The 56,086-nt window shown below is 59.5% G+C and carries 53 protein-coding genes and 1 tRNA gene (1 of these 54 cut by a window edge); 27 read left to right on the top strand and 27 right to left on the bottom strand.

The window, feature by feature from the left end; all coding sequences use genetic code 11:
* Positions 1-1,539: the 3' portion of a proline--tRNA ligase gene (locus QEP12_RS09545; RefSeq protein ID WP_284214093.1), read on the top strand. Its footprint begins 204 nt before the window's first position; only the last 1,539 of its 1,743 coding nucleotides appear in the window; its start codon lies beyond the left edge, outside the window; its stop codon occupies positions 1,537-1,539.
* 115 nt (positions 1,540-1,654) lie between these two features.
* Entirely contained in the window at positions 1,655-2,305 is a 651-nt protein-coding gene (locus QEP12_RS09540; protein WP_284214092.1) for a lytic transglycosylase domain-containing protein, read from the top strand.
* 146 nt (positions 2,306-2,451) lie between these two features.
* On the opposite strand, the gene paeA is transcribed toward QEP12_RS09540, so the two are convergent.
* The 5 genes from paeA to hemA form a co-directional block, all read right to left on the bottom strand.
* The gene (paeA, locus tag QEP12_RS09535) at positions 2,452-3,948 is read right to left on the bottom strand and encodes a polyamine export protein PaeA (protein WP_174862983.1); all 1,497 of its coding nucleotides are present in this window, start codon (positions 3,946-3,948) and stop codon (positions 2,452-2,454) included.
* Positions 3,949-4,155: 207 nt separating this feature from the next.
* The gene (gene grxD, locus QEP12_RS09530; RefSeq protein ID WP_174862984.1) at positions 4,156-4,479 is read right to left on the bottom strand and encodes a Grx4 family monothiol glutaredoxin; all 324 of its coding nucleotides are present in this window, start codon (positions 4,477-4,479) and stop codon (positions 4,156-4,158) included.
* A 53-nt stretch (positions 4,480-4,532) separates the two neighbouring features.
* Positions 4,533-5,393 carry a peptide chain release factor N(5)-glutamine methyltransferase gene (gene prmC, locus QEP12_RS09525; RefSeq protein WP_284214091.1) on the bottom strand — a complete coding sequence of 287 codons (861 nt, stop codon included), beginning with the start codon at positions 5,391-5,393 and terminating at the stop codon, positions 4,533-4,535.
* Between the two features lie 83 nt (positions 5,394-5,476).
* Positions 5,477-6,559: a peptide chain release factor 1 gene (gene prfA, locus QEP12_RS09520; RefSeq protein WP_174862986.1), complete on the bottom strand. Its 1,083-nt coding sequence runs from the start codon at positions 6,557-6,559 to the stop codon at positions 5,477-5,479.
* Between the two features lie 111 nt (positions 6,560-6,670).
* Complete coding sequence (gene hemA, locus QEP12_RS09515; RefSeq protein ID WP_174862987.1) at positions 6,671-7,957, bottom strand: glutamyl-tRNA reductase; 1,287 nt, start codon at positions 7,955-7,957, stop codon at positions 6,671-6,673.
* A gap of 71 nt (positions 7,958-8,028) precedes the next feature.
* On the opposite strand from hemA, the gene QEP12_RS09510 reads away from it, so the two are divergent.
* Complete coding sequence (locus QEP12_RS09510) at positions 8,029-8,307, top strand: hypothetical protein (protein WP_174862988.1); 279 nt, start codon at positions 8,029-8,031, stop codon at positions 8,305-8,307.
* Here QEP12_RS09510 and QEP12_RS09505 read toward each other — a convergent pair.
* Complete coding sequence (locus tag QEP12_RS09505) at positions 8,287-9,213, bottom strand: LysR substrate-binding domain-containing protein (RefSeq protein ID WP_284214090.1); 927 nt, start codon at positions 9,211-9,213, stop codon at positions 8,287-8,289. The two genes, QEP12_RS09510 and QEP12_RS09505, sit on opposite strands and share 21 nt — an antisense overlap.
* A gap of 119 nt (positions 9,214-9,332) precedes the next feature.
* On the opposite strand from QEP12_RS09505, the gene QEP12_RS09500 reads away from it, so the two are divergent.
* The 3 genes from QEP12_RS09500 (at position 9,333) to QEP12_RS09490 (ending at position 12,422) form a co-directional block, all read left to right on the top strand.
* On the top strand, positions 9,333-10,316 hold the full coding sequence (locus QEP12_RS09500; RefSeq protein WP_284214089.1) for a tripartite tricarboxylate transporter substrate binding protein BugE: 984 nt from the start codon (positions 9,333-9,335) through the stop codon (positions 10,314-10,316).
* Positions 10,316-11,218, top strand: a complete 903-nt coding sequence (locus tag QEP12_RS09495) for an N-formylglutamate amidohydrolase (protein ID WP_174862990.1) — start codon at positions 10,316-10,318, stop codon at positions 11,216-11,218. The genes QEP12_RS09500 and QEP12_RS09495 overlap by 1 nt, the downstream gene beginning before the upstream one ends.
* A gap of 232 nt (positions 11,219-11,450) precedes the next feature.
* Positions 11,451-12,422 (top strand): Bug family tripartite tricarboxylate transporter substrate binding protein, encoded by a 972-nt coding sequence (locus tag QEP12_RS09490; RefSeq protein ID WP_284214088.1) that lies wholly within the window; start codon positions 11,451-11,453, stop codon positions 12,420-12,422.
* A gap of 161 nt (positions 12,423-12,583) precedes the next feature.
* Here the strand turns inward: QEP12_RS09490 and ugpQ are convergent, their stop codons facing one another.
* The 5 genes from ugpQ to ugpB form a co-directional block, all read right to left on the bottom strand.
* Positions 12,584-13,360 (bottom strand): glycerophosphodiester phosphodiesterase, encoded by a 777-nt coding sequence (gene ugpQ / locus QEP12_RS09485; protein WP_284214087.1) that lies wholly within the window; start codon positions 13,358-13,360, stop codon positions 12,584-12,586.
* A gap of 181 nt (positions 13,361-13,541) precedes the next feature.
* Positions 13,542-14,549 (bottom strand): sn-glycerol-3-phosphate import ATP-binding protein UgpC, encoded by a 1,008-nt coding sequence (locus QEP12_RS09480; protein WP_174862992.1) that lies wholly within the window; start codon positions 14,547-14,549, stop codon positions 13,542-13,544.
* Between the two features lie 65 nt (positions 14,550-14,614).
* A complete protein-coding gene (gene ugpE, locus QEP12_RS09475) occupies positions 14,615-15,463 on the bottom strand; it encodes a sn-glycerol-3-phosphate ABC transporter permease UgpE (protein WP_284214086.1) in 849 nt (282 codons plus the stop codon).
* A 2-nt stretch (positions 15,464-15,465) separates the two neighbouring features.
* Entirely contained in the window at positions 15,466-16,347 is an 882-nt protein-coding gene (gene ugpA / locus QEP12_RS09470; protein WP_219163763.1) for a sn-glycerol-3-phosphate ABC transporter permease UgpA, read from the bottom strand.
* A gap of 219 nt (positions 16,348-16,566) precedes the next feature.
* Complete coding sequence (gene ugpB, locus QEP12_RS09465; protein WP_284214085.1) at positions 16,567-17,883, bottom strand: sn-glycerol-3-phosphate ABC transporter substrate-binding protein UgpB; 1,317 nt, start codon at positions 17,881-17,883, stop codon at positions 16,567-16,569.
* Positions 17,884-18,289: 406 nt separating this feature from the next.
* On the opposite strand from ugpB, the gene QEP12_RS09460 reads away from it, so the two are divergent.
* From QEP12_RS09460 to QEP12_RS09380, 17 genes are all read left to right on the top strand, one after another.
* Positions 18,290-22,201 (top strand): DUF3683 domain-containing protein, encoded by a 3,912-nt coding sequence (locus tag QEP12_RS09460; protein ID WP_284214084.1) that lies wholly within the window; start codon positions 18,290-18,292, stop codon positions 22,199-22,201.
* Positions 22,201-22,647, top strand: coding sequence for an HIT family protein (locus tag QEP12_RS09455; protein ID WP_174862996.1), 447 nt, complete (start codon positions 22,201-22,203; stop codon positions 22,645-22,647). The genes QEP12_RS09460 and QEP12_RS09455 overlap by 1 nt, the downstream gene beginning before the upstream one ends.
* Positions 22,648-22,752: 105 nt before the next feature.
* Positions 22,753-23,232 carry a gamma-butyrobetaine hydroxylase family protein gene (locus QEP12_RS09450; protein ID WP_246254166.1) on the top strand — a complete coding sequence of 160 codons (480 nt, stop codon included), beginning with the start codon at positions 22,753-22,755 and terminating at the stop codon, positions 23,230-23,232.
* Between the two features lie 280 nt (positions 23,233-23,512).
* The gene (gene ubiE, locus QEP12_RS09445; RefSeq protein WP_174862998.1) at positions 23,513-24,244 is read left to right on the top strand and encodes a bifunctional demethylmenaquinone methyltransferase/2-methoxy-6-polyprenyl-1,4-benzoquinol methylase UbiE; all 732 of its coding nucleotides are present in this window, start codon (positions 23,513-23,515) and stop codon (positions 24,242-24,244) included.
* A gap of 81 nt (positions 24,245-24,325) precedes the next feature.
* On the top strand, positions 24,326-25,321 hold the full coding sequence (locus QEP12_RS09440; protein WP_174862999.1) for a Tim44 domain-containing protein: 996 nt from the start codon (positions 24,326-24,328) through the stop codon (positions 25,319-25,321).
* 33 nt (positions 25,322-25,354) lie between these two features.
* Positions 25,355-25,897 carry an SCP2 sterol-binding domain-containing protein gene (locus tag QEP12_RS09435; RefSeq protein WP_174863000.1) on the top strand — a complete coding sequence of 181 codons (543 nt, stop codon included), beginning with the start codon at positions 25,355-25,357 and terminating at the stop codon, positions 25,895-25,897.
* Positions 25,894-27,459 (top strand): ubiquinone biosynthesis regulatory protein kinase UbiB, encoded by a 1,566-nt coding sequence (gene ubiB / locus QEP12_RS09430; RefSeq protein WP_284214083.1) that lies wholly within the window; start codon positions 25,894-25,896, stop codon positions 27,457-27,459. Before QEP12_RS09435 ends, ubiB begins: the two co-directional genes overlap by 4 nt.
* Positions 27,460-27,715: 256 nt before the next feature.
* Complete coding sequence (locus tag QEP12_RS09425) at positions 27,716-29,173, top strand: high affinity choline transporter 1 (protein WP_284214082.1); 1,458 nt, start codon at positions 27,716-27,718, stop codon at positions 29,171-29,173.
* A gap of 179 nt (positions 29,174-29,352) precedes the next feature.
* Positions 29,353-29,631 carry an FmdB family zinc ribbon protein gene (locus QEP12_RS09420; RefSeq protein WP_219163770.1) on the top strand — a complete coding sequence of 93 codons (279 nt, stop codon included), beginning with the start codon at positions 29,353-29,355 and terminating at the stop codon, positions 29,629-29,631.
* An 8-nt stretch (positions 29,632-29,639) separates the two neighbouring features.
* On the top strand, positions 29,640-30,263 hold the full coding sequence (locus QEP12_RS09415; RefSeq protein ID WP_174862462.1) for a DUF502 domain-containing protein: 624 nt from the start codon (positions 29,640-29,642) through the stop codon (positions 30,261-30,263).
* Positions 30,264-30,307: 44 nt separating this feature from the next.
* Entirely contained in the window at positions 30,308-32,110 is a 1,803-nt protein-coding gene (gene aspS / locus QEP12_RS09410) for an aspartate--tRNA ligase (RefSeq protein WP_284214081.1), read from the top strand.
* Positions 32,111-32,244: 134 nt separating this feature from the next.
* The gene (nudB, locus tag QEP12_RS09405) at positions 32,245-32,730 is read left to right on the top strand and encodes a dihydroneopterin triphosphate diphosphatase (RefSeq protein ID WP_174862470.1); all 486 of its coding nucleotides are present in this window, start codon (positions 32,245-32,247) and stop codon (positions 32,728-32,730) included.
* Complete coding sequence (locus QEP12_RS09400; RefSeq protein ID WP_284214080.1) at positions 32,727-33,530, top strand: endonuclease/exonuclease/phosphatase family protein; 804 nt, start codon at positions 32,727-32,729, stop codon at positions 33,528-33,530. The genes nudB and QEP12_RS09400 overlap by 4 nt, the downstream gene beginning before the upstream one ends.
* 59 nt (positions 33,531-33,589) lie before the next feature.
* Positions 33,590-34,330, top strand: a complete 741-nt coding sequence (folE, locus tag QEP12_RS09395; RefSeq protein ID WP_246253977.1) for a GTP cyclohydrolase I — start codon at positions 33,590-33,592, stop codon at positions 34,328-34,330.
* A 65-nt stretch (positions 34,331-34,395) separates the two neighbouring features.
* Positions 34,396-35,277 (top strand): EamA family transporter, encoded by an 882-nt coding sequence (locus QEP12_RS09390; protein WP_174862465.1) that lies wholly within the window; start codon positions 34,396-34,398, stop codon positions 35,275-35,277.
* A 10-nt stretch (positions 35,278-35,287) separates the two neighbouring features.
* The gene (locus tag QEP12_RS09385; protein WP_174862466.1) at positions 35,288-35,509 is read left to right on the top strand and encodes a hypothetical protein; all 222 of its coding nucleotides are present in this window, start codon (positions 35,288-35,290) and stop codon (positions 35,507-35,509) included.
* 166 nt (positions 35,510-35,675) lie between these two features.
* The gene (locus tag QEP12_RS09380; RefSeq protein WP_284214079.1) at positions 35,676-36,323 is read left to right on the top strand and encodes a LysE family translocator; all 648 of its coding nucleotides are present in this window, start codon (positions 35,676-35,678) and stop codon (positions 36,321-36,323) included.
* A gap of 110 nt (positions 36,324-36,433) precedes the next feature.
* On the opposite strand, the gene QEP12_RS09375 is transcribed toward QEP12_RS09380, so the two are convergent.
* The 5 genes from QEP12_RS09375 to QEP12_RS09355 form a co-directional block, all read right to left on the bottom strand.
* Positions 36,434-37,936 (bottom strand): ABC transporter substrate-binding protein, encoded by a 1,503-nt coding sequence (locus tag QEP12_RS09375; protein ID WP_284214078.1) that lies wholly within the window; start codon positions 37,934-37,936, stop codon positions 36,434-36,436.
* A gap of 91 nt (positions 37,937-38,027) precedes the next feature.
* The gene (locus QEP12_RS09370; protein WP_284214077.1) at positions 38,028-38,891 is read right to left on the bottom strand and encodes an ATP-binding cassette domain-containing protein; all 864 of its coding nucleotides are present in this window, start codon (positions 38,889-38,891) and stop codon (positions 38,028-38,030) included.
* Positions 38,888-39,931 (bottom strand): ABC transporter ATP-binding protein, encoded by a 1,044-nt coding sequence (locus QEP12_RS09365; RefSeq protein WP_284214076.1) that lies wholly within the window; start codon positions 39,929-39,931, stop codon positions 38,888-38,890. The genes QEP12_RS09370 and QEP12_RS09365 overlap by 4 nt, the downstream gene beginning before the upstream one ends.
* Positions 39,932-39,947: 16 nt before the next feature.
* On the bottom strand, positions 39,948-40,793 hold the full coding sequence (locus tag QEP12_RS09360) for an ABC transporter permease (RefSeq protein ID WP_284214075.1): 846 nt from the start codon (positions 40,791-40,793) through the stop codon (positions 39,948-39,950).
* Positions 40,790-41,752, bottom strand: a complete 963-nt coding sequence (locus QEP12_RS09355) for an ABC transporter permease (protein WP_174862471.1) — start codon at positions 41,750-41,752, stop codon at positions 40,790-40,792. The genes QEP12_RS09360 and QEP12_RS09355 overlap by 4 nt, the downstream gene beginning before the upstream one ends.
* 189 nt (positions 41,753-41,941) lie before the next feature.
* On the opposite strand from QEP12_RS09355, the gene QEP12_RS09350 reads away from it, so the two are divergent.
* Entirely contained in the window at positions 41,942-42,202 is a 261-nt protein-coding gene (locus QEP12_RS09350; RefSeq protein WP_174862472.1) for a YfhL family 4Fe-4S dicluster ferredoxin, read from the top strand.
* 64 nt (positions 42,203-42,266) lie between these two features.
* Here QEP12_RS09350 and pth read toward each other — a convergent pair whose 3' ends face one another.
* The 7 genes from pth to QEP12_RS09315 form a co-directional block, all read right to left on the bottom strand.
* Positions 42,267-42,908 (bottom strand): aminoacyl-tRNA hydrolase, encoded by a 642-nt coding sequence (pth, locus tag QEP12_RS09345; RefSeq protein WP_174862473.1) that lies wholly within the window; start codon positions 42,906-42,908, stop codon positions 42,267-42,269.
* A 121-nt stretch (positions 42,909-43,029) separates the two neighbouring features.
* The gene (locus QEP12_RS09340) at positions 43,030-43,647 is read right to left on the bottom strand and encodes a 50S ribosomal protein L25/general stress protein Ctc (protein ID WP_174862474.1); all 618 of its coding nucleotides are present in this window, start codon (positions 43,645-43,647) and stop codon (positions 43,030-43,032) included.
* Positions 43,648-43,775: 128 nt separating this feature from the next.
* Positions 43,776-44,735: a ribose-phosphate pyrophosphokinase gene (locus QEP12_RS09335; RefSeq protein WP_174862475.1), complete on the bottom strand. Its 960-nt coding sequence runs from the start codon at positions 44,733-44,735 to the stop codon at positions 43,776-43,778.
* 42 nt (positions 44,736-44,777) lie between these two features.
* Positions 44,778-44,854: transfer RNA gene (locus tag QEP12_RS09330), tRNA-Gln, on the bottom strand.
* A 42-nt stretch (positions 44,855-44,896) separates the two neighbouring features.
* Complete coding sequence (gene ispE / locus QEP12_RS09325; protein WP_219163784.1) at positions 44,897-45,754, bottom strand: 4-(cytidine 5'-diphospho)-2-C-methyl-D-erythritol kinase; 858 nt, start codon at positions 45,752-45,754, stop codon at positions 44,897-44,899.
* Between the two features lie 38 nt (positions 45,755-45,792).
* Entirely contained in the window at positions 45,793-46,320 is a 528-nt protein-coding gene (locus QEP12_RS09320) for a lipoprotein insertase outer membrane protein LolB (protein WP_257469182.1), read from the bottom strand.
* 3 nt (positions 46,321-46,323) lie between these two features.
* A complete protein-coding gene (locus tag QEP12_RS09315; protein WP_284214074.1) occupies positions 46,324-48,093 on the bottom strand; it encodes a tetratricopeptide repeat protein in 1,770 nt (589 codons plus the stop codon).
* A 48-nt stretch (positions 48,094-48,141) separates the two neighbouring features.
* Between QEP12_RS09315 and mutM the strand changes: the two genes are divergently transcribed.
* The 3 genes from mutM to mutY all read left to right on the top strand — a co-directional run bounded on the left by mutM (position 48,142) and on the right by mutY (position 52,126).
* Complete coding sequence (gene mutM, locus QEP12_RS09310) at positions 48,142-48,960, top strand: bifunctional DNA-formamidopyrimidine glycosylase/DNA-(apurinic or apyrimidinic site) lyase (RefSeq protein WP_174864157.1); 819 nt, start codon at positions 48,142-48,144, stop codon at positions 48,958-48,960.
* 89 nt (positions 48,961-49,049) lie between these two features.
* On the top strand, positions 49,050-51,011 hold the full coding sequence (locus QEP12_RS09305) for a dynamin family protein (protein ID WP_284214073.1): 1,962 nt from the start codon (positions 49,050-49,052) through the stop codon (positions 51,009-51,011).
* Positions 51,012-51,052: 41 nt separating this feature from the next.
* Entirely contained in the window at positions 51,053-52,126 is a 1,074-nt protein-coding gene (gene mutY, locus QEP12_RS09300) for an A/G-specific adenine glycosylase (RefSeq protein WP_246253978.1), read from the top strand.
* Positions 52,127-52,224: 98 nt separating this feature from the next.
* Here mutY and rapZ read toward each other — a convergent pair whose 3' ends face one another.
* Genes rapZ through QEP12_RS09280 form a run of 4 tightly spaced genes read right to left on the bottom strand, consistent with a single transcriptional unit; the run spans position 52,225 to position 55,983 of the window.
* Positions 52,225-53,124: an RNase adapter RapZ gene (gene rapZ, locus QEP12_RS09295; protein WP_284214072.1), complete on the bottom strand. Its 900-nt coding sequence runs from the start codon at positions 53,122-53,124 to the stop codon at positions 52,225-52,227.
* 17 nt (positions 53,125-53,141) lie between these two features.
* Positions 53,142-54,797 (bottom strand): DNA repair protein RecN, encoded by a 1,656-nt coding sequence (recN, locus tag QEP12_RS09290; protein ID WP_284214071.1) that lies wholly within the window; start codon positions 54,795-54,797, stop codon positions 53,142-53,144.
* A gap of 2 nt (positions 54,798-54,799) precedes the next feature.
* Positions 54,800-55,702, bottom strand: coding sequence for an NAD kinase (locus QEP12_RS09285; RefSeq protein WP_219163790.1), 903 nt, complete (start codon positions 55,700-55,702; stop codon positions 54,800-54,802).
* A gap of 8 nt (positions 55,703-55,710) precedes the next feature.
* Positions 55,711-55,983: a hypothetical protein gene (locus QEP12_RS09280; RefSeq protein WP_284214068.1), complete on the bottom strand. Its 273-nt coding sequence runs from the start codon at positions 55,981-55,983 to the stop codon at positions 55,711-55,713.
* Between the last annotated feature and the right edge of the window lie 103 nt (positions 55,984-56,086).

Genomic DNA, 56,086 nt, shown 5'->3' with positions numbered 1-56,086 from the left:
GTGACCATGCCCGTGGTGCAGCCCGCCGAGTTGTGGCAGGAAACCGGCCGCTTCGAGAAGATGGGTCCCGAGTTGCTGCGCATCCAGGACCGCCATGGTCGTGACTTCGTGATCCAGCCCACCAGCGAAGAGGTGGTGACGGACATCGCGCGCCAGGAGTTCAAGAGCTACAAGCAGTTGCCCAAGAACCTGTACCAAATTCAGACCAAGTTCCGCGACGAGCGCCGCCCCCGCTTTGGCCTGATGCGTGGGCGCGAGTTCATCATGAAGGACGCCTACTCCTTCGACAAAGACCGCGACAGCGCCCAGATCAGCTACCAGACCATGCGCGAAGCCTATAAGCGCATCTTTGACCGCTTTGGTCTGCAGTACCGCGCCGTGCGCGCCGACTCGGGTGCCATCGGCGGCGATCTGAGCGAAGAGTTCCAGGTGATCGCTTCGACCGGTGAAGACGCCATCGTCTACTGCCCCCACAGCGACTACGCGGCCAATATCGAAAAGGCCGAGTGCCTGCCGCCTGCCGGTCCCCGCCCTGCGGCGACCAAGGCCATGGAAAAGGTGGCGACCCCCGGCAATAGCACCTGCGAAGCCGTGGCAGCACAGCTGGGTCTGCCGCTGAGCCACACCGTGAAGTCGCTGGTGCTGGCCACCGATGAGACCAATGAAGCGGGCGAAATCGTCAAGACCCAGGTCTGGCTGCTGCTGCTGCGTGGCGACCATGAAATGAACGAGATCAAGGTCGGCAAGGTCGAGGGCCTGGCGGGTTTCCGTTTTGCTACCGTGGGCGAGATTGAAGCGCACTTTGGCTGCAAGCCCGGCTATCTGGGCCCCATCGGCCTGAAGCAGCCGGTGAAGCTGGTGGTGGACCGTGAAGTGGCCGTGATGGCCGACTGGGTCTGTGGTGCCAACGAGGAAGACTTCCACATCACTGGCGTGAACTTTGGCCGTGACCTGCTCGAGCCCACCGTGGTGGCCGACTTGCGCAATGTGGTGGCGGGTGACAAGTCCCCCGACGGCGCGGGCGAGCTGGCCATTGAGCGCGGCATTGAAATTGGCCACGTCTTCTATCTGGGCACCAAGTACTCCCAGGCCATGAATGCCACCTTCTTGGGCGACAACGGCAAGCCGCAGCACTTTGAAATGGGATGCTACGGCATTGGCGTGACCCGCCTGCCTGCAGCGGCCGTCGAGCAAAACCACGACGAGCGCGGCATGATCTGGCCCGATGCCATTGCGCCGTTCACTGTGGTGATTTGCCCCATCGGCATGGGCCGCAGCGAAGCCGTGAAGGCCGAAGCGGAAAAGCTGTACGCCGAACTGCTGGCACTGGGCGTGGACGTGATTCTGGACGACCGCGATGAGCGCCCTGGTGCCATGCTGGCCGATTGGGAACTGATTGGCGTGCCCCACCGCGTGGTGCTGGGTGACCGCGGCTTGAAGGAAGGCGTGGTGGAGTACCAAGCCCGCCGGGATACCGAGGCCACCAAGATTGCGCCTAGCGATGTGCTGGCCCACCTCAAGGCCAAGCTGGGCTTGTAATTAGCCGCAGCGCCACACAAAAGGCAGCCTTGGCTGCCTTTTTGCATTGATGGCAGCCAAGAACTGCGCCACACTGCGTGCTGCCAAGCCCATAACAACGACCGCATCACACGCCATGAGGGAAGTCCCACACCGAATCTGTACGCGCCGCCAGTGGCTGGGGGCGCTGTCTGCCTGCGCGGCCAGCGTGGCTGCGCCTGCATGGGCGGGGGCGCAGCTGGAAGAGCCGCTGGCCGATTCCGTGCGCAGTGCCTTGAGTGCGGCCGTGGGGGATTTGGCGCCGCCTGAGCCGGTGTTCGTCTCTACGGACGCACGCATCGCGTATCTGCGCTGGCTCACCACCATGAGCGACAGGCTGTATCGCCGCATTCCCGATTGGGAGGTGCGCCGTGATTTTCTGCAGACCGTGTGGTACGAAGCCAAGCGTGCGGGGCTGGAGGTATCGCTGGTGCTGGGGCTGATTCAGGTGGAAAGCGGTTTTCGCAAGTTTGCGGTGTCGGTGGCGGGGGCGCGTGGCTATATGCAAATCATGCCGTTTTGGACGCGCGTGATTGGCGATGGTGATGCGGGCAAGTTGTTTCACATGCAGACCAATCTGCGCTTTGGCTGCGTGATCTTGCGCCACTATCTGGAGCGTGAGCGGGGGGATCTGTTCATGGCGCTGGGGCGCTACAACGGCAGCCGCGGCAAAGACAAATACCCCAGCCTGGTGCTGGGTGCGCAAAAGCAGTGGATGTTTGATGCGAATGCACCGCGCCAAGTCTGAGGTGCCAGCCGATCGCGCTGCCGGGCTGGGTGGGCAGCGCTATTCATAATGTGAGCGGTTAGCGCTTAAAAAAAAAGGGATTCAGAGCTTTTATGCTCTGAATCCCTTTGTTCATTTACGCAAGCAGCTCTGTTTTTAAGAGCTCATCAAGGCACGCTGGGTGTCTCGGCAGAGGGGGGAGTGGCTGTTGCCGCTTGGTTGGGCTGCGCTGCTGGCTCTGCCGATGCCGCCATTCCCTGTGCCTCTGGGGCCGGCGCAGATGCCGCATGGGCCGCAGGCCCAGTCGCCGCAACGGCGGCCACTGCCGACAAGGTGGAGGCTGGGTGTGGCTGCTGGTGCGGCACCACGGCTTCCCCTTCTTGCATGCGCGTGACCAGCACCTGGTCGATGCGGTAGCTGTCCACGTCCATCACTTCAAAGCGATAGCCGCCCCAATCCACGCGGTCGGTGCGCCGTGGCACGCGGCGCAGCATCACCATCAAAAAGCCTGCCAGCGTTTCGTATTCCTCTTCGTTGGGCAGGGCGGCCAAGTCCAGAGAGCGCATCACGTCGTCGATGGGGGTGATGCCGTCGATCAGCCACGAGTTTTCATCGCGCTGAATGATTTGCTCCTCATCGTCGGGCGATACCAGATCGCCCATCACCGTACTCATCACGTCGTTCAGCGTCACCACGCCGACCACCAGGCTGTATTCGTTCAGGATGGCGGCAAAGTCTTCGTGGGCTTGCTGGAACTGGTCGAGCACTTCGGCCAGCGTCAGCTTGTCCGGCACCATCAAGATTTTGCGGATCAGGCTGTCGTCTTGCAGCGAAATGGGCTGGTTGTTGAGCACGCGCTGGAACAGGTCTTTGGCGTCCACATAGCCCACGATGTGGTCGATGTCGCCATCGCACACGGGGTAGGTGGAAAAAGGCTCCTCGGCAATGCGCGCCCGGATCACCTGGTCCGGGTCGTCACGCAGAAAGTAGGCAACGCTGTCGCGCTGCGTCATGGCTGAAGCCACCGTGCGCGTGTCTAGCTCGAAAATGTTGGCAATCGCCTGTTGCTCGCGCTCGGCCAGCACACCCGCACGGGCGCCGGCCTCGGTCATGGCCAAGATATCGTCCGAGGTGATTTGCTCATCGCGCTTGTCGGGCAGGCCCAGCAAGCGGATCAGGGCGTCGGTCAGGCGGCCATAGAACCACACCACCGGCTTGAAGAAGGTGATGCACAGCTGCATCGGGCCCAGCACGCGCAGCAGCAGCGCCTCGGGCTCGATCATGCTCAGGCGGCGCGGCAGCAAGTCCGCAAACAAGATGAACAGTGAGGTGATGACAAAGAAGGACAGCACCGAGCCCAGGTGCTGGGCCGAGCTCTCTGGCATCCACCAGGTCAAGATACCTGCCAGCGTGGTACTTAAAGCGCTTTCACCCACGATACCGCCCAAAATGGCGATGGCGTTTTGGCCCACTTGCACCACGGTGAAGTAGTCGCCGGGTTGCTCTTGCAGCTGGATGGCTTTTTCTGCACGGGGGTCGCCTTCGTCGGCCATCTGTCGCAGACGCAGACGGCGGGAAGCGGCCAAGGAAATCTCGGCCACGGCTACGAAGGCGCTGGCAGCAATCAGCAGCGCAATGATGAGCAGGCTTTGGGTGAGCGTCATAAGTCAGTGGGATGGCAGGTGACGGCCGAATGTCACCATTGTGCATGCCTCCTTCGCATGCAGGCATCAGGATTGCCTCGTACCGCTGCCCTGCGGCCGAGAACGAAAAAACCGCCCCTGTGGGCGGTTTTGGATAAAGCAGGGGCCATGCCAGTCGAACTGGTCATTGGGGTTGGCAGTGGTCCCAAAGTGTGCATCTGGCGCGGATCAGGCCTGGCCGTTGATCACTTGTTGCAACTCGCCCGATTCGTACATCTCCATCATGATGTCCGAGCCGCCGATGAATTCGCCCTTGATGTACAGCTGGGGAATGGTGGGCCAGTTGCTGTAGTCCTTGATGCCTTGGCGAATTTCCTGGTCTTCCAGTACGTTCACGGTGGCAATGGCCTTGGGCTCGACGCCGCAGGCCTTCAAAATTTGAATGGCACGGCCCGAGAAGCCGCACATGGGGAAGCTGGCGCTGCCCTTCATGAACAGCAGGATGTCGTTGTTTTTGACCAGTTGGTCAATGCGTTGTTGTACGTCGCTCATGGGGATCTCCTTGCAGGGGAGCCAGGGTTTGCGCAACCCGGCAATCCTGTCGATTATTTCACTGTATTGGCTGCCGCGGCAGATTCCGGGATTTGACCGCCCGTGCAGCGGTCCATACCCGCCAGATCCTGGCGGCTGTGCACCTGCGTAAAACCGGCCGTGCGCAGCAGGGACTGCACATTGGCGGCCTGGTCCCAGCCATGCTCCAGCAGCAGCCAGCCACCCGCTTTCAGGTGCGCAGGCGCCTGGGCAATGATGGTGCGGATATCTTGCAGCCCATCTTCGCCACTGGTCAGCGCATGGCGCGGCTCATGGCGCAGCGCAGGCATGTGTTCGTCCGCTTCGCGGATGTAGGGCGGGTTGCTGACGATGGCATCAAACACGCCGCCCACCTGTTCCAGCCAGGAAGACTGCACCAAGTGCACCGGCAACTGCAGGCGCTGGGCATTGGCGGCGGCCACATCGAGTGCGTCCTGGCTGAAGTCCACCGCAGTCACGCTGGCGTCGGGGCGCTGGCTTTGCAGGGCCAGGGCAATTGCGCCGCTGCCTGTGCCTAAATCCAGAATGCGGGGTGAAACGGTTTTTTCAAGTACATCCAGCACCCACTCCACCAGTGTCTCTGTGTCGGGCCGTGGATCCAGCACGCGGGCATCCACGTGCAGCGGCAAACCGAAAAATTCTTTGCAGCCTGTCAAGTAGGCCACCGGCACGCCGTCCAGGCGCTGCGCACACAGCGCTGCAAAACGCGACTGTTGCTCGGGCGTCAGCACATCGCTGTCGTGGGTGAGCAGCCAGGCGCGGCCCGCATGCGCTTGGCCCAGCACATGCAGCAGCAGCATTTGCGCATCAATGCGCTCCATGCCCTGGTGGTGGGCTTGGAGCAGGGCTTGCTGCAAAGTCAAAGAGGTATTCACTTTGTATAGCTGCTGGCGCAGGTGGAATAAGCGTTAGAGGGCAATTTGGCTGATAAATCTATTGGGCGTTGACTGGGGTGTACTTAGGTGTTCACTTCCAGCTCAGCCAGTAACTCCGCTTCACGGGCCTGTTTGAGCGCTTCAATCACATCGCCCAAATCACCTTCCATGATGTTGAGCAGCTTGTACAGCGTCAGGTTGATGCGGTGGTCGGTCAGGCGCCCTTGCGGGAAGTTGTAGGTGCGAATGCGGTCGCTGCGGTCGCCCGAGCCAATCAAGCCCTTGCGCAGTGCGGCTTCCTTGGCTTCGCGCTCCTTGCGTTCTTTTTCCTGGATGCGCGCTTGCAGCACCTGCAGGGCCTTGGCCTTGTTGCTGTGCTGGCTGCGGCCGTCCTGGCATTCGGCGACGATGCCCGTGGGAATGTGCACCACGCGCACGGCCGAGTCGGTCTTGTTGATGTGCTGGCCACCCGCACCGCTGGCGCGGAAGGTGTCAATGCGCAGGTCTGCGGGGTTGAGCGTGATGGCGGCGGTTTCATCGGGCTCGGGCATCACGGCCACGGTACAGGCGCTGGTGTGGATGCGGCCCTGGGTTTCGGTGGCAGGCACGCGCTGCACGCGGTGGCCGCCCGACTCAAACTTGAGTGCGCCGTAGACGTTGTCCCCCTCAATGCGCAGCACGATTTCCTTGTAGCCGCCAATTTCGTTTTCGTTGGCGCTCATGATCTCCACCTTCCAGCCCACATTGGCGGCGTAGCGGGTGTACATGCGGGCTACGTCACCCGCAAACAGGGCGGATTCGTCACCGCCCGTGCCAGCGCGGATTTCGACATAGGCGGGGCGTGCGTCGTCCGGGTCTTTGGGCAGCAGCAGGCGCTGCAGCTCGTCTTCCAGCTGCAGCAGCGCGGCCTCACCCTGGGCAATTTCTTCTTGCGCCATCTCGGCCATGTCGGGGTCGTCCAGCATCTCCCGGGCGGTGGCCATGTCGGCCTCGGTTTGCAGGTAACGCTGGTAGCGGCCCGCCACGGCGGTCACCTCCGCGTGTTCGCGCGAGATGGTGCGGTACTTTTGCATGTCGCCCATGATGTCTTCGCGCGAGAGCAAAAAGTCCAGTTCTTCAAGGCGCTGGGCGTAGCGCTCCAGCTGGGTGCGCAGAAAGGGTTTCATGGTGGTGGTCAGAAGAAAGAAGGTGCTACGCAAAGGGTAGCTGTAAGCGCTTGCTAGATAAGCGCTAAAGGCATTTTTGGCTTTGAATGCAAAGCCGCGCAGAGAACGTAGCTAACGTTTGCCGGGGCGCAGAAACAGTTTGGAGACGGTGTCCAGGGTCTGGGCGCGCTCTTGCTCGCTGCCCTTGTGCAGGGCCGCCAAGGTGCCGTGCATCATTTTTTGCGTCAGGCCGCGCGACAGGGCGTCGAGCACGGCATCCACATCTTCGCCCTTGGCCAGTAGCTTTTTGGCGCGGGCAATTTCGGCTTCGCGCCAAGCATCGGTCTGGGCATTGAGCTGCTGGATGAACGGCACCACGCCACCCTGGGCGCGCTGGTGCATCCACTGCATGAAGTTGCTCACCCCTGCGTCGATGATGACTTCGGCCTCGGCCACGGTGGCCTGGCGCTGGGCCTGGGCGGTGCGCACCACGCTGGCCAGATCGTCCACGGTGTACAGGTACACGTCGCGCAGGTCTTTGACCTCGGGCTCAATGTCACGCGGCACGGCCAGGTCGACCATGAACATGGGACGGTGCTTGCGTTTTTTGAGCGCGCGCTCAATCGCCCCCAGGCCAATGATGGGCAAGGTGGAGGCCGTGCAGCTGATGATGGCGTCGTACTCGTGCAGGTGCTCGGGAATCTCGGCCAGCGGCATCACGCTGGCGCCGATGCGCGCCGCCAGCTTTTCACCGCGCTCCATGGTGCGGTTGGCAATGGTGATGTGGGCGGGGTTTTTGGCCGCAAAGTGCGCGGTGGCGAGTTCAATCATCTCGCCAGCGCCCACAAACAGAATGCGAATTTGGCTCAGGTCTTCAAACAACTGGCCCGCCAGGCGCACGGCAGCGGCGGCCATGCTGATGCTGTGCTCGCCAATCTCGGTGGAGCTGCGCACCTCTTTGGCCACGGCAAAGCTGCGCTGAAAGAGCTGGTTGAGCGTCGAGCCTAGTGCGCCAGCTTCTTCGGCCGCGCGCACGGCGTTTTTCATCTGGCCCAGAATCTGGGTTTCGCCCAGCACCATGGAGTCCAGGCCCGAGGCCACGCGGAAGGCGTGGCGTGCGACCGAGCCTTCTTCCAGCAAGTAAGAGTGCGAGCGCAGCACATCGGTGCTGACGCCACCGGAATGGGCCAGCCAGCCCAGGGTGTGCTCCAATGCGGGCGCACCTGCGGCGCAGTAAATTTCGGTGCGGTTGCAGGTGGAGAGAATGGCGGTTTCCACCTCAGGGTGGCGCGTGGCGCTGGACAGTGCTTCGCGCAGCCCATGCAGCGTGGGTGCGATTTGGTCAATCGCAAACGCAAAACGGCCCCGTAAATCTAACGGTGCCGTGTTGTGATTGATACCGAGTGCCCAGACTGCCATGCCTTGGATTATAAAATTTGTGCAGCATTTGCGCTGTCCTACCGATCAAAGACTTGATCTGTGTCATTTCTATGTCTGCACTTGACTTCCTGATTCACCTCTCCAGCTTTGTGGCGCCGGCGGTTTTCCTCGCACTGGTGCTGGCTGCAGGCGCGCGCTTGGTGGGGCGCCAGCGTGGGCATGTGCTGCCCTGGTATCACATGGCCAGTGTGAATGCGCTGCTGGGCATTTTGGTGCTGGCACTGGGTGTGGTGCTGCTGGGGCAAGACGGGCGCATGGGCACGTATGGCGTGCTGGTGCTGGCCATGGGCAGCTGCCAGTGGCTGATGTCAGGCGGCTGGAGCAACTGACAGGCCAAGTGCTGTGCGTTGCTGGTCTGCCAAGGCCTGCGCCAGCAACCACGTCCTGAAATCTTGCAAGGCATGCGACGCCGGGCGAGAGGCCGGCTGGCACAGAAAGTAGCCGCGCTCAATCTGAAACGGCCGGTGTACGGGAATGGCAATACGCCCGGCGGCCAAATCATCTTCAATCAGGCAGCGTTGCACCACGGCAATCCCCATGCCGGCAATGACGGCTTGCACCAGCATGCCTACCAGTTCAAAGTCGGCTGCCGGTGCAGGGTAGGGGCCATCGCAGCCCATTTTTTCAAACCAGCGCGCCCAGTTGTCGGGGTAGTTGGTGTGGGCCAGCAGCGGGCGGCGCAGCAGGTCTTGTGGGCGGTGCAGCACCAAAGCGTCTTGCGGCAGGCAAATGGGCACCAGATCGCGCCCCACCAGATAGTCGGCCTGCAAGGTCTCGGGAAAGGGCTGGCTGCCGATGCGGATCCAGGCATCAATGTCGGGCGAAGTCAGCGGGTCGTCGCGCCGGTACGGGGCAAACGACAGCACCGTGCCCGGGTGCTGGGCGTTGAAGTCAGGCAGGCGCGGAATCAGCCAGTGGCTGAACAGCGTGGGGGGCATGGACAGGCGCACATGCCGCCCATCGCGCTTGCGGCGCATGGCTTGCGTGGCCGATTCAATCGTGAAAATGGCCGGGCCAATCGCATCCAGGTACTGGCGCCCGGCTGTGGTGAGAACGCTGCGGCGGCCTTGGCGCTCAAACACGGCAAAGCCCAGGTGGGTTTCCAGGCGCGCAATGGCGCGGCTGATGGCGCCTTGGGTGACGTGCAGCGATTCAGCGGCCTGGGTGTAACTGCCCAAACGCGCCGCCTCGGCAAAGGCGTGGAGTTCCGACAGAGAAGGGGATTGCATGCGCATGCCTGAATTATGACTTTTGGTAATGGGTGCTTGTTTTTTTGTCCCTTTTCACTGGCTGTCTTGTGGCCAAGAATCTGTGCTCATTACTCATACCATCGCACCCACCGAGGAGAAACCCTATGAATCTGCGTCGTACCCTGCTCTCGACCGTGGCCGCTGCTGCGGCATTGGCTGCCGTGGCGCCTGCTGCCTGGGCTGCTGACAACTACCCCAGCCGTCCCATCAAGTTGATCGTGCCGTTTGGTGCAGGTGGCTCGACCGACATCGTGGCGCGCCTGCTGGCCGACAAGATGGGCCCGATCCTGGGGCAGGCAGTGGTGATCGAGAACAAGGGCGGCGCGGGTGGCGCTATTGGTGCGGCAGAAATCGCCAAGTCGGCCCCCGACGGTTACACCATCGGCATGGCGACGGTGTCGACCCATGGCGCCAATCCGGCCATCGTGAGCAAGCTGCCTTACGACGCGAAAAAAGACTTTGCTCCCATCACCAATGTGATGGCGGTGCCCAGCGTGTTTGTGGTGCACCCCAGCGTGCCTGCCAAGACCATGCAAGAGTTCATTGCATTGGCCAAGAAGGAACCCGGCAAGTACAGCTTTGCATCGCCCGGCACGGGCTCGCTGGGCCACGCCAATATCGAAAATTTCATGAATTTGGCGGGCATTGATCTGCTGCACATCCCCTACAAGGGGGCAGGCCAGGCGTTGAACGATGCCTTGGGTGGTCAGGTCAATGCCATGACGGACAACCTGTCCTCGTCGCTGACCAACATCAAGGCGGGCAAACTGCGTCCACTGGCGGTGCTGGCGCTCAAGCGTACCGAGCTGCTGCCCGACGTGCCCACCTACACCGAGCTGGGCTACCCCCAGATGGGTGATGGCGGCTGGTTCGGGCTGGTTGCGCCTGCTGGCACGCCCAAGGCCATCATCGACAAGCTGAATGCGGCCGCACACAAGGCCATGCAAGACCCCGGCTACCAGCAAAAGCAAAAAGACATTGCTGGCGAAGGCATGGCCAACACGCCCGAAGAGTTCTCCAAGCAAATCGACGCTGCGATTGCCCGCTACACCGCAGTGGCCAAGCGCGCCAACATCAAAATTGATTGATGCAAGACACGCTTGATTTTCTGAAGCCCCGCCCGGATGCCCCCGTATTGGTGCATCCGCCGCAGGGCGCGGTGCTGCCGCTGGTGTGCGACTCGCCGCACAGCGGTACTGCGTACCCCGCAGACTTTGGCTATGCCTTGCCCCTGGCGCTGCTGCGCCGGGGGGAAGACAGCTTGGTCGATCAGCTGTGGCAGGCCTGGCCCGAGCATGGCGCAACGCTGATTGAGGCCACCTTCCCCCGCACCTACATTGACCCCAACCGCGAAGAAGATGACATCAACCCCGCGATGCTGGACGGTGCATGGCCCGTGCCTTTGCACCCCGGGCCCAAGACGCTGCAAGGTCTGGGACTGGTGTGGGAGCAAGTCAACCAAGCGGGGCAAGCCACGCCGGTGTATGACCGCAAACTCAGCGTGGCCGAGGTTCAGCAGCGCATTGCGCACTACTGGAAGCCTTACCACGCGGCGCTGGCGCAAGCCATTCGCTGGAGCGTGGACCGCTTTGGCTGCGTGTGGCACCTCAACCTGCACTCCATGCCCAGTGATGTGTACCAGCGCCTGGGGTCGCCCGAAAAACACCTGGCCGACTTTGTGCTGGGGGATCGGGATGGCAGCACCTGCGACCCTGCGTTCATCCATCTCATCGGTGATGCCTTGCAGGCCCGTGGCTATAGCGTGGCCTATAACGAGCCTTACAAAGGGGTGGCGCTGATTGGCCGCATTGGCCAGCCCGCATATGGCCGCCACAGCCTGCAAATTGAGATCAACCGTCGCATCTATCTGGACGAAGCCACACGCTTGCCCAGCGCAGGTTTTGCGCCGCTGCAGCAAGACTTGCACGGCGTGATGGCCGAAGTGGCAGAGTTTGTGTGCACAGCCAGTGGCTTGGAGCGCATGGGCTGAGTTGCTGCACCTCTACACCCACACCGCAACTGCCGCATTGGTGGTTGCGGTTTTTTTATGGGTGTGTGGCGCGCCTGTCATTAATTTGTCACAAAAGTGTCATGAAAGCGGGCAAGTCCCAGCGCGGTGCAACGGTGCCTTTCCTAGAATCCGCCGACACGGCAGCTGCCGTGCAGCATTCTGGGGAAAGACCAGCGTGCTCTTCCTGGCTCAGCATAACGAGAGAGACACCATGAAACACATCGCGCGCGCAGGCGTGGCACTGGCTGCAGGGCTGCTGTTGGCCTTGGGGGCACAGGCCCAGAACTTTCCCTCCAAACCCATTCGCATCGTGATGGGCTTTCCTGCTGGTGGCCCGCTGGACCAGCATGCGCGTTTGCTGGCAGACAAGCTGCAAGCAGAGCTGGGCCAGACCATCGTGATGGACTACAAACCCGGTGCCGGCGGCACGCTGGGGGCGCAAGATGTCAAAAATGCGCCCGCAGACGGGCACACGCTGATGATTGCCAACACCGGGGTGATGGTGATCAACCCTGCGCTCTACCCCAAGTTGCCCTACCAGACCCTGCGCGACTTCACGCCGATTGCGCGCACGGCTATGCAGCCGCTGGCGCTGCTGGTAAGCAACAGCATGCCCACCAAGACCCTGCCAGAACTCATCAGCTACGCCAAGGCCCACCCTGGCAAGGTGAACTTTGGCTCAGCGGGCAACGGCGGCATCAGCCATTTGGTGCCTGAGATGCTGAAGACTGCGGCAGGCATTGAGATGGTGCACATCCCCTACAAGGGCAGCGCGCCCGCGTTCACCGATTTGATGGGCGGCCAGGTGCAGTTCATGGCGGAGAGCATTCCGCAGGCCGCCGCGTATCACAAGCAAGGCAAGGTGCGGGCGCTGGCGGTGACCAGCAAGGAGCGCAACCCTGCCTTGCCTGAAATTCCGACGGCCATTGAAGCCGGTCTGAAGGGGTTTGAAGTGGTGGGCTTTTATGGCTTTCTGGCCCCGGCGGGCACCCCCCAGCCGGTGGTCGATCGCCTCAGCCAGGCCTTCCAGAAGGTGATGGAAAATCCTGAGTTGCGCGAGCGCATGGTCAGCCAAGGCGCCAACCCTGACTTCATGGGCGCGGCCCAGTTCAAGACCTTCCTGGAAGGCGAAATGCCGCGCTGGGCCGATGCGGTCAAGCGTTCTGGCACCAAGATGGACTGAGCAGCGTAGCGCTGGTTTAACACCATCGCAGTCCCATCAAAAAAGGCCTTCCCGTGCAGAAAGGCCTTTTTGTTTTGATAGCTGCTGGCGCTGGTCTAGCAATGGTTTCAGATGCTTTTATATCTGAGAGTCTTTATTGATGAGCGCTAGCAGCTACTTTTTTAGATGTGCTGGCCCGTCTGTGCGGGGCTGAACAGGTCCACACGGTCGGTGATGATGCCATCGGTGCCCAGGTCAATCAGGCGTTGCGCGGCCCATGCATCGTTGACGGTGTAGCTGCTGCAGCGCAGGCCCGCGCCGTGCACCTTGGCCACCAGTGCTTCGTCCCACAGCGCATGGTTGAGCACCATGGCGTGGCAGCCCAAGTCGGTCGCAATCTTCAGGTCCGCATCGCCCGTGCCATCGGCGAACTTGTCCACCAACAGGCCACGTGGAATGTGCGGTGCCACTTCGCGCGCGCCTTGCAGGGCTTCGGGCTTGAACGAGGTGAACAGCGGCTGGGTGATGTCCTGGGGCCAGATGCGGTTCATCAGCGCACCACAGGCGCGGCCCGTTTCCAGTTCCTGGCCGGGTGTGGGCTTGATCTCTACATTCAAATCCAGGTGGTTGGCCAAGCACCAGCGTGCCAGCGCTTCCAGCGTGGGCAGGGCTTCGCCTGCATACGCGCGCGAGTGCCAGCTACCAGCATCGAGCTGGGCGATTTCGCCCATGGTTAATGCGCCGCCCACGCCGCTGGCGTTTGTGGTGCGATCCAGCGTGGCGTCGTGCATCAAAAACAGCACGCCGTCTTTGCTGAGCTTGGCATCGCATTCAAAAAAGCGGTAACCGTGCAGCGCGCCCAAGCGGAAGGCACTCATGGTGTTTTCGGGGGCCAGCTTGCCCGCGCCGCGGTGGGCGACCCAGCGGGGATAAGGCCAAGGATGCAAAGCAGTAGTCATGGTTAGTCCAACAAAATTTTGCGGCTTCACACATTGCTGCGAGTTTGGAAGTGGGCATTAAAGTCACCACGATCCAAGCAGGAGACACCGAGGAAGGGCCGCCCCGCACCGAGGGTGTCGTCCCCCTCCCGCGTAGCGAGAGAGGGGGAAGCGGCAAAGCCGCTCAGGGGGTGTTTGAGATTTATACGCGCTTGCCAGTTTCAGCGTTGAACCAGTGCAAACGATCTTCGCGTGCGCTGATGCGGGCCGTCTCGCCAGGCTTGGGATAGGGCTTGCCTTCTTCCACGCGCACGGTCACGCTCTCACCGCCCACCTTGCCGTACAGCAGGCGCTCTGCACCCAGCAGTTCCACGGTTTCCACCTTGAACTCCACGCCACCGGCTTCGACCAGATCGATGTGCTCAGGGCGGATACCCAAAATCAAACCGGGCTTGCCGTTGGGTGCGTTTTTCAGCAGGTTCATGGGGGGCGAGCCGATGAAGCTGGCCACAAAGGTCGACGCGGGGGTGTGGTAGACCTCTTCGGGCGTGCCAAATTGCTCCACGTTGCCGCCGTTCATCACGACCATGCGCTGGGCCAGGGTCATGGCTTCGATCTGGTCGTGGGTCACGAACAGCGAGGTAATACCCAGCTCGGCGTGCAGCTTCTGGATTTCCAGACGGGTTTGACCGCGCAGCTTGGCGTCCAGGTTCGACAGCGGTTCGTCAAACAAAAACACCTGGGGCTGGCGCACGATGGCACGGCCCATGGCCACGCGCTGGCGCTGGCCGCCCGACAGCTGGCGGGGCTTGCGGTCCAGCAGGTGGCTCAGCTCCAAAATCTTGGCGGCCTTGTCGACGCGCTGCTTGATTTCCGCTTCGGGCACTTTGGCGAGCTTCAGGCCATAGGCCATGTTCTCGTAGTTGGTCATGTGCGGGTACAGCGCGTAGTTCTGGAACACCATGGCAATGTTGCGCTTGGCGGGCTCCAAGTCATTGACCTTTTTGTCGGCAATGATCAGGTCACCATCGGTGATTTCTTCCAGGCCTGCAATCATGCGCAGCAGGGTGGACTTGCCGCAGCCCGAGGGGCCTACCAGCACGACGAATTCGCCGTCCTTGATTTCGACGTTGATGCCGTGAATCACGGGCACAGCCGTCTTGCCGGTGCCGTAACGCTTGATGATGTTCTTTAAAGAGATGGATGCCATGACAGGTCTTCCAAGTATTCGTTCAATGGGTCAAAAGAAGGTGGATGGGGGCAATGGGGCGAGACTTACTTCTCGGTATCCACCAAGCCTTTGACAAACCACTTTTGCATCAGGATCACCACCAAGGTGGGGGGCAACATCGCCAAGATGGCGGTGGCCATCACAATGTTCCAGTCCACAGCAGCTTCACCACCGGCCAACATGCGCTTGATACCGATCACCACGGGGTACATGTCTTCCGAGGTGGTCATCAAGAGCGGCCACAGGTACTGGTTCCAGCCATAGATGAACTGGATCACAAACAGCGCAGCAATCGAGGTCTTGGACAGGGGCACCAAGATGTCCTTGAAAAAGCGCATGGCGCCTGCGCCGTCAATGCGGGCTGCTTCCACCAGCTCATCAGGTACGGTTAAGAAGAACTGACGGAACAAGAAAGTGGCGGTGGCCGAAGCAATCAGCGGCAGCGACAAACCGGCATAGCTGTTGAGCAAGCCCAGATCGGCCACCACTTTGTAGGTCGGCAAGATGCGCACTTCTACGGGCAGCATCAGCGTCAAGAAGATGGCCCAGAAACACAGCATCTTGAAGGGGAAGCGGAAGTAGACGATGGCAAACGCCGACAGCAAAGAAATGGCGATTTTGCCGACGGTGATGATCATGGCCACCACAAAGCTCACCCACATCATGTGCACGACGTTGGTGTTGGAGCCCAGCTTGCCGGAGCCCAGCAGTGCTTCTTTGTAGTTTTCCCACATATGCACGCCAGGCAGCAGCGGCATGGGGGATTGCACAATGTCAGAGGCGGTGTGGGTCGAAGCGACCAGCGCCAGATACAGGGGGAAGGCAACAATCGCTACGCCGAGAATCAGCACGGCGTGCGACAGGATGTTCAGCCAGGGGTTGCGGTCAACCATGATCAGTACTGCACTTTCTTTTCAACATAGCGGAACTGGATCACGGTCAGTACAACCACGATACACATCAGGATCACGGACTGGGCCGCCGAGCCGCCGAGGTCCAGCGCCTTGAAGCCGTCTTGGTAGACCTTGTACACCAGGATCGAGGTCGACTGGCCAGGGCCGCCCTGGGTGGCTGCGTCAATGATGCCGAAGGTGTCAAAGAACGCGTAGACGATGTTGATCACCAGCAAGAAGAAGGTGGTGGGCGACAGCAGGGGCAACTGGATGTTCCAGAAACGGCGCCAGGGGCCTGCACCATCAATCGAGGCGGCCTCAATCAGCGCCTTGGGAATGGATTGCAGACCCGCCAGGAAAAACAGGAAGTTATAGGAAATTTGCTTCCACACCGACGCAATCACCACCAGCGCCATGGCCTGGTTGTCATTCATCAAGTGGTTCCACTCGTAGCCCAGCTTGCCCATGTAATAAGTCACCACACCGATGGAGGGCGAAAACATGAAGACCCACAGCACGCCTGCAATCACGGGCGCTACGGCGTAGGGCACGATCAACAAGGTCTTGTAGACCATGGCGAAGCGGATGATGCGATCCGCAAAAATAGCCAGCACCAAGGAAACCGCAATACCAATGCCTGCCACCAGCACCGAGAACAGCGCGGTGCGCTTGAAGGACTCTAGGTACGTCCCATCTTGGAGCAGGTTGCGGAAATTATCGAGCCCGACCCATTCGGTAGAAAGACCGAAGGCATCTTCCATCTGGAAGGACTGCAAGACGGCTTGGCCGGCAGGCCAGAAGAAGAAAACAGCAATGATCAGCAGCTGGGGCATGATGAGCGCCCAGGGCAGCCATTGCGATCGGAAAAGTACGCGTTTTTCCATGATGGGTCACAAAATAAAAAACCGCCGGAGCGCTAAAGGCTGCGGAGGAAAGTGAGATGCATCGAGTGGTGTTTGCTTAATTCGCGTCAAAACGAATCAAGGCGAAACACTAGGTGTAATCGAATATGCGCGTATTGTGCCTAGCTGGCAGCCGCTGCGGCAAATTTGCAGCGGCTACCGTGTAACTCAGAAGGGTATTAGCCCTTCTGATCTCGCGGCTTACTTGCCGCCGTTAGCACGCTCAAAGCGTGCCAGCAGTTCATCGCCACGCTTGACGATGTTGTCCAGTGCTTGCTTGCCGGACTGCTTGCCCGACCACACTTGTTCGAGTTCTTCGTCCTCGATGGTGCGAATCTGCACGTAGTTGCCCAGACGGATACCGCGCGAGTTGTCAGTCACCTTGCGGATCATCTGGTTCACTGCCACGTCAGTGCCAGGGTTCTTGGCATAGAAGCCCGATTTTTCGGTCAGCTTGAAGGCTTCCATGGTCACAGGCAGGTAGCCGGTGCGCTGGTGCGAAGCGGCTTGGATTTCGGGCTGCGACAGGAATTCGAAGAACTTGGCCACGCCCTTGTACTCAGGGGCCTTCTTGCCAGCCATTACCCACAGCGAAGCGCCGCCGATCACGGTGTTCTGAGGAGCACCCTTGACGTCGTCGTAGTAAGGCAGAGGGGCCAGACCGTAGGCGAACTTGGCGTTCTTGGAGACATCGCCGTAGAAGCCGGACGAGGTCTGGATCATCGCGCACTCACCCGCAGTGAACGAGGCCTGGGCTGTCGAAGCGCGGCCCTTGTAGACAAACTCACCCGCCTTGGCTGCGGCAGACAGGTTGTCGATGTGCTTGACGTGCAAAGGCGAGTTGATCTTCAGGCGGGCCTTGTAGCCATCCTTGCCCAGACCGTTTTGGTGGGTTGCAAACTCCACGTTGTGCCAGGTGGAGAAGGACTCCAGCTGGGTCCAGCCTTGCCAAGCCAGGGTCATGGGGCAGCTGTGTCCCGATTCCTTGAGCTTCTTGGCAGCAGCGAACACTTCAGGCCAGGTCTTGGGCGCGGTGTCTGGCAAGCCAGCCTTTTTGAAGGCGTCCTTGTTGTAATAGAAGATGGTGGTGGAGCTGTTGAAGGGGAAGCTCAGCATCTGGCCGTTGGGGGCAGTGTAGTAGCCAGCCACAGCGGGGATGTAGGCCGCGGGATCGAACTTGGCGCCCGCATCGGCCATGATCTTGCCCACGGGCACGGTGGCGCCCTTGGAAGCCATCATGGTGGCGGTGCCCACTTCAAACACTTGCAGGATGTGAGGAGCATTGCCCGAGCGGAACGCAGCAATCGCAGCAGTCATGGACTCGTCATACACGCCCTTGAAGGTGGGTACGACTTTGTATTCGCTTTGGCTTTCGTTGAATTGCTTGGCCAGATCGTTGACCCACTCGTTGTTCACGGCGGTCATCGAGTGCCACCACTGGATCTCAGTGGCCGCGTTGGCCGCACCCATCGTGGTTGCGGCGATCACCGCAGACAGGGCGATTTGCTTGTATTGCATGGAAAACTCCTCTACGTGTAGAAAACTAGTGCCTTCATCGTATGAACAAATGCGACACTTTTATGACAGTCATTTCCCTGTGTGGAGGGTTATGACTGGCGCACTGCGATATGTCCGTGCATGCCAAAGCACACTGGCAGGCCCATAGCAACAGTGGCGCCATTCTAGAAGCCAAGAAAAATTTGAAGCTTAGGATTGACGCGAATTTTTTTCTTTTTTGATGCTTTTTGCGCGCAATTGTGGTTTTTGCGTAGTGGCGAAAAGAGAACAAAACCATAGCGAGAAGTTTTTGGCAATGCTGGCGTCAGGTCTCTTGGGGGTGTGTCAGCAGAGTTTGGGGGCTGGCATAAAATTGACCTCCCCATGACTTAAGGTGCGCCCACAGCGCCCAACCCGGTCTAAATCCATGAATGCACCGATTGCGCAGGCAGCGCTGGTGAACCGCGCTGCCGAACCCGCCCGTCTCCGTGAGATCCCCTATAACTACACCTCGTTTTCCGACAAGGAAATCGTGATCCGTTTACTGGGCACCTCAGCATGGAGTGTGCTCAACCAATTGCGACAAGAGCGTCAGACCGGGCGATCTGCCCGCATGCTCTACGAAGTGTTGGGCGATATGTGGGTGGTGCAGCGCAACCCCTACCTGCAAGACGACCTTCTGCACAACCCGGATCGTCGCAAGTTGCTGGTGGAGGCCTTGCAGCACCGCATGGCCGAAGTGCAAAAGCGCCGCCTGCCACAGGACGATGCACACCGCGATGCACTGGTGGGCGAGCTGATTGAGGCGGCCAACCGCGCGGTGCGCGAGTTCGACCGCATGTTTGTGGAAGCAGCAGATTTGCGCCAGCGTGTGCGCAAGACGCTGGGCAAGCTCACCCACAAAGACAACATCAAGTTTGATGGCCTCTCGCGTGTCAGCCACGTGACCGATGCCACCGACTGGCGCGTGGAATACCCCTTTGTGGTGCTGACGCCCGACACCGAAGCCGAGATGGCGCGGCTGGTCAAGGGCTGTATTGAGCTGGAGCTGACCATCATTCCTCGTGGAGGCGGCACGGGCTATACCGGCGGCGCCATTCCGCTGACATGGCGCTCGGTGGTCATCAACACCGAAAAACTGCAAGCCATTACCGAAGTGGAACAAGTCACGCTGCCCGGCGTGGACCACCCCGTGCCCACGGTGTGGACCGAAGCCGGTGTGGTGACCCAGCGCGTGGCCGATGCGGCCGAGCGCGCGGGCTTCGTGTTCGCGGTGGACCCCACCTCGATCGAGGCGTCCTGCATCGGCGGCAATATCGCCATGAATGCGGGTGGCAAAAAAGCCGTGCTTTGGGGCACCGCCTTGGATAACCTGGCCAGCTGGCGCATGGTGACCCCCGATGCGGAGTGGCTGGAGGTGGTGCGCATTGGCCACAACCTCGGCAAGATCCATGACGCGGAAATGGCCAGCTTTGAGCTGCGTTATTTCGCAGCCGATGGCAAAACGCCGTTGCGCACGGAGCGGCTGGATATTCCAGGCCAAAAATTCCGCAAGGAAGGCCTGGGCAAGGACGTGACCGATAAATTCCTGTCGGGCCTGCCCGGTGTGCAAAAAGAAGGCACGGACGGCCTGATCACCAGCGCGCGCTGGATTGTGCACCGCATGCCCGAGCACACCCGCACGGTGTGTCTGGAGTTCTTTGGTCATGCCAAGGATGCGGTGCCTTCGATCGTGGAAATCAAGGACTACATGTTCGAGGAGCAAAAGCGCTCGGGCGTGTTGCTGGCCGGTCTGGAGCATCTGGATGACCGCTATCTGAAGGCCGTGGGCTACGCCACCAAATCCAAAAAAGGCAATGGTGGTCTGCCCAAAATGGTGCTGGTCGGTGACATCGTGGGTGATGACGCCGACGAAGTGGCGCGCGTGACCAGCGAAGTGGTGCGCATTGCCAACTCGCGCAGCGGTGAAGGCTTTGTGGCCATCAGCGCCGAAGCCCGTAAAAAGTTCTGGCTGGATCGCAAGCGCACCGCAGCGATTTCGCGCCACACCAACGCTTTCAAGATCAATGAAGACGTGGTGATTCCGCTGCCCCGCATGGCGGAGTACACCGACGGCATTGAGCGCATCAACATTGAGCTGAGCCTGCGCAACAAGCTCAAGCTGTGTGATGCGCTGCTGAATTTCTTTGAAAACAGCAACCTGCCATTGGGCAAGCAAGATTACGCCAAGGACATTCCTTCGGCCGAGTTGCTGGAAGACCGTGTGCACCATGCCGTGGCGCTGGTGCAAGAAGTGCGTGACCAGTGGGCTGCATGGCTGGCCGATGTGGATGCCTTGTTCCCTCAGTTGCAAGACCACAGCCTGCGTGCCAGCTGGAAGACACAGATCCGCAAGCCGCTGGAGCAAATTTTCAGTGGTGAGGCGTTTGATGCCATCTTGGCGGAAGTGGTGCAAATTCACCAGCGCGTGCTCAAGGGCCGCGTGTGGGTGGCGCTGCACATGCACGCCGGTGACGGCAATGTGCACACCAACATCCCCGTCAACTCCGACGACTATGACATGCTGCAGACCGCGCACGAAGCCGTGGCGCGCATCATGGTGCTGGCGCGCAGCCTGGACGGCGTCATCTCGGGCGAGCACGGCATTGGTATCACCAAGCTGGAGTTCTTGACCGATGAAGAGCTGCAGCCCTTTGCCGATTACAAGCAGCGCGTGGATCCGCAAGGCCGCTTTAACCGCGGCAAGCTGATCCGCGAAAAGAACGGCCTGGTGCCTGCGGAGTCGCCGCGCGACGCGCTGATGTACGCCGACTTGACCAATGCCTACACGCCTTCGTTTGGCCTGATGGGGCACGAGTCGCTGATCATGCAGCAGTCCGATATTGGCGCCATCGCTGATTCGGTCAAGGACTGCCTGCGCTGCGGCAAGTGCAAGCCCGTGTGCAACACGCACGTGCCCGGCGCGAACATGCTGTACTCGCCACGCAACAAAATCTTGGCGACCTCGCTGCTGGTGGAAGCCTTCTTGTACGAAGAGCAAACCCGCCGTGGCGTGTCGATCAAGCACTGGCAAGAGTTTGAAGATGTGGCCGACCACTGCACGGTGTGCCACAAGTGCTTTACGCCTTGCCCGGTCAAGATCGACTTTGGCGATGTGACCATGAACATGCGCAATCTGCTGCGCAAGATGGACAAAAAGAGCTTCAACATCGGCAACAAAATGGCGATGGCGATGCTCAACGCCACCAACCCGGACACCATCAACGTGCTGCGCAAAGGCATGGTGGGGGTGGGCTTCAAGGCGCAGCGTCTGGCGTCGGATTTGCTGCACGCCGTTGCCAAGCCTCAGATGAAGCGCCCGCCCGCCACCGTCGGCAAGCCGCCCATCAAGGAGCAGGTGATTCACTTTGTGAACAAAAAGCTGCCCGGCGGCCTGCCAACCAAGACTGCGCGCGCTTTGCTGGATATTGAGAACAAGGACTACGTTCCCATCATTCGCAACCCGCAAGCCACCACGGCAGATACCGAGGCGGTGTTCTACTTCCCCGGCTGTGGCTCGGAGCGTCTGTACAGCCAGGTAGGCTTGGCCACGCAGGCCATGCTGTGGCACGCTGGTGTGCAAACCGTGCTGCCGCCCGGCTATCTGTGCTGCGGCTACCCCCAGCGTGGCTCGGGCCAGTACGACGTGGCCGACAAGATGATCACGGACAACCGGGTGCTGTTCCACCGCGTGGCGACCACGTTGAACTACCTGGACATCAAGACCGTAGTGGTGAGCTGCGGTACCTGTTATGACCAGCTGCAGGGCTACCAGTTCGACAAGATCTTCCCCGGTTGCCGCATCATCGACATCCACGAGTACCTGCTGGAAAAGGGCATTACCTTGCCCGGTGCGGCCGATGGCGCGCAAGGCGGTTACCTCTACCACGACCCCTGTCACAGCCCCATGAAGCTGCAAGACCCCATGAAGACCGTGAAGGCCTTGGTGGGCGATGCCACGATCAAGAGCGACCGCTGCTGCGGTGAATCCGGCACGCTGGGTGTCACACGCCCCGACATTTCGACGCAAATCCGCTTCCGCAAGGAAGACGAGCTGCGCCAGGGCGAGGCTGAATTGCGCGCCAATGGTTCGGTCCCTGCCAAGGGCAACGTCAAGATCCTGACCAGCTGCCCCAGCTGCCTGCAAGGCCTGAGCCGTTACGGCAACGACCTGCAAAACGGCCTGCTGGAAGCGGACTACATCGTGGTGGAAATGGCCAAGCAAATCTTGGGCGACAACTGGATGCCCGAGTATGTGCAGCGCGCCAACGCCGGCGGTATTGAGCGGGTGCTGCTCTAATGGCCGCCGATAACGCTGCAGCAGGCTGCGTGCTGTGTCGCGAGGCCGGCGGCCTGCCCGTCTGGCAGGGCGCGCAGTTGCGCGTCATCCGTGCGCAGGAAGAGGGCTTCCCGGCCTTCTACCGCGTCATCTGGACGGCGCATGTGGCAGAGCTGTCGGACCTGTCCGAGGCTGATCGCAACACCTGCATGGCCGTGGTGGCCGCGGTAGAGCGCGTGCTGCGCGAGCGTTTGGCACCCACCAAGATCAATCTGGCGGCGCTGGGCAATATGGTGGCGCACCTGCACTGGCACGTGATTGCGCGCTATGACTGGGACAGCCACTTTCCCGCATCGGTCTGGGCAAGCCCCTTGCGTGCGCGTGATTTAGCGCGCGAAGCACAATTGCAGCACGAACTCGCGGCCTGCGATGCAGCCATTGCGCAGGCATTGGCAGGCTGGGCTTAACAAATATGAGCGGCTTGCGCTGATTAAATAAGCGTTTCAGATAGTTTTGATGCTGAAGTTGGCTATTTACAAGCGCTGGCAGCTATCGTTTAGATAGGTAGCACCATGGCAGATATGCCTCTTCCCCAATCGCTGACTGTGCATGCCGCTTCGCGGGTGCTGGAGGTTGGCTATTCCGATGGCAAAAACTTTCGCCTGCCTTTTGAGTTGATGCGCGTGTACTCGCCTTCGGCAGAAGTACAAGGCCACGGCCCCGGGCAGGAAGTGCTGCAAACCGGCAAGCGCGACGTGACCATCGCCAACATCGAGCAGGTGGGCAACTACGCCATCAAGCCGTTTTTCAGCGATGGCCATGAAAGCGGCCTGTTTACCTGGAACTACCTGTACGAACTGGGCGAGCAGCAAGACCAGCTGTGGGCCGCCTATTTGGCGCGTCTGGAAGCAGCAGGTGTCGACCGCGACACTCCCATGCCCGAAAAAGCAGGTGGCAGCTGCGGCACTGGCGGCGGTTGTGGCTCGGGCAGCGCAGCAGCGCCTGCCAGCGGTGGTGGTTGCGGCAGCGGCTCTTGCGGTTGCAGCAGCTAACGCCAGCCACCTCGTGTGGCGCAGGCGCGCATCAATCTCCTGCGCAGGTTGGGCGATTTTTTTCTCAGCTTGTGCGTATGGTTTGATGCACCACAGTCACAGGTGAAATCCTCGGGTTTTCAACCTTGGCAGGCTGCGATGCTATATTTACCGTAGCTGGATAGGCAGGCTTTCAAAGCGGTTTACCCGGTACAGAATTTTGATTCAGGCACTGTATGCCCCGTGGTGATACGGGGTTGTCGCTGGTCTCAGCGCAGCGTCCTGCTTACATTTAAAGCTTATGAGCAGCACACACTTTGGATTCCAGACGGTCGACGAAAAAGACAAGGCCAGCCGCGTGCGGGGCGTGTTTGACTCGGTGGCGTCCAAGTACGACGTCATGAACGACCTGATGTCCGGCGGCCTGCACCGCGCCTGGAAGGCCTACACCGTCATGGTGGCCAACCTCAAAGAAGGCGACAAGGTGCTGGACATTGCCGGGGGTACGGGCGATTTGTCCATGGCGTTTTCCAAAAAAGTGGGCGCCACGGGCACCGTGGTGCACACCGACATCAACGAGGCCATGCTGCGCGTGGGTCGTGATCGCCTGACCGACAAGGGCATATTGCTGCCCACCTTGGTGTGCGATGCGGAGAAGCTGCCTTTCCCCGATGGCCACTTCAATCTGGTCAGCGTGGCGTTTGGTTTGCGCAACATGACGCACAAGGAAGTGGCGCTCAAAGAAATGAATCGTGTGCTCAAGCCCGGCGGCAAGCTGCTGGTGCTGGAGTTCTCCAAGGTGGCCAAGCCGCTGGAAAAAGCTTACGACTGGTATTCCTTCAACATCCTGCCCAAGATGGGTTCGATGGTGGCGGGCGACCCCGACAGCTACCGCTATCTGGCGGAATCCATCCGCATGCACCCGGGCCAGGAGGAACTCAAGGCCCTGATGCAGCAGGCGGGCTTCGGTCACGTGGACTATCACAACATGTCAGCCGGCATCGTCGCGCTGCACGTAGGTATCAAGTGCTAAACAGGGAGGAGACCCCCATGCATAGCTTCTTTGCCGGGTTTGGTTAAGTAACAGTTTTTGAAATTCAACGGAGATACAGCGATGAAAAAGGTGTGGGCAGTGACTTTGGCGGCAGCATTGGTCGTCATGCATCCCTTGGCAGAAGCCAAACGCATGGGTGGAGGCGGCTCGTTTGGCAAGCAGTCCAGCAATGTGACACAGCGCCAAGCCACACCACCCGCTGCACCGCCTGCACGCCCTGCGCAGCAGCAAAATGCGCAGCAAAACAACGCGTCGGCCAAGCCTGCGACGCCTGCTGCTGCAGCCCCCGCCAAGAAGCCTTGGGGCGCGATGCTCGGCGGTCTGGCGGCGGGTTTGGGGTTGGCGTGGCTGGCCAATTCGCTGGGTTTGGGTGAAGCCTTTGCCAACATGCTGCTGTTTGGCTTGCTGGCGCTGGTGGTGATGGTGGTAATCGGTGCCATCATGCGCGCCCGTGCGAACAAAAAGCCAGCGGCTGCACGTCCTGCCGCTTCGCCTTTCGCTTTCCAGGGTGCAGGCGCGCCTGTGCCGCCTGCGGAAGTCGCCACCCCTCCGCAGTACAAGTCGCACAACGTGGGCAATGACGCCTCGGCCCGCCCTTGGGAGCAAATCCCAGGCGGCACTGGCTCCATGATCGGCTCGGGCATCGGTGCTACGGCAGCCCAGTGGGAGGTGCCTGCAGACTTTGATGCCCAGGGTTTTCTGGATGCTGCCAAGCGCAATTTTGTGACGCTGCAAGCAGCCTGGGACAAGGGCGATATCGCCACCTTGCGCGCGATGATGACCGACGACATGCTGGCTGAAATCAAGCAGCAACTCGAAGAGCGTGAAGCCCAAAGCGCTGGCGCACCCAACCAGACCGATGTGGTCATGATTGACGGCCATTTGCTGGGTATTGAGGATTTGGGAGATTCCTACATGGCCAGTGTGGAATTCTCGGGTCTGATCCGCGAAGAACCCTCGGCAGGCCCCAGCCCCTTCCGTGAAGTGTGGAATATGGCCAAGCCCAAAGACAACTCCAGCGGCTGGTTGGTTGCGGGTTTACAAGCCTTAGGTTAAAAAACTTTCCACTTCAGGAATAATCAGGGGACTATGGCAACACAGTCCCCTTTTTCATTCCTGAACGGTTTAGTGGAGCGCGCGGTCGAAGTCGTGCAACCACCAAGCTGGCTCGTCCACGAAACCCAGCAGCGCGCGGTACTGTTTCTCAACCATGTGTTGATGCAGGAACGCGAAGCCATGGAGCGCCTGGTGCGCCAAAAGGGGCGCGTGGCCCGCGTCCAATGGCGCAATTTCAATATGGCCTTGGTGGTAACGCCTGCGGGTCTGCTGAATCTGGCGCCGGAGGGTGCGACCCCCGATCTGCAGTTGGAAATCACCGACACCAATCCTTTGGCTTTGGCGCAAGCCGCTTTGACCGGCGGCAAGCCCAATTTGCGCATTGAAGGTGATGTGCAACTGGCTGCCGAGATCAACTGGCTGGTGGACAACGTGGAGTGGGATGTCGAAGAAGACATGGCCCGCATCATGGGGGATGTGCCGGCCCACACGCTGGCCACGCTGGGACGTACTGTGGCGGGCGCGATCCGCCAGTTTGTGGGTGGCCGCATGCCCGCGGGCAGCGCGCAGCAATGAGTCGCTTTTTCCGAGGCTTCACCATCATCTGGGTGGTGCTGCGCTACGGGCTTGATGAGTTGGTGCTTTCCAGCTTTCAACACCCGTGGCTGAACCGTTTGCGCCGGGTGCTGACAATTGGCCGCAAGCTGGAAGCGCCGCGTGGCGTTCGCCTGCGTGAGGCGCTGGAGCAGTTGGGACCCATCTTTGTGAAGTTTGGCCAGGTGCTGTCTACGCGCAGCGACTTGATGCCCCCCGATGTGGCGCAAGAGTTGGCCAAGCTGCAAGACCGTGTGCCGCCGTTTGATTCGCACATCGCCGTCGCCACGATTGAGCGCAGCTTCCGCAAGCCGATTGACCAGATCTTTGTGCAGTTCGAGCGCACGCCGGTGGCTAGTGCGTCGATTGCCCAGGTGCACTTTGCCACTGTGCGTGATCGCGATGGCTCGGAGCGCGAAGTGGCCGTCAAGGTGCTGCGCCCGGGCATGAAGACGGTGATCGACAAGGATGTGGCCCTCATGTACATGATGGCTGGCTGGGTCGAAAAACTCTCGCACGAAGCCAAGCGCTTGAAGCCCTTGGAAGTGGTGGCGGAGTTTGACAACTACCTGCACGATGAGCTGGACCTGATCCGCGAAGCTTCCAACGCGGCGCAGTTGCGCCGCAACATGGAAGGGCTGGATTTGGTGCTGATTCCAGAAATCTTCTGGGATTACTGCCACACCGAGGTGATGGTGATGGAGCGCATGCAAGGCGTGCCCATCAGCCAGGTAGAGCAACTGCGCGAGGCAGGGGTGGATATCCCGCAGTTGGCGCGTGATGGCGTGACGCTGTTCTTCACCCAGGTGTTCCGCGATGGCTTTTTCCACGCCGACATGCACCCGGGCAACATCATGGTGAGCCTGGAGCCAAAGACTTTCGGGCGCTACATCTCGCTGGACTTTGGCATCGTGGGCACGCTCACGGAGTTTGACAAAGAGTACCTGGCGCAGAACTTCCTGGCGTTCTTTCGCCGCGACTACAAGCGCGTAGCCGCCTTGCACATCGAAAGTGGCTGGGTGCCTGCGACTACGCGTGTGGAAGAGCTGGAGGCGGCCATCCGTGCCGTGTGCGAGCCGTACTTTGACCGTCCGCTGGCTGAGATTTCACTGGGCATGGTGTTGATGCGCCTGTTCCAGACCTCGCGCCGTTTCCAGGTCGAGATTCAGCCGCAACTGGTGCTGCTGCAAAAGACGCTGCTGAACATTGAAGGGCTGGGTCGCCAACTCGACCCGAACCTGGATTTGTGGAGCACGGCCAAGCCATTCCTGGAAAAGTGGATGCTGGAGCAAATGGGGCCGCAGCGCTTTTGGCGCGAGTTGCAGGCCGAGGCGCCCCGCTACGCCAAGCTCATCCCCGAGTTGCCGCGCCTGGTCTACGGTTACTTGCAGCAAAAAAATGGCCCTGACCAGCAATTGGTACAGGAATTGCTGAAAGAGCAGCGGCGCACCAACCGTCTGCTGCAGGGCTTGGTTTACGGAGGATTGGGGTTTGTACTGGGCATGCTGGCCATGCAAATCCTTACGAGAGTTCGGGTTTTTTAACGCTGGCTCTGCATGGGGCTTGCTGCGTAAGCAAGTGCTTATCTGCAAATAAAGAGAGCGCCTGGCGCTTGTGTTTAAAGGCTTTGAGGGTGATATCTATCTCAAAGCTTGATGACTCAAGCGCAAGGCGCTCTTTTTTATTTGTGGCCGCAAGCAGACAAGCTGCGTTTTTTTCTCGAAAGGGTCGCGAGACATGCCCATAATCGCGCCTCAAAATTTTCTACAACCTCTTACCTTTTCCGGGGGAACAGCCACCATGCTGATTACCTTTATCGCCGCGTACCTGTTGGTGTCGATTGGCATTGGCCTTTATGCAGCGCGCCGTGTGAGCAACACGGCGGACTATGCGGTGGCAGGGCGCAATTTGCCGTTGTACATCGTGGTGGCCACCACGTTCGCGACCTGGTTTGGTTCGGAGTTGGTGCTGGGGGTGTCGGCCGTGTTCGTGCAAGACGGCCTGGGCGGGGTGGTGGAAGACCCGTTTGGCGCGGGCATGTGCCTGATCCTGGTGGGCCTGTTTTTTGCCTACAAGCTCTACAAAAAGAACCTCATCACCATTGGTGATTACTACCGCCTGCGCTACGGCGAGAGCGTTGAGCTGTTGTGCTCGGTCATCATCATCTTCAGCTATCTGGGCTGGGTGGCGGCACAGGTTACGGCACTGGGGCTGGTGTTCAACTTGCTGACAGACGGCGCACTGAGCATGGTGCAGGGCATGGTGCTGGGCACGCTCATTGTGCTGGTGTACACCTTGTTTGGCGGCATGTGGTCGGTGGCGGTGACCGATCTGGTGCAGATGATTGTGATTTGCGCGGGTTTGGTGGCGATTGCCATCTTTGCCGGCGATCTGGCTGGCGGCGCAGACAAGGTGATCGACTACGCGGTGGCTGAAGGCAAGATGCAATTTCTGCCCGTGGAAGCTGACGCCAAAACATGGCTGTTTTTCTTTGCTGCAGCCATCACCATGATGCTGGGCTCCATCCCGCAGCAAGACGTGTTTCAGCGCGTCATGTCGTCCAAAAACGAAAGCGTCGCGCGTTTGGGCCCCATCATTGGCGGCAGCTTGTACATCGTGTTCGCCTTCATCCCGATGTTTGTGGTGACGGCGGCTGTGCTGGTCATGCCCGAGGCGACCGCGGCACTGATGGAGGAAGACCCCCAGAAGATCTTGCCCACACTGGTGATGCAGCACATGCCCGTGGCGCTGCAAATTGCCTTCTTTGGTGCGTTGCTCTCGGCCATCATGTCGACCGCATCGGCCACCATGCTGGCGCCCTCGACCTCGTTTGTGGAGAACGTGCTGCGCAACCTCAAGCCCGGCATGAGCGATGCGCAAACCCTCAAGGCCATGCGCGTGACCGTGGTGGTGTTCACCGTCTGCGTGCTGGTGTATGCCATCAGCATGCAAGACAGCTCCATCTATGAAATGGTCGCGGGTGCCTACCAGGTGCCGCTGGTGGGGGCCTTTGTGCCGCTGGTGTGTGGTCTGTACTGGAAGCGTGCCACCACGCAAGGTGCTTTGCTGGCCGTGGCGCTGGGCTTGGGCGTGTGGCTGACATTTATCTTCATGCCCGGCTGGGCCGACCTCTTCCCGCAACAATTGGCCGGTCTGATTGGTGCATTCACCGGCATGGTGTTTGGCTCGCTGGCCCCGCAGTACATTGCCAACCAGCAAGATGAGGTGGTGCATTACCAAGGCAGCAAGACGGAATAAAACCGCTGGTTGCAAGCGGATCCAAGGGCGCTCAGGCGCCCTTGGTGCGCTGTGGGGCATGCATTGCTGGTAGCAGGGCATTGCCCATCCCACTTTGGGCGACACAAAGCACGGCCGCCTATAATTGAGAGTTTTTGCGAATTCTCTGTTTTTGGCCTTTGGCCTGATGACCTGAAGCTATGCCGATTTATGCGTACAAGTGTGCCGCCTGTGGCCACGCCAAAGATGTGCTGCAAAAGATGTCTGATGCAGCGTTGACCGACTGCCCAGCCTGCGGCGCCGCTGCATTTTCCAAGCAATTGACTGCACCGGGCTTTCAACTCAAGGGCACGGGCTGGTATGCCACAGACTTCAAGGGGGGCTCCAGCGGCACTCCAGCCACTGCGGCGGCGCCCGCGTGTGATGCGGGCGGCAGCGCCTGCGCCGCGGCAGGCTGCCCCGCAGCGGCGGAGGCTTGAAGCACCCCATGTCTGCTCTGCGTAAATGGCTGTTCACCGGCTTGCTGGTTATCGTCCCGGGCGTGATTACGGTCTGGGTGCTGCACTGGATCATCAGCACACTGGATCAAACCCTGTATCTGTTGCCCGCCGATTGGCAGCCCGATCACTTGCTGGGCATGCACATTCCGGGGTTTGGCGTCATCCTGACCTTGGTGGTGCTGCTGTCGATTGGTGCCATTGCCAGCAATTTTGTAGGCCGCAAGTTGGTGTCTTGGGGCGATGCCGTCATCACCCGCATACCGGTGGTACGCTCGATTTATTCCAGCGTGAAGCAGGTGTCGGACACCGTGTTTTCCGACAACGGCAATGCGTTTCGCACGGCCGTGTTGGTGCAGTGGCCGCGTGAAGGCGTGTGGACGGTGGCCTTCATCACCGGCAACCCTGCGGGCGAGGTGGCCAGCTACCTGCGTGACGAGTTTGTGAGCGTGTTTGTGCCCACCACGCCCAATCCGACAGGTGGTTACTTTGTGCTGATGCGCAAGAGTGACTGTGTGGAACTTGAAATGAGCGTGGACGCTGCGCTCAAGTACATCGTCTCTATGGGTGTGGTGGTGCCGCCGCCACTGCCCCTGCCGGACGAAGAACGATAAACAACCCAAACAAGCGCGTCCCCTGAGGCGCAGGAAGATAGACCATGGCCATGCGCTCTGAATATTGCGGTCTTGTGACCGAAGCCCTGATGGGCGAAACCGTTACCCTATGCGGTTGGGTGAATCGTCGCCGTGACCACGGTGGCGTGATCTTTATTGACCTGCGCGACCGCGAAGGCTACGTGCAAGTGGTGTGCGACCCGGACCGCCCCGAGATGTTCAAGGTGGCCGAGGACATCCGCAACGAGTTCTGCGTGCAGGTCAAGGGCATCGTGCGTGCACGCCCCGCCGGCACCACCAACGACAAGCTCAAGAGCGGCCAGATTGAAGTGCTGTGCCACGAGCTGAATGTGCTCAACGCCGCGGTGACCCCTCCCTTCCAGGTGGATGACGACAACCTGTCCGAAAACGTGCGCCTGACCAACCGCGTGATGGACCTGCGCCGCCCCGTGATGCAGCGTAACCTGATGCTGCGCTACAAGACCTCTATCCAGGTGCGCAACTTCCTGGACAAGCTGGGCTTTATCGACATCGAAACCCCCATGCTGGGCAAGTCCACCCCCGAAGGCGCGCGCGACTACCTGGTGCCTTCGCGCGTGCATGACGGCCAGTTCTTCGCGCTGCCCCAGTCGCCCCAGTTGTACAAGCAGATGCTGATGGTCTCGGGCTTTGACCGTTACTACCAGATCACCAAGTGCTTCCGCGACGAAGACCTGCGCGCTGACCGCCAGCCAGAATTTACCCAGATCGACTGCGAAACCTCGTTCCTGAACGAAGAAGAAATTCGCGCCATCTTCCAGCAGATGATCACCGAAGTGTTCAAGCAGCAGCTGAATGTGGATCTGGGCGAGTTCCCCATCATGACCTACCAGGATGCGGCCTTCCGCTTTGGTTCGGACAAGCCCGACCTGCGCGTCAAGCTGGAGTTCACCGAGCTGACCGATGTGATGGCCGACGTGGACTTCAAGGTGTTCTCTACCCCCGCCACTACCAAGGGTGGCCGTGTGGTGGCCCTGCGCGTGCCCGGTGGTGCCCAGATTTCGCGCGGCGAGATCGACGGCTACACCGAGTTCGTGAAGATTTACGGCGCCAAGGGCCTGGCGTGGATCAAGGTTAACGAAGTGGCCAAGGGCCGCGACGGCCTGCAGTCGCCCATCGTGAAGAACCTGCACGATGCCGCGATTGCCGAAATCTTGAAGCGCACCGGCGCGCAAGATGGCGACCTGATTTTCTTTGGTGCCGACAAGGGCAAGATCGTCAACGACGCCATCGGCGCGCTGCGTCTGAAGATCGGCCACAGCGAATTCGGCAAGAAGAGCGGCCTGTTCGAGGACAAGTGGGCACCGCTGTGGGTGGTGGACTTCCCCATGTTCGAGCACGACGAGGAAGAAGACCGCTGGGTGGCCGTACACCACCCCTTCACCTCGCCCAAGGATGGCCACGAAGAACTCATGGCGACCGATCCCGGCAAGTGCATTGCCAAGGCCTACGACATGGTCTTGAACGGTTGGGAGTTGGGCGGTGGCTCGGTGCGTATCCACCGTGCTGACGTGCAGGCCAAGGTGTTTGAAGCGCTGAACATCACCCCCGAGCAGCAGCGCGCCAAGTTCGGCTATCTGCTGGACGCGCTGCAGTACGGCGCGCCTCCCCACGGTGGTCTGGCCTTCGGTCTGGACCGTCTGATCACGCTGATGACCGGCTCCGAGTCGATCCGCGACGTGATTGCCTTCCCCAAGACCCAGCGTGCGCAGGACCTGCTGACCCAGGCACCTTCGCCGGTCGACGAGAAGCAGTTGCGCGAGTTGCACATCCGCCTGCGCAACCCCGATGCGCTCAAGGCATCGTAAATCGATTGCTCTTGTATTCATAGCTTCTAACGCTTGATAGATAAGCGTTAGAAGCTAAAAAGACCAAAAGCCTTTGCGGCAACGCAAAGGCTTTTTTCGTGTCGTCGTCACGCTTTGGTGTGAAGATGAACGGTATGAATGCTCCGTGCCACGGCCTGTCTTACAAAATCCCCCAGTCGGTGCTGGTCGTGATTTACACCGCCACGGGGCAGGTGTTGTTGTTGCAACGCACCCAGGGTGACGGACTGGGTGGCATGTTTTGGCAGTCGGTGACGGGTAGCAAGGAGGTGCAGGACGAAGCGTGGCACCAAGCGGCTGCCCGCGAGGTGTGGGAGGAGACGGGTATTGATGTGCACGCACCGGGCTGCCAGCTGCAGGATTGGGAACTGGAGAACCGCTACCCGATCTATCCCCAATGGCTGCACCGCTACGCACCAGGGGTGTGCATGAACACCGAGCGGGTGTTTGGGCTTCGGGTGCCGTCCTACGTTGAAGTCACCTTGAATCCGCAAGAGCACACCGCATTTGCTTGGCATGCTTGGCGCGAAGCAGCAGATCGCTGTTATGCGCCTTCGAATGCCGAAGCCATTCTTCACTTGCCTGCTTTTCTTTCTGCATGACGTCTGAGCCACTGTTTCCACTTGCTGCCACAGCAACCACCGAGTCCGGGCTGATCGTGCCTGCGGATACGGGGATTTTGCGCGTCGCCACCTACAACATCCACAAAGGGGTGCAGGGCCTGGGGCCAACGCGGCGGCTAGAGATTCACAACCTGGGGCTGGCGGTGGAGCAGCTGGATGCAGACATTGTGTGTCTGCAAGAAGTGCGCAAGATGAACCGCCGCGAGGCCAACTATTTCGAGAACTGGCCACAGGTGGGGCAGGCCGAGTACCTGGCCCCGGAGGGCTATGAGGCCATCTACCACACCAACGCCTATACGCGCGATGGAGAGCATGGCAACGCGTTGCTCTCGCGCTGGCCGGTGCGTGACATCAAGCATCTGGATGTCTCTGACCACCGCTTTGAGCAGCGTGGTTTGCTCCATGCGGAGGTAATGTTTCAAGGCCGTTCGGTGCATACCGTGGTCGTGCACTTGGGGCTGATTGCGGGCAGCCGGGTGCGCCAAATTCAACAGTTGCACCAGTTCATCGAGCGCGAAGTGCCGCCCGGTGCACCGGTGGTGGTGGCGGGCGACTTTAACGATTGGGGCAATCACATCAAACGCATGCTGGCGGGTTTTGGCATGTATGAATACGATGGCGACAGCAGCACCTTCACCTACCCCTCGCGCCTGCCGTTGGCACAGCTGGACCATGTATACGTGCGTGGCCTGGAGCCGATGAGCTTGCAGGTGCCGCAAGGCCGTATTTGGTGGCGCATGTCGGACCACCTGCCGTTGATTGCAGAGTTCAAACTCTGAGCGGCAGCACAATCCCATAGCGTCTGTCGGCCCGCTGATTCACTGTTACCATGCCGCCCATGTTTCAAGATTTGGTTGCAGCTTCTGCCCAACAGCCCGCGGTGCAAGACCCGCAAGGCACCCCCGTCTCCGTCAAAATCCGCGAGCGGGTGCAGGCGGCTGGGCGTAGTTTTCACGCGAATGACAATATTGCGGAATTCATCGAGCCCGGTGAGCTAGAGCTCCTGCTCGACGAGGTGGAAAGCAAGATGCAGGGCGTGCTCGACAGCATGGTGATTGACACCGTGAACGACCACAACAGCCAGGCCACTGCACGCCGCGTTGCCAAGATGTACTTGAAGGAAGTGTTTGCGGGGCGCTACCACAAGCAGCCTGCGATCACCGAGTTCCCCAACGGCAAGAACCTCAATGAGCTGATGATTGTGGGCCCCATCACGGTGCGTTCAGCCTGCAGCCACCATCTGTGCCCGGTCATGGGCAAGGTGTGGATTGGGGTGATGCCCAACAAAAACACCAATGTGATTGGCCTGTCCAAATACGCGCGCTTGGTCGATTGGGTGCTGGGGCGCCCCCAGATTCAGGAGGAGGCCATCATTCAGCTGGCCGACCTGATCATGGAAAAAACCCGACCTGATGGCCTTGCAGTGGTCATGGAGTGCTCACATTTTTGCATGTCTTGGCGCGGCGTTCGTGAAAAAGACAGCAAGATGCTCAACTCTGTCATGCGGGGCGCCTTCCTCAAAGATCCCACGCTGCGCCGTGAGTTCCTGGCCTTGATCCCCGGGCGCAAGGCCGATTGAAGTTGTCTTCCCTTGCATCTCCAGGCTGCGCGTTGCGCAGCCTTTTTTGTGGCTGAGTTGCTGGCATGTCGCTCCAAGCATTTGCACTGATTGTGTTGGCAGGGCTGATCCACGCCGGGTGGAACATTGCCGCCAAAAAAGCCGGGGGCGATGCGCGCTTTGCCTTCTTTTCTTCGGCCTTGCTCATCGTTGTGTGGGCACCGCTGGCATGGTGGGTGGGTCATGACGTGGTGCCGCACTGGGGCTGGCAGCCGTGGGCCTTGGTGGCCGCCAGCGGGGTGTTGCACCTGTTTTATTACGTGATTTTGCTGCGTGGCTACCGCCATGCCGATCTGACGGTGGTGTACCCGCTGGCGCGTGGCAGTGGCCCGTTGATGAGCTCTTTGTTTGCGATTGCGGTGCTGGACGAAGCCATCTCCCAACTGGGTGTACTGGGCATTGTGGGCGTGGTGCTGGGGGTGTTTTTGATTGCGGGTGGCCCCGGGCTGTTTCTCCAGCGCCGTGACGCGGCGGCGCAGCAGCGCCTGTACCACGGCCTGCTGTATGGCGTGGTGACGGGCATCTTTATTGCGGGCTACACCGTGGTGGACGGCTACGGCGTGAAGGTGCTGCTGCTGTCGCCCATCCTGATCGACTACCTGGGCAGCTGTTTGCGCGTGCTGCTGCTGGCACCTGTGGTGTTGCGCAATCTGCCCGAGGCCCGTTCGCTGTGGACAGTGCAGTGGCGCTGGGCGCTGCTGGTGGCCGTGGTCAGCCCGATTGCCTATGTGCTGGTGCTGTTTGCCATGCAAAGCGCGCCGATTTCGCATGTGGCGCCGGCACGCGAGGTGTCCATGCTGTTTGCGGCGTTGATTGGTGGGCATTTGCTCAAAGAGGGTGACCGCATGGTGCGCATTGGCGGGGCCATCCTGATTGCGCTGGGTGTGACGGCCTTGGCTATCGGCTAAAGTGGGCGCCATGCAAAGCTTGAATGTGCGAAATGGTGGCCTTGCCGTTGCGTTGCTTGTGGGGGCCTTGTCGGCGGGCGCGGCGCCCGCGCCGTGGTTTTGGTGGGCCAGCAAGCTCGATGGGCAGCGCGTGTGCGCACAGTTCATGCCTGCGCAAGGGTGGCGCAAGGCCGAGGGGCCGTTTCACAATGCGCAGTGTCTGCCGGGGCGCGGGGTGCTACAGCCGCGCTGAAAAGCGGGCTGCCGCAGTCGCCGTGCGGCATTCCTCCAGCCCCGCTGCGCGCGTTGCATGCGGGGCTTTGTTTTTGGCGCACTGTGGCGTCGCCAGCAGGCACTGGTGATGCGGCGGGCGTGCACGCACAATCCAAGCTTGTTGTGTGTTGCAAAGAGATGATCCCATGCCTGCTGTAGATGCTTTGCTGGCTTTTTTTGGGGTGGCGGTGCTGTTGGCGCTCAGCCCCGGGCCCGATAACTTGTTTGTTCTGGTGCAGTCCGTGCAGCGTGGCTGGCGTGTGGGCATGTGCGTGGTGCTGGGGCTGTGTCTGGGCATTTTGGTGCACACCACAGCGGTGGCACTGGGGCTGGCGGCGGTGTTTGCGGCTTCCAGTGCGGCGTTCACGGTGCTGAAGTGGTGCGGCGCGGCCTATTTGGCATGGCTGGCGTGGGGCGCATTGCGGGCGCCGGCCAGCACCAGCGCAGCGCCGCAGGTTGCAGGCCAGCTGCCGCCGCTGCCGTGGCGCGAGGCGCTGCGTATGGTGGGCCGCGGGGTGGTGATGAATTTGACCAACCCCAAGGTGCTGATTTTCTTTCTGGCCTTTTTGCCGCAGTTTGCCGACCCGGCGCGGGGCAGTGTGGCGCTGCAAATCATCTGCTTTGGCTGGGTGTTTGTGCTGGCAACCTTCTTGGTGTTTGGCGCGATTGCCTGTTTTTCAGGGGCTTTTGGCGGCCTGCTGCTGCGCTCTGCACGCGGGCAGTGGTGGCTGAATCGGCTGGCGGGGCTGGTGTTTCTGGGGCTGGCCGTGCGGCTGGCTACGGTGCAGAAGTGATGATTTTTAAAAAAGAATAGCTTTTGGCGCACATAAACAAAGGACTTCAGATGGTTAAGTATCTGAAGTCCTTGTTTGGTAAGCGCAAGGCGCTATGGTCTTTGCGGTGCCTAGTTTTTGTCTGACCAGTGCATGGCCGACAAATCGTTCACAAAAATCGGCATGTCTTTCCACAGGCCGCGCAGATTTTTGTTGGCAATCGTCACCCACTGGGGCTGGTACAAAAAGCCGTGCACGGCGTCATTGGCCAGCAGGCGCTGGGCCTCACCCAGCAAGCGTGCGCGGTCGGTGGGTTTGGGCGTGTGCTTGATCTTCTCAAACAGATCGCGGAACTCTTGCGAGTCATAAGCCCAGTAGTAATCGGGCTTGGCAAAGTTGCCCAGATCAAAAGGCTCGACGTGGCTGATGATGGTCAGGTCGTACTGCTTGTTGCCGTAGGTGCCCGACAGCCACTGTGCCCATTCCACGTTCTGCAGCTTGACTTCAATGCCCACCTTGGCCAGCTGGGCTGCAATGATTTCGCCGCCCTGGCGCGCATACGGGGCCGGGGGCAGGGTCATCGTCAGCTTCAGCGGCAGTGGCACGCCCGCTTCTTTGAGCAAGGCCTTGGCTTTGTCGATGTTGTGCGGGTTGATGCCGGTGGTGTCCACATAGCCAAACGCGCCGGGCACGTAGTGGCTGCCAATGGGCACGCCATAGCCCTCGGCAGCGCCTTCGATGATGGCCTTGCGGTCAATGGCAGCCGCGATGGCCTTGCGCACACGCACATCGTTCAACGGTTTCTTGCCGTTGTTGATGGCCAAAATGGTTTTGGCGCGTGAGCCGCTGATGATGACTTGAAAGCGCGGGTTCTTCTCAAACTGCGGCACGCTGCGCGGTGTGGCGCGCGGGAAGGCATCCACATCGCCGGCCAGCAAGGCGGTCACCTGGGCGGCTGCGTCGGGAATGAAGCGGAACGTTGCGCGCTTGATGCGGATCTTGCCTGCATCGCGGTACTGCGGCCATGCCACGAGGGTGACGGACGCGCCCTTTTGCCATTGCGCCAGCTTGTACGGGCCGGTGCCAACCGGTTTGCTGGTGTTGGTGGCAGCGCTCTTGGGCTCGACGATGATGGAGGTGCCCTGGCCCAGCACGAACAAGAAGTCCGGGTCGATGTCTTCGGTGATCAGCTCGACGGTGTAGTCGTCAATCACCCGCACCGACAAATTGGCAAATGTGCGCTTGTCTTTGTTGGTGCTTTTGTCACCGCCCGCACGCTCGAACGAAAACTTCACGGTGTGCGCATTGAAGGGCTCACCGTTTTGGAATTGCACGCCCTTGCGCAGGCGCAGGGTGTAGGTTTTGAGGTCGCTGGAGACTTCCCAGCTCTCGGCCAGCAGGGGGGAGACGCTGCCATCCGGGTTGATCTTGGTGAGCGTCTCAAAGATGTTGTATTGCGTGATCTCCGAAATCGAGGAGGCGGCGCTGGCCGTGGGGTCCAGCATCGGAGGCTCCAGCGTCAAGGCCAGTGTCACCGTGTCTTTTTTGGCTGGCTGCGCAAACGTTGGCAAGGGCACCAGCGTGGTCAAGCCTGCAAAGGCGCCAGATGCCAGCAAGCTGCGGCGATGGATCATGATGGGCGGTCTCCGGAATGTCTCAATGAATCGGTCAAATAGCAAACAGGCCTGCAGTGCTGTCTCGCACCGTCAGGCCGCAGACCGCTTTTTACACCAAGTTAGAGCTGGCTTTCTCGCGCAGCTGGCGCAGTGCCCGCGCACGGCCCGGGGCAATCTGGGGCACGGCATTCAGCAGCTTTTGCGTGTAGGGGTGCTGGGCATGGTTAAACAGCTGTTTGGGGCTGCCACGTTCCACCACGCTGCCCTGCTGCATGACGATGACTTCCTCACACAAATGATTGACCACGGCCAGGTCGTGGCTGATGAGCAAATACGTCATGCCAAAGCGTTGTTGCAAGTCCAGCAGCAGGTTAAGCACCTGGGCTTGCACCGAGACGTCCAGCGCACTGACCGGTTCATCGGCCACGATGAGCTGGGGGTGGGTGATCAAGGCACGGGCAATCGCAATACGCTGGCGTTGGCCGCCCGAAAACTCGTGCGGGTATTTGTCCAGATCACTGGTTTGCAGGCCCACTTGGTGCAACACCTCCGCGGCTTGCTCGCGCTGCTCGGCGCGCGTGGAGCGGCTCAATGCCTCCAGGGGCTCTGCCACGATGCGTGCCACGGTCATGCGCGGATCCAAAGAACCATAAGGATCCTGGAACACCATCTGGTAGTTGCGCCGCGCCGCGCGCATGGCTTTGCCAGAGAGGGTGTGGATGTCTTGCCCATCCCACAGCACATGGCCGGTGCTGGGGGTGTCCAGCCCCATGGCCAGACGCGCCAGGGTGGATTTACCCGAGCCTGATTCACCCACAATCCCGACGTTGCGGCCGCTGTACACGGTGAGATCCACGCTGTGCAGGGCATGTACCTGCGGCGCTGCTTGCCACAGCTGGCGCCGGGGCAAGCGATAGGTTTTGCCCAGTGCCTGGGTTTGCAGCAGCGGTGCACGGAGGTGGTCAGGCGTCATTTCCAGGCCTCTGTATTGCCGGGGCGCATGGCCTCGGGGCGCAGGCAGCGCACCTGGTGTACGCCAAGGCTGCTGTATTCAGCTTCTTGGGGTTGAAAGCTGGGAATGCCTACGCGCTGGGGCTTGTTGTCGTAGCACTGCGCCTGGGTGAAAGCGCAGCGCCCGGCGAAGGTGCAGCCATGCGGCAAATCGCGCAAGCTGGGGACGCTGCCGGGAATGGTGAACAAGTCCAGCGGCTTGCCACTGGGCTGGCGGGGCGCATCCAGCCGTGGGCGCGCGGCCATCAACCCTCGGGTATAGGGGTGGCCCATGTGGCGAAAGAGGGCGCCGGTGGGCCCGCTTTCTACAATCTGGCCGCCATACATGACCAGCATATCGTCCACGTTTTGGGAGATCACGCCCAGGTCATGAGAGATGAGGATCAGCGCCATATTGCGCTCTGCCACCACTTCATTGATGAGATCCAGAATCTGCTGCTGCACCGTAACGTCCAGTGCGGTGGTGGGTTCGTCCGCAATCAGTAAGTCAGGCTCACAGGCCAGCGCCATCGCAATCGTGATGCGCTGGCGTTGCCCGCCCGAGAATTGGTGCGGGTAGTCGTGCATGCGGCGTGGGGCGTCAGGAATGCCCACGCGCTCAAGCAAGGCAGTGGCTGCCCGCAGTGCCTGCTGGTGCCCCAGCCGTTGGTGCAGCCGCAGCGGCTCGGCCACCTGGCTCCCAATCGGGTGTACCGGGTTGAGTGCGGTCATGGGTTCTTGGAACACCATGGCGATACGGTTGCCGCGCATGGCTTGCCAGTCGCGCTCGGTTTGTCCGAGCAGCTCACGTCCCTCCCAGCGTATGCTGCCGGTGACACTGGCGTTGTCGGGCTGCAGCCCCATCAGCGTTTGCGCGGTCAGCGATTTACCACTGCCGGACTCGCCAATAATGCCCAGCGCGTGTCCACGCTCCAGCTTGAACGACAGGTGGCGCAGCGCTTGCACAGCGCCTTGGCTGCTGCGCAGAAAAAGGTTCAGTCCGGTGACTTCAAGCAGTGGCATGGCGGTCTTGCGGCATTTAGCGTTGGCGCGACAGGCGCGGGTCCATCACATCGCGCAGGCCGTCGCCCAGCAGATTCAGCCCCAACACAGACAAGGCAATGGCTACGCCGGGAAATACGGCCAGCAGCGGTGCTTGGAACATCAGGGTCTGGGCATCGCTGAGCATGCGCCCCCACGACGGTTGTGGCGGCTGGGTGCCCAGTCCCAGATAAGAGAGGGCAGCTTCCGCCAGAATGGCCAGCGCAAACTGGATGGTGGCTTGTACGGTGAGTACGCCCAAAATATTCGGCAGCACGTGCTGCAGTGTGATGCTGAAGCGGTTTTTGCCGCAAGCGCGTGCAGCCATGATGTACTCGCGCGCCCACACTGCATTGGCCGAGGCACGGGTAATGCGCGCAAAGGTGGGAATGTTGAAGATACCAATTGCGATGATGGCGTTGACCATGCTGGGGCCAAACACGGCGGTCATCATGATGGCCGACAAAATGGCCGGAAAGGCAAAGGTGAAGTCCGACATGCGCATGATGACTTCCTCCACCCAGCCGCGCAGGGCAGAGGCCAGCAAGCCCAAGCTAACGCCAAACACCACCCCGATACCCACCGCAATCACGCCCACGGCAATGGAGCTGCGTGCCCCCACCATGATTTGTGAGAGCACATCGCGGCCAAAAGCATCGGTGCCCATCCAGAACTGGGGGCTGGGTGGTAGTAGCTTGGCCTCCATATTCATGGCATAGGGGCTCCAGGGCGTCCAGATAAAAGACAGCAGCGCACCCACGAGCAAGGCCAGGGTGAGGATGCCGCCAATCACAAAACTGGGGTGGCGCAGCCCGCGCTGCAACAAGGTGCGGGGCTGGTTCATAGGTCGCTGGCTTTCACGCGGGGGTCAATGGCGGCATACAGCACATCCACCACAAAGTTTACAAAGATCACCATGGCTGCCAGCAGCATCACGCAATTGCGCACCACAATCAGGTCGCGGTTGGCAATCGACTGAAAGATCAAGCGGCCCAAGCCGGGCAGGTAAAACACGTTTTCCACCACGATGGTGCCCGCCAGCAAATTGGCAAACTGCAGGCCCATGACGGTGATGACAGGAATCAGGGCATTGCGCAGCACATGGCCCCACAGCACCGCGCGCTGGCTCAAACCCTTGGCACGGGCGGTGCGCACAAAGTCTTCGCGCAGCACCTCCAGCACGGCAGAGCGGGTGATGCGCGCCAAAATGGCAGCCTGCACCACCGCCAAAGCAATGGCCGGCAGCAGCAGGGCTTGGAGCGCGGGCCAGAAACCGCCGCCCATCTCGGAGCTCCAGCCTGGGAAGCCGCCAGCCGAAAACCATTGCAGCTTCACCGAAAACAGCAGGATCAACAGGATGGCAAACCAGAAGTTGGGAATGGCAATGCCCAGCTGGGCCAGGCCCATGATACCGATGTCGCCCAGCTTGTTGTGTCGTGACGCGGCGTATACCCCGGCCAGCAAGGCCAGCACCGTGGTGATGACCATGGCCAGCACTGCCAGCGGCAGTGTCAGTGCCAAGCGCTCTTGCACCAATTCCCACACGGGTGAGCCGTAGGCATAGCTGTTGCCGAGATTCCCAGTGAAAAAACCGGCCATCCATTCCATGTAGCGCTGCAGTGCAGGCTGGTTCAGCCCCAGTTGCTCGGCCATGGCGGCCACTGCCTCGGGGTCGGCATCCGGCCCCATCAGCACCTGCGCGGCATTGCCCGGCAAAATTTCCAGCACCGCGAACACTACGGCAGAAGCTCCCAGCAGGGTGGCAATCAGCGTGAGCAGTCGTTGGAGGAGAAAAACACTCATGGAAACAAAGCGGTCAAGGGGAAGCGGGCACAGAGCATAGCGGCAAATCCCACAGTACAAAGCATGGAAGTGTGCGCCAGATATCCAGTAGACGATGCGGGGCACGATAATTGCACCTATGTCCCCTGTGTTGAACACCTATGACCGTGCGGCCACCGTTGGCGCGGCCTTGTGCCAAGGAGGCGTGTAATGGCGCTAATGATCACGGATGAATGCATCAATTGTGATGTATGCGAGCCAGAGTGTCCCAATGACGCCATTTACATGGGGGAGCTGATCTATGAGATCGACCCCCACAAATGTACCGAATGCGTCGGTCACTTTGAGGAGCCTCAGTGCATGCAGGTGTGCCCGGTCTCGTGCATTCCTGTAAACCCCGAGTTTGTGGAAAGTCGAGAGACTTTGCTGCAAAAGTTTGAGCGCTTGCAGGCGCAAGCGGCCCAAAGCTAAAACTTTCAAATATTAATCAAATTGGCTGCTAGCGCTTATCCAGTAAGCGCCAGTAGCTATTTTTTTATTCTTCGATTGCAGGGCCGGAGGCTTCTGTCGGTGGCGCTGGCTTGCGCGCTGGTTTGGGGCGAGGCGGCTTGTTGGTATTGATTTGTACCGTGGCCTTGTCCATGTCGCCTGCCACCAGTAATGGCCAGGCCTTCAAGCTGCGATCAATCTGCTCTTGGATGGCATTCCACTGATCTTGGGGTGGTTTTTTAAGTACCCAGCCCGAGACCTCCCCTTTTTGCCCGGGGTGGCCAATACCGACGCGCAAACGCCAGTACTCGGGGCTGCCCAGCTGGGCGTGGATATCGCGCAAACCGTTGTGGCCGCCATGACTGCCGCCCTTTTTGAGCTTGATTTGGCCGGGTTCGAAATCCAGCTCATCATGAACCACCAGCACTTCTTCGGGCTTGATCTTGAAAAAACGTGCCAAAGCACCGACGGATTTGCCCGACAGATTCATGAATGTTTGGGGCTGCAGCAACCACACCGTATTGCCTTGCACATTGGCGCGTGCGACCAAACCCCAGTAGCTGCGCTCGGGCTGCAGCTGTACTTTGAGCTCACGGGCCAAGCCATCAATCCACCAAAAGCCGGCGTTGTGGCGTGTGTCTTCGTATTCCGGGCCGGGATTGCCCAAGCCCACAAACAGTTTGATCATGTGAGGATTATCCAATCAGGACGAGAGACGTCGTATCACCCAGCAAAACAAATGGCCCACGATGTGGGCCATTTGTTTTGCTCACAGCCTTTGCAAGCTGTGAGTGACAGAAAGAGAAAAATTACTTCTTCTTCTTCTTGTCTGTAGGCGCAGCAGCCACAGGTGCAGCAACCGCAGCTTCAGGCAACTTCACAGCCACCAGCGCAGGGTTCTTGTTAGCGCCGCGAGCAATGATCTTCACGCCAGCAGGCGCCTTCACAGTTTGCAGACCGGGGATGATCTTGGAAGTCAGCTTGGACAGGTCCACAGCGATGAACTCGGGAGTCTTGGCAGGAGTTGCCAGCACGGAAACTTCTGTGACCAGAGGTGTCACAGTGCCGTTCTCGGACACCACAGCAGGCGACTTGTCAGCGTTTTCATAACGCAGAGCAACCTTGGATTCCACCTTGGTGTTCTCGTCCACGCGTTGGAAGTCAACGTGCAGAACCAGAGGACGGAAGGGGTGGAACTGCACATCGCGCAGAACAACCTTGGTGGACTTGCCGTCAACTTCCAGATCCAGGATCGAAGTGTGGAATTCTTCCTTCTTCAGCGCGTGGAACAGGTTGTTGTGGTTGATTTCAATTTTCTGGGCTTCTTGGCCAGCACCGAAAACGATACCAGGTGTGTTGCCGGAAATACGCAGGCGGCGGCTCGCACCCGTACCTTGCAGATTGCGCGATGTTGCGACGATTTGCATAACTAACTCCAATATGAGTGGACCGCGACCAGTCCCACTCGGTTGATAACCAAGGCACAAGCCTTGGATGAAACTCCGGAAAACGCAAGCCTCCCGAAGGAGGCTGATGCGGTTTCCCGAAGGAAAATTTAGTCTTGGAACAAACTGCTGACCGAGTCACCGTTTTGAATGCGGTTCATGGTTTCAGCAAACAAAGGTGCCACAGACAGTTGGCGAATCTTGCCGCACGCTTGGGCAGCAGGACTCAGAGGAATGGTATTGGTCACCACAACTTCGTCCAAAGCGCTGCCTTCAGAAATGCGCTGGATGGCCGGGCCAGAGAAGATGGGGTGTGTGCAGTAGGCATACACATTCTTCGCGCCGCGCTGCTTAAGCACTTCAGCGGCCTTCACCAGTGTGCCGGCAGTGTCGATCATGTCATCCATGATCACGCAGTTGCGACCATCGATGTCACCAATCACGTGCATCACTTCAGAGACGTTGGCCTTGGGGCGGCGCTTGTCGATGATGGCCAGATCACAACCCAGTTGCTTGGCCAGTGCACGCGCACGCACCACGCCACCCACGTCAGGAGAAACGACGATCAGGTCTTCGTACTTCTTCTGGTTCAGGTCGCCCAGCAACACGGGGGATGCGTAGATGTTGTCCACGGGAATGTCAAAGAACCCCTGAATTTGGTCAGCGTGCAAATCCATGGTCAGCACGCGATTCACACCAGCGGCTTGCAGCATGTTGGCTACCAGCTTGGCAGTAATTGCCACGCGGGTGGAGCGCACACGGCGGTCTTGACGGGCATAACCAAAGTAGGGAATCACTGCGCAGATGCTTTGGGCGGACGCGCGCTTCAAAGCATCCACCATCACCAACAACTCCATCAGGTTGTCATTGGTAGGGGCGCAAGTAGGTTGCACCACAAACACATCGCGGGTGCGAACGTTTTGCTTGATTTCTACGGTCACTTCACCGTCAGAGAAACGGCCAACATCTGCAGCGCCCAAAGACGCGCCAAGGTGTTTGGCGATTTCTTCGGCCATGCTGCGATTGGCATTGCCCGTAAAAACCACGAATTCAGAATTGTTGGATTGCATGAGCTTCCCAGTATTGGGTTTGCTTGAACGCATGAAGATATTTGGCAGGGGAGGAAGGACTCGAACCCTCGCATGCCGGAATCAAAATCCGGTGCCTTAACCAACTTGGCGACTCCCCTACACTGGTCAATTGTCATCGATAACAATGAACCGGTAGCTTTTTATTCTGGCACCCAATGCAGCAAAGGATGTTTTTCCAGATTGTTGCAAAGCTTGATTTGCCAACTGCTGGACGCGGCTTGTAAATCAATATCTTTGCATTTTTGTGCAAATACTGCACTTCCTGAGCCAGTCATTATAGCACGCATCCCTTGCGAGTTAAGCCAATGTTTGGCTTTCATGACATCGGGGCAAAGTGCTTCAGCAACTGGCTGCAAGTCGTTGTGGCCAAAGCCATAGTGATCTGCAGCAAAGTCTTCGATTGTAGCAGGCTTTGTATTGCGTTGCAGGCTGGGCGAGCCAAAGATGCTTTGGGTGGTGAGACCGGCTTCGGGCTTGATGACCCAGAAGCTGCTTGGTGGCAGGGTTGCTGTGTCAGATAAGGGCGTAATTTGTTCGCCGATGCCTTCTACCCATGCATTGCGGCCACGGATGAAAAAAGGGACATCTGCGCCGAGCTGCACACCGATGTGTTCCAAATCTGCACGGCTGAGATTGAGGTTCCACATGCGGTTCAGTGCAATCAGTGTAGATGCCGCATCGGATGAGCCGCCGCCCATGCCTGCTTGGGATGGAATGCTTTTTTCGATGGAAATGCGCACACCTTGTGTGCAACCCGTTGCGGTTTGCAGCGCTTTGGCTGCGCGCGTACACAAATCATCTGCAGGAAGTTGGGCCTGCGGGTTGAGGTCTAAGCGAGAGATTTCAGTGCTTTGAAGGTGTTCGAAGTGCAGCAGGTCTTGCCAGTCGATCAGCATGAAAACAGACTGCAGCAGATGGTAACCATCTGCACGTTGGCCGGTGATGTGTAAAAACAGGTTGAGTTTGGCGGGAGCCGGGACGTCGTAAAGACTGCGCATGGAGAAAGCTAAAGCGTATGCACGGAGGTGCTGGTGAGTTATTCGGAGCGCTGTAAAACCACACGCAAAGTGGCTTGGGGAAGCGGGGTGATGCGCTGCGCAGTAATTCGTCCTTCGGCATGGCGACTGAGATCAACCTGCCAGCCATCGGCTGTCACTGCCAGGCCCTGCAGCCAGCCAAATAGCGCCTCTAGTGGCAATGCCGTCCCCAGACTTTGTCGCAAGAGTGCGTGCAGCGAGTCGGATGGGGTGATGTGATCACCTTGCTGCAGTGTTGCTAGTCCAGGCTGCCACTGTAGCTGGGCAATTTGAGATCCAAGTGGGTTGAAAATGTCCAGGCGGCCTTGCTCGGGAGTGCCTTCCAGGTGGAAAGAGGCGCTGAATGACTGCTCTTGTGCCAAAGGATCGAGGACTTGCAAACCCAGGCGGCCACTCCAACTGTGGGCAATTTGTGCCTGTGAGGTCTTCAGGGCAGGGGGGGCGCTGCAGCCCGAAAGAGCCGCAGCACTTGCCAGTGCCAAAGCCATCAGCCCTTGTACAGGGAAATGCTTGTGGACTTTCACCATGGCTTAAGGCCTGACTTGCAAACGGTTCAACGTGGCGCGCAGCGTTTCATTCTCTGCATCGCGCTCGAGCGCTTGGCGCCATACGGCTCGAGCGCGTTCTTTGCTGCCCATGCTCCACAGCACTTCTCCCAAATGCGCAGCAATTTCTACATCCTCGCGCTGGGCGTAGGCTTTTTCCAGCAGTTCCAAAGCCTTGCTGTTGTTGCCCATGCGAAATTCGACCCAGGCGAGGCTGTCGGTGATGAATGGGTCATCGGGCGCCAGTTGCAGTGCGGATTCAATCAATGCTTTGGCTTCGGGCAAACGGATACCACGATCGGCATATGAGTAGCCCAAAGCATTCAGTCCATGATGGTGCGTGGGGTGTTTGGCAATCAGGTCACGCAGGATGTTTTCCATGGCATCGACTTTGCCTGCACGCTCCGCCAAGATAGCCGTTTCATACGCAATATCGGGGTCGTTGGGCAACTGCTCGTGCAGTGTGAGTTGCAGCAAATAGGCCTCTTGAGGCGCATTGTTCTCGCGCAGCAAGGCGACTTCTGCTTGGCGCTTTTGCATCGCTTCTGCGTCGTTTCTTGCAGGTGTCGCACGGATCAGCGCGCGTCCTTGTGCCAGCTTGCCTTGTTTGGCCAGCGCTTGTGCTTTGAGGCTTTGGACGTTCAGCAAGGCTTCGCTGTCAGGGATTTTGTCTAGCCACTGGAGTGCCAGCGCATAGTCTTTGGCTTGAAGCGCAATGCGCCCGCCCAGTAAATACGCTTGGGACAAGACATAGCTGCGCTGTGCCTCGTTGGAAATGTCTTGGGCAATTTTTTCTACCCGCTGCATGGCTTGCTGTGCTTTGCGCCATTTGCCGTTTTGGGCATAAATGTTCGCTTGTGCCATCCAGGCATCCACCATGTCTGGGTTGGCTTTGAGCAAGGGGGTGAGTTGATTTTGGGCATCGTCCCAGCGGTTTTTGCCCATCAATACCCGCGTATACGCCATTTGAATGGTGGGAGCTGGCTTGTCGCGCATGTAGTCTTCCGCCATCGCCTCTGCCGAAGGCATACCAGTTTCCAACAGCTCTAAAGCAAGTAAAGCAGTTGCACCATTGCGTGGGCCTTGTGCGTAGGCATGCACCAGCGCCTGCAGCGCCAAGTCTTTTTGGTTGGCATTGATTCGCATGTGACCGATCGTGGCCCATGCCGCAGGCGCAAGGTCTGGGTTTTGCAAGTCCGGTTGAAGGGCTTGCTCTACGACGGCTGCCGCCAAGACTTTGTCTGTTGCACGGCTATAAAGCTGCGCAACCGCAAGATAGGTTGCAGGTTTGGCTGCGTTGTTCGTCCATGCCACTTCACGCGATAAAGGCTCTTGCGATTCTGAAATGCGATTGAGTCGCAGCAAAATTTGCAGCAAATAGCGATTGGCGTCTCTCGATTGCGGGAAATTGGTCTGCCATTCGTTGGCCACAATGAAGGCTTGTTGGCCGGAGCGCGATTGCAAGGCAATTTCGGCAGCGCGTTGGTAGAGCTGCTGGGACTGACTTTGGCGCGCGGCATCCATAAGTAAAGCGATGGCATTGGTGGCATCACCTTGGGAGGCGGCCATCTCTCCCACCAAGAGGTCGTAGAACAACTCCGCATCCAGTGCAGCGGCCTCATCGGCAGGCGAAGGTTGCAAAGCCTCGGCGTTTGGATCCAAGGATGGGGGCGCTTCTTGCGCCCATGCGGGCAATGCTCCGAAAACAAGTACGGAAATAAGGGCCAAGCGCCAATTGCGGAGTGTGGAGACCATCGGCTCATAATAATCCAAGCATTTCATTGTTGTGAGCGAAATGATCAGATGCCAGAACTTCCAGAGGTTGAAGTTACCCGCCGAAGCTTTGCCCAGCAAATTCAGGGGGCGCAAGTTGTCTCTGTCACTTTAGGCAAGCCTTTGCGCTGGGCGCTGGGTTGTGAGCCCGCCCATTTGGTGGGTGCGACGGTGCAGCAAGTGCGCCGCAGGGGCAAATATTTGCTGCTGGATCTTGATCGCGGCATGTTGATGATTCACCTTGGAATGTCCGGCAGTCTGCGCTTTGCAAGTGATTTGCCGACGCTGGGCAAGCATGACCACTTTGACATGCATACGAGCCAAGGTAGCTTGCGCTTGCATGATCCTCGGCGCTTTGGCGCTGTGATTGCAACACAAGGCGAGAGTGATCCTGTTGCGCGCAAATTGCTGGATGGTTTGGGGATGGAGCCTCTGGACGAGGCACATTTCATTTGGCAGCGTTTCTACGCGGGGCTGCAGTCCAGTCGATCACCCATCAAGCCATTGCTGTTGGGAGGCAAGTTGGTTGTAGGGGTTGGCAATATTTATGCTTCCGAAGTCTTGTTTGCCAGCCGGATTGCGCCTACGGTTGCTGCCAACACTATCAGTGGGCAAAAAGCCAAGCGCTTGTTTCAAGCCATTCGGGAGATTTTGGCGATTGCCGTAGAGCGGGGTGGAACCACGTTGCGCGACTTTTCCAGCGCTGACGGCATGCAGGGACACTTCCAGACACAAACCCAGGTGTATGACCGTGCGGGGTTGCCTTGTACCCACTGTGGCAAGCCCATCAGGCTGTTGCGGCAAGGCCAGCGCAGCACGTACTACTGTGCGTATTGTCAAAAAGCTTGAGGAAATCGGCAATGGCGCCACGACCCGTACAAAACGCTGGCGCTATATTGGAGGGCTTACAGCCATAACACTGCAACGAGGGAGAGATTGTGGGCCCTTCATTTAGCGAGCAATTTGACCGGTTTGGCCATTGGCGCAAAGGTTTTGCGGGCCAGATGGCGGCTTTTAGTGACTGGCTGGCTGCACAAGATTTGCTGGACGCGGCAGTGCAAGATCATTTGCAGCGGCTGGAGGCCCTGCTGCGCGGCGATAAGGTGTGCGTTGCCTTTGTGGCGGAGTTCTCGCGGGGCAAATCAGAACTTATTAACGCGGTGTTTTTTGCGCACTATGGCCGGCGCATCATGCCGGCATCGCCTGGGCGCACCACCATGTGTCCGACCGAACTGGGTTACGACGCTGCGTTGCCTGCATGTTTGCGTTTGTTGCCGGTAGAAACGCGTGCACAGCCTTACAGCTTGGCAGAGTGGCGCAGCCGCCCTTCCACGTGGGTGCAACTGCCCTTGGATGTGCATGATGCCGATCAACTGGCCTATGCCATGGCACATGTGGCACAGGTGCGCAAGGTGTCGGTGCAAGAGGCGCAAACTTTGGGCTTTTGGAGCGATGCGCCAGGGGCGGAAAACCCGGTGTGCGATGCGCAGGGAATGGTGGAAATTCCCAAATGGCGCCATGCACTGATCAATATGGCACACCCCTTGCTCAAGCAAGGGCTGGTGATTGTGGATACCCCGGGGCTGAATGCGGTGGGCACGGAGCCAGAACTGACCGTCAACCTGATTGCGCAAGCCCATGCCGTGGTGTTCTTGCTGGCAGCCGATGCCGGTGTGACGAAGTCAGATTTATCGATCTGGAAAGAGCATTTGCTGCCTTGCCACCGTGAAGGTGATGCGCATCTGGTGGTGCTCAACAAAATCGACACCTTGTGGAGCAGTCTGGATTCAGGCACCGAGGTGCAAGTGCAGCTCAATCGCCAGCGTGCGCAAAGCGCACAGATCCTGGAGATTGATCCTGCCCGGATCGTGCCTTTGTCTGCCCAAAAGGGGTTGATGGCAAAGATAGAAAGCAATGCTGCGCTCCTTAAAAGCAGTGGTCTGCCACTGTTTGAGGATCTGCTGGCGCAAGGCATTTTGGCGCATCGCCAAACTATTTTGCGCAATGTGGTGGGTGAGGGTGTGGCGCAGTTGCAAGCGCAGGTGCTGCGTTCGATCCACATCCGCCAGCGCGATTTGGATGAGCAAATGCTGGAGCTGCGCAGTCTGCGGGGTAAGAACGCCACGGTGATTGAGAACATGCGCCAGCGTATTCAGCAAGAGCAGCGCACGTTTGAGGCCAGCACGGCAAAAATTTTGGCGGTGCGCTCGGTGCATTTAAAGCTGATGAACCAAGCGTTTCAGCTTTTGGGTGCGACATCGCTGCGCAAAGAGCTGGAGCAACTCAGCAGCGCACTGGAGCATTCGGGCTTGAAAATGGGCGTGCGCAAAGTCTATGCCTCCACTTTTGAGCGTTTGCGTGGCCTGGGCGAGCAAGCCAAAGTGGCTGCGGCGGAAATTCAGGCCATGCTTGGCGCTACGTTCAAAGACCTGAATGCGGAGTTTGGTTTTTCACTGCAGCTACCGGCGGACTTGCAACTGCATGACTTTGACCGTGAGCTGGCCAACATTGAAGAAAGCTATTTGCAGTACCTGGGCTTTGGCCATGCGCTCAAACTTGCCAATCCGTTGTTTGGGCAGCGCATGGTCAAGGCCTTGGGCATGCGGCTGCGTGCGGTGTTTGAATCCGCAGCCAATGACCTGGATTTATGGAGCAAAAGCGCGACCTCACAGCTTGACGCACAATTGAAAGAACGCAAACGCAGCTTTGCACGGCGTATTGAAGCGGTAGACCGCATCAACGAAGCGGCCAGTGGGCTGATGGAGCGCATTGCTGAAATTGAGTCCTCCGATCAGCAACTCCATTTGCTGGAGCAGCGCTTGGGGCAATGGATGCAGCAACTGCTGCAACCCGCTGAGCCCGCAGCGCAGGAGCTCGGTGCTACGGAGCAGACCGCGTGAAAGCTGCGTTGATTTTCTTGCTTTAGCCTTCTCTTTCTCCTTTGAGTCATTCCAACCCTTTGATCGCTGCGGATGTGGTGCAGTGGCAGGCCAGCCATGGCCGTAACCATCTGCCTTGGCAGCAAACCCGTGATCCTTACCGCGTGTGGCTGTCTGAAATCATGCTGCAGCAAACCCAGGTCACTACCGTCTTGGGTTATTACGAGCGGTTTTTGCAGCAGTTCCCGGATGTGGCCAGTTTGGCTGCCGCCCCTGAGGATGATGTGATGGCGCTGTGGAGCGGGCTGGGTTATTACAGCCGCGCGCGCAATCTGCACCGATGTGCCAAGGCGGTGGTGGCCGAGCATGGGGGCGCTTTTCCGCGCACGGCTGCGGTGCTGGCTACGTTGCCGGGCATTGGCCGTTCTACGGCTGCAGCCATTGCATCGTTTTGCTTTGGGGAGCGCGCAGCCATTTTGGATGCCAACGTCAAACGTGTGCTCACACGGGTGCTGGCGTATGGGGAAGACCTCTCCAGCAGCCGCCATGAAAAAGCCTTGTGGGTGTTGGCAGAGGATTTGCTGCCCGCCCAGGATCTGCACAACACCATGCCGCGCTACACCCAGGGTCTGATGGACTTGGGTGCCACGGTGTGCTTGCCGCGCAACCCTTCGTGCTTGGTGTGCCCTTTGCAGCCCAAGTGCCAAGCGGCGCAGCAAGGCAATGCAGCCAGCTATCCGGTCAAAACGCGCAAAACCAAACGCAGCACACAAGCGTGGTGGTTGCTTGTGCTGCGCGATGCAGCAGGCCATGTGTGCTTGCAGCGGCGCCCATCCACAGGGGGGGACACCGGTATTTGGGCTGGGCTTTTTAGCCCACCGGTATATGCCAGTGCACAGGCGCTGGAGGATGGTTGGGCTGCGCTGGGCCTGGCTGCCACGGCGCGCCAGGATTGGCCTGCACAGCTGCATGTGCTGACGCACCGCGATTTGTTCTTACACCCTGTCGTGGTGGATGTGGCAGGGACGCAGCCTGCGCTGTGCCAAGCTGTGCAGGGCTGGAGCTGGCAGTCTGGCGCAGACTGGCCGCAGCTGGGGTTGCCTGCCCCGGTGCGTAAATTGCTGGAGGCTTTATAAAAAGAGAGCTGGCAGCGCTCATATCTATTGATTTTTAGATATAAAAATATCTGAAACCTATACAAATCAAGCGCTACCAGCTCTCTTTTTTAATATTTTTAGTGGGATGGTGTCTGTGCCAGTGCGCGGCTGTCCATCTCGCGGTGGCGGCGCAACGTGGACCACTGGGCCTGGTAGCGCAGCGCCAGTTGCTCCACCAGATACACCGAGCGGTGCTGCCCGCCCGTGCAGCCTACGGCGACAGTGACATAGCTGCGGTGGTTGGCATTGAGCACGGGCAGCCAGTGGTCGAGAAACTGCGCAATATGCGTTTGCATGGCACCCACATCAGGCTGCTGGCGCAAAAAGTGCTGTACGGGCTCGTCTTTGCCGCTCAGGGGGCGCAGTTCGGCGTCGTAATACGGGTTGGGCAGCATGCGCACATCAAACACATAGTCCGCATCGACAGGAATGCCGTGTTTGAAACCAAAGGACTGGAACACCAGCGTCATCTGGTTGGTGGGCGCTTTGAGCAGGGCTTTGATATAGCTTTGCAACTGTGCGCCGCGGATGTTGCTGGTGTCGATGACATGGGCGTACTCGCGAATGTCGCCCAGCAACTCGCGCTCGCGCTCGATGATTTGCACCAGGTCTTGACGCCCGTCCGGGCCTTCGGACTGCGACAAGGGGTGACGGCGGCGCGTTTCGGAAAAGCGGCGCACCAAGGTAGCGGTGGAGGCATCCAGAAACACCACATGCATGTGCAGCCCCGAGGCTTTGAGGCGCTGCAGCTTCTCCAGCTCGCGCGGCAAATTGGGCAAGCTGGTGGCGCTGCGCGCGTCAATCGCAATCGCCACGCGCTTGCCGTGGTGGGCGTGCTGCAGGCGCACAAAGTCTTCCAGCAGCTCGGGCGGCAGGTTGTCCACGCAGTAGTAACCGGCGTCTTCCAGGGCGTGCAAAGCCACGGATTTGCCCGAGCCTGACATTCCCGTAATCAGCACAATTTCTAAATCTGTCATGGCTTGGCGTGGCTCCATCAAGGCGTGTTGGCGGCGTGCAGCATCTCGCGTGCATGCGCCATGGTGGTGTCAGAGATTTTTTCGCCCCCCAGCATGCGGGCAATTTCTCGTTCGCGCTGGGCGGTGTCGGTGGGAGTGACGGTGCTGCTGGTGCCCGCTTTGTCCCGTTTTTTGGCGACCACGTAATGGTGGTCGGCGCATGCGGCCACCTGCGGCAAGTGGGTGACCGCCAATACCTGGCGGTCTTTACCCAAGGCGCGCATGAGCTTGCCCACGGTTTCGGCCACGGCACCACCGACGCCGGAATCTACCTCGTCAAAAATCAAAGTGCCTGCATGGCCCAGTTCACTGGTGGTTACGGCAATTGCCAGCGACAGGCGCGAGAGTTCACCGCCAGAGGCTACTTTGCCAATCGGCTTGGGCGTGGCGCCCGGGTGGCCCGCCACCAGGAACTGCACGCTGTCCATGCCGTGGGGGCTGGGTTCTGCCAGCTTGTCCAGCTGCACTTCAAAGCGGCCGCCTTGCATGCCCAGGCCTTGCATGGCCTGCGTGATGGCACGCGAGAGTTTGGGGGCCGCCTTGGCACGTTGCAGTGACAGCTCCCGCGCAGCGGCTTGGTAGGCGTCGCTGGCTTGTTGCTCGGCTTTGCGCAGACGGCCAATGTCTACCACGGCGTCCAGCTGGCGCAGCTCTTCACGCCACGATTGCAGCAGGCTGGGCAGCTCTTGTGGCGTGCGCTTGTAGCGGCGTGCCAGTTGCATCCACAGCGACAGGCGCTCGTCCAGCTCGGCGAGTTTGTCCGGGTCTAACTCGGTGCGGCGCAAATAGATTTGCAGCGAATGTTGGGCGTCGTTGATCTGCGCAAGACTGGAGGCCAAAACGTCTGCAATCGCTTGGAATTCGGGCTCTAGGTGCTCTTGATCTTGAAGCATGTCCTGTGCGCGGCTCAGCGGCGTGCTGGCGCCTGCTTCATCATCTTCCAGCAGGTGTAGCGCACCCTGCGCCGCTTCCAGCAGCGCTTGCGCGTGTGACAGGCGGGTGTGCTGGGTGTTGAGTTCGTCCCACTCCTCCATGCCAGGGTTGAGTTTGTCCAACTCCCCAATCTGCCACTGCAGGCGCTCGCGTTCGCGCTGCAGCGTGTCTTGCGCGGCGATGGCGTGTTCCAAATCCTTGGCTGCAGCGCGCCAGACCATCCAGTGCTGGCGCAATGCTTGCGTGCTGACGTTGGCATACGCGTCCAGCAGTTCGCGCACGGCATCGGCACGTGTCAGGCTTTGCCAGGCGTGCTGGCCGTGAATGTCCAGCAACTCTTCGCCCAAGCCGCGCAACTGTGTGGCGGTGGCGGGGGCACCATTGATCCAAGCGCGGCTGCGCCCTTGGCTGTCAATCACGCGGCGCAGCAGCAGGCTTTCTTCCAGCGCAAAGCCGCCTTCTTGCAGCCAGTGCTGCAGGTGGTCGAGGCAGTCAAACTCGGCACTGATGTCGGCTTGCGTTGCGCCTTCACGCACCACGCCAGAGTCAGCACGGCTGCCCAGCACCAGTTGCAGCGCATCAATCAATATGGACTTGCCCGCGCCGGTCTCTCCGGTCAGCACGGTAAAACCGGTGTGCAAATCCAGCTCCAGCTGCTGCACGATGACAAAGTCGCGCAGGGCAATGCGTTTGAGGGCCATGCTCAGTAGCCTCCCTCGTTCCAACCCAGCTTTTTGCGCAGCGTCGCGAAGTAGTTCCAGCCGACAGGATGCAAAAAGCGCACGCTGTGTTCGGAGCGGCGCACGTAGATGCGATCGCCGTGCAGCAGCGAGGCGAGCGATTGCATGTCGAAGTTGGCACTGATGTCGCGCCCGCTCACCACTTCCATCATCACTTCCGTTTGGTCAGACAGCACAATAGGGCGGTTGGACAGCGTGTGCGGGGCAATCGGTGCCATCAGCCACGCTGGAATGGAGGGGTGCATCAAGGGGCCGCCCACCGACAAGGTGTAGGCGGTAGAGCCTGTCGGCGTGGCCACGATCAAACCGTCGGCCCGCTGGTTTGACAGAAAACGACCATCTACCTCGACACGCAACTCCACCATGCCCGAGGTGCCGCCGCGGTTGACCACAACATCGTTCATTGCCAGCGCTTCAAACACGGTTTCTTCGTTGCGCACCACACGGGCATGCATTAAAGGGCGAGACTCTTGTTCGTACTCGCCGTGCAGCATGGGTAGCAGGGCTTGTGGGTAGTCGTTCAGGGGAATATCGGTCACAAAGCCGAGACGGCCTTGGTTGATCCCAATCAGCGGCGTGTTGTGCTTGGCCAGTTGGCGCGCAATTCCCAGCATGGTGCCATCGCCGCCCACCACAATACCCAGGTCACAATGCTGACCCAGGTCGTCGACATCCAGTGAAGCAAAACTGCTGTGCAGCCCGGTGTGGAGTGCTGTTTCAGCGTCCAGCACGACTTCACAGCCTTGCTCGCGCAGAAAATCTGCAATACCTTGGAGAATGTGGCGAGACTGCTCCGTAGCAGTGCCGGAAGTGGTGGCGGACTGGTATTTACCCACCAGTGCGACATGGCGAAACTTGGACGTCATATCGGAAATTACATCATTAAAGTCATGTGAGTTTTCCTAAGACGGCTCACAAGCTTCTCTTTGCATGCGCTTTCTTTGCCTGTTTCTAGCGCAGCAATCACGATCCATTTTTGTGGGTCTTCTCCAATTTCCCCAGCCAGTTCACCTGCAACGATAGGGCTGAGATTCCCTCTGGTCTTGGCATTCGTGAAAAGTGCGCGTGCAATTCCAAGCTGACGAGCCCATTCAGCGGCTGGCTTTATAGATAAAGCTTTTTCCATCAATTCGACAGTTGTTTTCATAGCAACACCTTTTGTCTATTCCAAGTAAACACTGTGGTTACTTTTTGGTATCCACGGTGTGTACATGATAGCTTCCGGCTCGTAACCGATGTGTTTACATCAA

The sequence above is a fragment of the Comamonas jiangduensis genome (genome assembly GCF_030162955.1).
Classification (GTDB): domain Bacteria; phylum Pseudomonadota; class Gammaproteobacteria; order Burkholderiales; family Burkholderiaceae_C; genus Comamonas; species Comamonas jiangduensis.
The sequence above is the reverse complement of the archived record's forward strand: the minus strand, read 5'-3'. Positions and strand labels throughout refer to the sequence as shown.

Coding starts and splice junctions, on each gene's coding strand:
- QEP12_RS09540 (WP_284214092.1), top strand. CDS start 1,655: ATGAGGGAAGTCCCACACCGAATCTGTACGCGCCGCCAGTGGCTGGGG.
- paeA (WP_174862983.1), bottom strand. CDS start 3,948: ATGACGCTCACCCAAAGCCTGCTCATCATTGCGCTGCTGATTGCTGCC.
- grxD (WP_174862984.1), bottom strand. CDS start 4,479: ATGAGCGACGTACAACAACGCATTGACCAACTGGTCAAAAACAACGAC.
- prfA (WP_174862986.1), bottom strand. CDS start 6,559: ATGAAACCCTTTCTGCGCACCCAGCTGGAGCGCTACGCCCAGCGCCTT.
- hemA (WP_174862987.1), bottom strand. CDS start 7,957: ATGGCAGTCTGGGCACTCGGTATCAATCACAACACGGCACCGTTAGAT.
- QEP12_RS09510 (WP_174862988.1), top strand. CDS start 8,029: ATGTCTGCACTTGACTTCCTGATTCACCTCTCCAGCTTTGTGGCGCCG.
- QEP12_RS09505 (WP_284214090.1), bottom strand. CDS start 9,213: ATGCGCATGCAATCCCCTTCTCTGTCGGAACTCCACGCCTTTGCCGAG.
- QEP12_RS09500 (WP_284214089.1), top strand. CDS start 9,333: ATGAATCTGCGTCGTACCCTGCTCTCGACCGTGGCCGCTGCTGCGGCA.
- QEP12_RS09495 (WP_174862990.1), top strand. CDS start 10,316: ATGCAAGACACGCTTGATTTTCTGAAGCCCCGCCCGGATGCCCCCGTA.
- QEP12_RS09490 (WP_284214088.1), top strand. CDS start 11,451: ATGAAACACATCGCGCGCGCAGGCGTGGCACTGGCTGCAGGGCTGCTG.
- ugpQ (WP_284214087.1), bottom strand. CDS start 13,360: ATGACTACTGCTTTGCATCCTTGGCCTTATCCCCGCTGGGTCGCCCAC.
- QEP12_RS09480 (WP_174862992.1), bottom strand. CDS start 14,549: ATGGCATCCATCTCTTTAAAGAACATCATCAAGCGTTACGGCACCGGC.
- ugpE (WP_284214086.1), bottom strand. CDS start 15,463: ATGGTTGACCGCAACCCCTGGCTGAACATCCTGTCGCACGCCGTGCTG.
- ugpA (WP_219163763.1), bottom strand. CDS start 16,347: ATGGAAAAACGCGTACTTTTCCGATCGCAATGGCTGCCCTGGGCGCTC.
- ugpB (WP_284214085.1), bottom strand. CDS start 17,883: ATGCAATACAAGCAAATCGCCCTGTCTGCGGTGATCGCCGCAACCACG.
- QEP12_RS09460 (WP_284214084.1), top strand. CDS start 18,290: ATGAATGCACCGATTGCGCAGGCAGCGCTGGTGAACCGCGCTGCCGAA.
- QEP12_RS09455 (WP_174862996.1), top strand. CDS start 22,201: ATGGCCGCCGATAACGCTGCAGCAGGCTGCGTGCTGTGTCGCGAGGCC.
- QEP12_RS09450 (WP_246254166.1), top strand. CDS start 22,753: ATGGCAGATATGCCTCTTCCCCAATCGCTGACTGTGCATGCCGCTTCG.
- ubiE (WP_174862998.1), top strand. CDS start 23,513: ATGAGCAGCACACACTTTGGATTCCAGACGGTCGACGAAAAAGACAAG.
- QEP12_RS09440 (WP_174862999.1), top strand. CDS start 24,326: ATGAAAAAGGTGTGGGCAGTGACTTTGGCGGCAGCATTGGTCGTCATG.
- QEP12_RS09435 (WP_174863000.1), top strand. CDS start 25,355: ATGGCAACACAGTCCCCTTTTTCATTCCTGAACGGTTTAGTGGAGCGC.
- ubiB (WP_284214083.1), top strand. CDS start 25,894: ATGAGTCGCTTTTTCCGAGGCTTCACCATCATCTGGGTGGTGCTGCGC.
- QEP12_RS09425 (WP_284214082.1), top strand. CDS start 27,716: ATGCTGATTACCTTTATCGCCGCGTACCTGTTGGTGTCGATTGGCATT.
- QEP12_RS09420 (WP_219163770.1), top strand. CDS start 29,353: ATGCCGATTTATGCGTACAAGTGTGCCGCCTGTGGCCACGCCAAAGAT.
- QEP12_RS09415 (WP_174862462.1), top strand. CDS start 29,640: ATGTCTGCTCTGCGTAAATGGCTGTTCACCGGCTTGCTGGTTATCGTC.
- aspS (WP_284214081.1), top strand. CDS start 30,308: ATGGCCATGCGCTCTGAATATTGCGGTCTTGTGACCGAAGCCCTGATG.
- nudB (WP_174862470.1), top strand. CDS start 32,245: ATGAATGCTCCGTGCCACGGCCTGTCTTACAAAATCCCCCAGTCGGTG.
- QEP12_RS09400 (WP_284214080.1), top strand. CDS start 32,727: ATGACGTCTGAGCCACTGTTTCCACTTGCTGCCACAGCAACCACCGAG.
- folE (WP_246253977.1), top strand. CDS start 33,590: ATGTTTCAAGATTTGGTTGCAGCTTCTGCCCAACAGCCCGCGGTGCAA.
- QEP12_RS09390 (WP_174862465.1), top strand. CDS start 34,396: ATGTCGCTCCAAGCATTTGCACTGATTGTGTTGGCAGGGCTGATCCAC.
- QEP12_RS09385 (WP_174862466.1), top strand. CDS start 35,288: ATGCAAAGCTTGAATGTGCGAAATGGTGGCCTTGCCGTTGCGTTGCTT.
- QEP12_RS09380 (WP_284214079.1), top strand. CDS start 35,676: ATGCCTGCTGTAGATGCTTTGCTGGCTTTTTTTGGGGTGGCGGTGCTG.
- QEP12_RS09375 (WP_284214078.1), bottom strand. CDS start 37,936: ATGATCCATCGCCGCAGCTTGCTGGCATCTGGCGCCTTTGCAGGCTTG.
- QEP12_RS09370 (WP_284214077.1), bottom strand. CDS start 38,891: ATGACGCCTGACCACCTCCGTGCACCGCTGCTGCAAACCCAGGCACTG.
- QEP12_RS09365 (WP_284214076.1), bottom strand. CDS start 39,931: ATGCCACTGCTTGAAGTCACCGGACTGAACCTTTTTCTGCGCAGCAGC.
- QEP12_RS09360 (WP_284214075.1), bottom strand. CDS start 40,793: ATGAACCAGCCCCGCACCTTGTTGCAGCGCGGGCTGCGCCACCCCAGT.
- QEP12_RS09355 (WP_174862471.1), bottom strand. CDS start 41,752: ATGAGTGTTTTTCTCCTCCAACGACTGCTCACGCTGATTGCCACCCTG.
- QEP12_RS09350 (WP_174862472.1), top strand. CDS start 41,942: ATGGCGCTAATGATCACGGATGAATGCATCAATTGTGATGTATGCGAG.
- pth (WP_174862473.1), bottom strand. CDS start 42,908: ATGATCAAACTGTTTGTGGGCTTGGGCAATCCCGGCCCGGAATACGAA.
- QEP12_RS09340 (WP_174862474.1), bottom strand. CDS start 43,647: ATGCAAATCGTCGCAACATCGCGCAATCTGCAAGGTACGGGTGCGAGC.
- QEP12_RS09335 (WP_174862475.1), bottom strand. CDS start 44,735: ATGCAATCCAACAATTCTGAATTCGTGGTTTTTACGGGCAATGCCAAT.
- ispE (WP_219163784.1), bottom strand. CDS start 45,754: ATGCGCAGTCTTTACGACGTCCCGGCTCCCGCCAAACTCAACCTGTTT.
- QEP12_RS09320 (WP_257469182.1), bottom strand. CDS start 46,320: ATGGTGAAAGTCCACAAGCATTTCCCTGTACAAGGGCTGATGGCTTTG.
- QEP12_RS09315 (WP_284214074.1), bottom strand. CDS start 48,093: ATGGTCTCCACACTCCGCAATTGGCGCTTGGCCCTTATTTCCGTACTT.
- mutM (WP_174864157.1), top strand. CDS start 48,142: ATGCCAGAACTTCCAGAGGTTGAAGTTACCCGCCGAAGCTTTGCCCAG.
- rapZ (WP_284214072.1), bottom strand. CDS start 53,124: ATGACAGATTTAGAAATTGTGCTGATTACGGGAATGTCAGGCTCGGGC.
- recN (WP_284214071.1), bottom strand. CDS start 54,797: ATGGCCCTCAAACGCATTGCCCTGCGCGACTTTGTCATCGTGCAGCAG.
- QEP12_RS09285 (WP_219163790.1), bottom strand. CDS start 55,702: ATGACGTCCAAGTTTCGCCATGTCGCACTGGTGGGTAAATACCAGTCC.
- QEP12_RS09280 (WP_284214068.1), bottom strand. CDS start 55,983: ATGAAAACAACTGTCGAATTGATGGAAAAAGCTTTATCTATAAAGCCA.